General features: G+C 72.9%; 55 protein-coding genes (1 of these 55 only partly in view). 42 read left to right on the forward strand and 13 right to left on the reverse strand.

Annotation, left to right across the window (positions count from 1 at the left end):
- From PUR71_RS21150 to PUR71_RS21160, 3 genes are all read left to right on the forward strand, one after another.
- On the forward strand, positions 1-1,074 hold a 1,074-nt coding region (locus PUR71_RS21150), incomplete at its 5' end, for a vitamin B12 dependent-methionine synthase activation domain-containing protein (protein ID WP_329928635.1).
- Between the two features lie 138 nt (positions 1,075-1,212).
- A complete protein-coding gene (locus PUR71_RS21155; RefSeq protein ID WP_329928636.1) occupies positions 1,213-1,917 on the forward strand; it encodes an HAD family hydrolase in 705 nt (234 codons plus the stop codon).
- 289 nt (positions 1,918-2,206) lie between these two features.
- On the forward strand, positions 2,207-3,814 hold the full coding sequence (locus tag PUR71_RS21160) for an ABC transporter substrate-binding protein (RefSeq protein WP_329928637.1): 1,608 nt from the start codon (positions 2,207-2,209) through the stop codon (positions 3,812-3,814).
- 78 nt (positions 3,815-3,892) lie between these two features.
- Here PUR71_RS21160 and PUR71_RS21165 read toward each other — a convergent pair whose 3' ends face one another.
- Positions 3,893-4,564 (reverse strand): response regulator, encoded by a 672-nt coding sequence (locus PUR71_RS21165; protein ID WP_030299918.1) that lies wholly within the window; start codon positions 4,562-4,564, stop codon positions 3,893-3,895.
- On the reverse strand, positions 4,564-5,469 hold the full coding sequence (locus PUR71_RS21170; RefSeq protein WP_329928638.1) for a RecB family exonuclease: 906 nt from the start codon (positions 5,467-5,469) through the stop codon (positions 4,564-4,566). Before PUR71_RS21170 ends, PUR71_RS21165 begins: the two co-directional genes overlap by 1 nt.
- A 178-nt stretch (positions 5,470-5,647) precedes the next feature.
- Between PUR71_RS21170 and PUR71_RS21175 the strand changes: the two genes are divergently transcribed.
- The 3 genes from PUR71_RS21175 to PUR71_RS21185 all read left to right on the forward strand — a co-directional run bounded on the left by PUR71_RS21175 (position 5,648) and on the right by PUR71_RS21185 (position 8,606).
- On the forward strand, positions 5,648-6,865 hold the full coding sequence (locus PUR71_RS21175) for a site-2 protease family protein (protein WP_329928639.1): 1,218 nt from the start codon (positions 5,648-5,650) through the stop codon (positions 6,863-6,865).
- Positions 6,866-6,911: 46 nt separating this feature from the next.
- Positions 6,912-7,871: a tRNA (adenine-N1)-methyltransferase gene (locus tag PUR71_RS21180; RefSeq protein ID WP_329928640.1), complete on the forward strand. Its 960-nt coding sequence runs from the start codon at positions 6,912-6,914 to the stop codon at positions 7,869-7,871.
- A 129-nt stretch (positions 7,872-8,000) separates the two neighbouring features.
- A complete protein-coding gene (locus tag PUR71_RS21185; protein WP_329928641.1) occupies positions 8,001-8,606 on the forward strand; it encodes a hypothetical protein in 606 nt (201 codons plus the stop codon).
- Positions 8,607-8,611: 5 nt separating this feature from the next.
- Here the strand turns inward: PUR71_RS21185 and PUR71_RS21190 are convergent, their stop codons facing one another.
- A complete protein-coding gene (locus tag PUR71_RS21190) occupies positions 8,612-8,917 on the reverse strand; it encodes a ferredoxin (RefSeq protein WP_329928642.1) in 306 nt (101 codons plus the stop codon).
- A gap of 286 nt (positions 8,918-9,203) precedes the next feature.
- On the opposite strand from PUR71_RS21190, the gene arc reads away from it, so the two are divergent.
- The 25 genes from arc to PUR71_RS21315 all read left to right on the forward strand — a co-directional run bounded on the left by arc (position 9,204) and on the right by PUR71_RS21315 (position 33,473).
- On the forward strand, positions 9,204-10,970 hold the full coding sequence (arc, locus tag PUR71_RS21195; RefSeq protein ID WP_329928643.1) for a proteasome ATPase: 1,767 nt from the start codon (positions 9,204-9,206) through the stop codon (positions 10,968-10,970).
- Between the two features lie 248 nt (positions 10,971-11,218).
- Positions 11,219-12,730 carry a depupylase/deamidase Dop gene (gene dop, locus PUR71_RS21200; RefSeq protein WP_329928644.1) on the forward strand — a complete coding sequence of 504 codons (1,512 nt, stop codon included), beginning with the start codon at positions 11,219-11,221 and terminating at the stop codon, positions 12,728-12,730.
- A 174-nt stretch (positions 12,731-12,904) separates the two neighbouring features.
- Positions 12,905-13,123: a ubiquitin-like protein Pup gene (locus PUR71_RS21205; protein WP_329928645.1), complete on the forward strand. Its 219-nt coding sequence runs from the start codon at positions 12,905-12,907 to the stop codon at positions 13,121-13,123.
- An 83-nt stretch (positions 13,124-13,206) separates the two neighbouring features.
- Positions 13,207-13,719, forward strand: coding sequence for an endonuclease VII domain-containing protein (locus PUR71_RS21210; protein WP_329928735.1), 513 nt, complete (start codon positions 13,207-13,209; stop codon positions 13,717-13,719).
- Positions 13,671-14,513, forward strand: coding sequence for a proteasome subunit beta (gene prcB / locus PUR71_RS21215; RefSeq protein ID WP_329928646.1), 843 nt, complete (start codon positions 13,671-13,673; stop codon positions 14,511-14,513). Before PUR71_RS21210 ends, prcB begins: the two co-directional genes overlap by 49 nt.
- Positions 14,514-14,544: 31 nt before the next feature.
- A complete protein-coding gene (prcA, locus tag PUR71_RS21220) occupies positions 14,545-15,303 on the forward strand; it encodes a proteasome subunit alpha (protein WP_329928647.1) in 759 nt (252 codons plus the stop codon).
- Between the two features lie 115 nt (positions 15,304-15,418).
- A complete protein-coding gene (pafA, locus tag PUR71_RS21225) occupies positions 15,419-16,780 on the forward strand; it encodes a Pup--protein ligase (RefSeq protein ID WP_329928648.1) in 1,362 nt (453 codons plus the stop codon).
- Positions 16,781-16,916: 136 nt separating this feature from the next.
- A complete protein-coding gene (locus PUR71_RS21230; RefSeq protein ID WP_329928649.1) occupies positions 16,917-17,903 on the forward strand; it encodes an FKBP-type peptidyl-prolyl cis-trans isomerase in 987 nt (328 codons plus the stop codon).
- 203 nt (positions 17,904-18,106) lie between these two features.
- Positions 18,107-19,411, forward strand: coding sequence for an FKBP-type peptidyl-prolyl cis-trans isomerase (locus tag PUR71_RS21235; RefSeq protein ID WP_329928650.1), 1,305 nt, complete (start codon positions 18,107-18,109; stop codon positions 19,409-19,411).
- Between the two features lie 161 nt (positions 19,412-19,572).
- A complete protein-coding gene (locus PUR71_RS21240) occupies positions 19,573-19,950 on the forward strand; it encodes an FKBP-type peptidyl-prolyl cis-trans isomerase (protein WP_329928651.1) in 378 nt (125 codons plus the stop codon).
- A 164-nt stretch (positions 19,951-20,114) separates the two neighbouring features.
- Positions 20,115-21,098: a helix-turn-helix transcriptional regulator gene (locus PUR71_RS21245; RefSeq protein ID WP_329928652.1), complete on the forward strand. Its 984-nt coding sequence runs from the start codon at positions 20,115-20,117 to the stop codon at positions 21,096-21,098.
- 82 nt (positions 21,099-21,180) lie between these two features.
- Entirely contained in the window at positions 21,181-22,137 is a 957-nt protein-coding gene (locus PUR71_RS21250) for a helix-turn-helix transcriptional regulator (protein WP_329928653.1), read from the forward strand.
- Between the two features lie 3 nt (positions 22,138-22,140).
- On the forward strand, positions 22,141-22,371 hold the full coding sequence (locus PUR71_RS21255; protein WP_329928654.1) for a hypothetical protein: 231 nt from the start codon (positions 22,141-22,143) through the stop codon (positions 22,369-22,371).
- Positions 22,372-22,392: 21 nt separating this feature from the next.
- Positions 22,393-22,569 (forward strand): hypothetical protein, encoded by a 177-nt coding sequence (locus PUR71_RS21260; RefSeq protein ID WP_329928655.1) that lies wholly within the window; start codon positions 22,393-22,395, stop codon positions 22,567-22,569.
- A 190-nt stretch (positions 22,570-22,759) separates the two neighbouring features.
- The gene (gene tatA / locus PUR71_RS21265) at positions 22,760-23,050 is read left to right on the forward strand and encodes a Sec-independent protein translocase subunit TatA (RefSeq protein WP_329928656.1); all 291 of its coding nucleotides are present in this window, start codon (positions 22,760-22,762) and stop codon (positions 23,048-23,050) included.
- Between the two features lie 127 nt (positions 23,051-23,177).
- Positions 23,178-24,068, forward strand: coding sequence for a twin-arginine translocase subunit TatC (gene tatC, locus PUR71_RS21270; protein ID WP_443077515.1), 891 nt, complete (start codon positions 23,178-23,180; stop codon positions 24,066-24,068).
- Positions 24,069-24,198: 130 nt separating this feature from the next.
- Positions 24,199-25,359 carry an NAD(P)/FAD-dependent oxidoreductase gene (locus tag PUR71_RS21275; protein WP_329928658.1) on the forward strand — a complete coding sequence of 387 codons (1,161 nt, stop codon included), beginning with the start codon at positions 24,199-24,201 and terminating at the stop codon, positions 25,357-25,359.
- A gap of 37 nt (positions 25,360-25,396) precedes the next feature.
- Entirely contained in the window at positions 25,397-25,714 is a 318-nt protein-coding gene (locus tag PUR71_RS21280) for a (2Fe-2S)-binding protein (RefSeq protein ID WP_329928659.1), read from the forward strand.
- Between the two features lie 76 nt (positions 25,715-25,790).
- Complete coding sequence (locus PUR71_RS21285; RefSeq protein ID WP_329928660.1) at positions 25,791-27,146, forward strand: FAD/NAD(P)-dependent oxidoreductase; 1,356 nt, start codon at positions 25,791-25,793, stop codon at positions 27,144-27,146.
- Positions 27,147-27,282: 136 nt separating this feature from the next.
- Complete coding sequence (locus PUR71_RS21290) at positions 27,283-28,146, forward strand: dihydrodipicolinate synthase family protein (protein WP_443077516.1); 864 nt, start codon at positions 27,283-27,285, stop codon at positions 28,144-28,146.
- Between the two features lie 63 nt (positions 28,147-28,209).
- On the forward strand, positions 28,210-29,214 hold the full coding sequence (locus PUR71_RS21295) for a proline racemase family protein (RefSeq protein WP_329928662.1): 1,005 nt from the start codon (positions 28,210-28,212) through the stop codon (positions 29,212-29,214).
- A 40-nt stretch (positions 29,215-29,254) separates the two neighbouring features.
- Entirely contained in the window at positions 29,255-30,628 is a 1,374-nt protein-coding gene (locus PUR71_RS21300; RefSeq protein WP_329928663.1) for an aldehyde dehydrogenase family protein, read from the forward strand.
- Complete coding sequence (locus tag PUR71_RS21305; protein ID WP_329928664.1) at positions 30,628-31,656, forward strand: proline racemase family protein; 1,029 nt, start codon at positions 30,628-30,630, stop codon at positions 31,654-31,656. The genes PUR71_RS21300 and PUR71_RS21305 overlap by 1 nt, the downstream gene beginning before the upstream one ends.
- Entirely contained in the window at positions 31,653-32,600 is a 948-nt protein-coding gene (locus tag PUR71_RS21310; protein WP_329928665.1) for an ornithine cyclodeaminase family protein, read from the forward strand. Before PUR71_RS21305 ends, PUR71_RS21310 begins: the two co-directional genes overlap by 4 nt.
- A 162-nt stretch (positions 32,601-32,762) precedes the next feature.
- Entirely contained in the window at positions 32,763-33,473 is a 711-nt protein-coding gene (locus tag PUR71_RS21315) for a GntR family transcriptional regulator (protein WP_329928666.1), read from the forward strand.
- 34 nt (positions 33,474-33,507) lie between these two features.
- Here the strand turns inward: PUR71_RS21315 and PUR71_RS21320 are convergent, their stop codons facing one another.
- Complete coding sequence (locus PUR71_RS21320) at positions 33,508-34,191, reverse strand: ABC transporter ATP-binding protein (RefSeq protein WP_329928667.1); 684 nt, start codon at positions 34,189-34,191, stop codon at positions 33,508-33,510.
- Positions 34,188-35,264 (reverse strand): ABC transporter permease, encoded by a 1,077-nt coding sequence (locus PUR71_RS21325; RefSeq protein ID WP_329928668.1) that lies wholly within the window; start codon positions 35,262-35,264, stop codon positions 34,188-34,190. The genes PUR71_RS21320 and PUR71_RS21325 overlap by 4 nt, the downstream gene beginning before the upstream one ends.
- A 162-nt stretch (positions 35,265-35,426) precedes the next feature.
- Here PUR71_RS21325 and PUR71_RS21330 point away from each other — a divergent pair, with 162 nt between their 5' ends.
- Genes PUR71_RS21330 through PUR71_RS21340 form a run of 3 tightly spaced genes read left to right on the forward strand, consistent with a single transcriptional unit; the run spans position 35,427 to position 38,336 of the window.
- A complete protein-coding gene (locus PUR71_RS21330) occupies positions 35,427-36,638 on the forward strand; it encodes a sensor histidine kinase (protein ID WP_329928669.1) in 1,212 nt (403 codons plus the stop codon).
- Positions 36,635-37,267, forward strand: coding sequence for a response regulator transcription factor (locus PUR71_RS21335; RefSeq protein ID WP_329928670.1), 633 nt, complete (start codon positions 36,635-36,637; stop codon positions 37,265-37,267). The genes PUR71_RS21330 and PUR71_RS21335 overlap by 4 nt, the downstream gene beginning before the upstream one ends.
- A gap of 43 nt (positions 37,268-37,310) precedes the next feature.
- A complete protein-coding gene (locus PUR71_RS21340) occupies positions 37,311-38,336 on the forward strand; it encodes a nitronate monooxygenase (RefSeq protein WP_329928671.1) in 1,026 nt (341 codons plus the stop codon).
- 4 nt (positions 38,337-38,340) lie between these two features.
- Here PUR71_RS21340 and PUR71_RS21345 read toward each other — a convergent pair whose 3' ends face one another.
- Positions 38,341-39,789, reverse strand: a complete 1,449-nt coding sequence (locus tag PUR71_RS21345) for an aminopeptidase P family protein (RefSeq protein WP_329928672.1) — start codon at positions 39,787-39,789, stop codon at positions 38,341-38,343.
- Positions 39,790-39,941: 152 nt separating this feature from the next.
- Between PUR71_RS21345 and PUR71_RS21350 the strand changes: the two genes are divergently transcribed.
- From PUR71_RS21350 to PUR71_RS21370, 5 genes are read left to right on the forward strand one after another with little or no spacing between them, the layout of a single operon-like run.
- A complete protein-coding gene (locus PUR71_RS21350) occupies positions 39,942-41,693 on the forward strand; it encodes an ABC transporter substrate-binding protein (protein ID WP_329928673.1) in 1,752 nt (583 codons plus the stop codon).
- Between the two features lie 10 nt (positions 41,694-41,703).
- Entirely contained in the window at positions 41,704-42,678 is a 975-nt protein-coding gene (locus PUR71_RS21355; RefSeq protein ID WP_329928674.1) for an ABC transporter permease, read from the forward strand.
- Positions 42,675-43,661, forward strand: a complete 987-nt coding sequence (locus tag PUR71_RS21360) for an ABC transporter permease (RefSeq protein WP_329928675.1) — start codon at positions 42,675-42,677, stop codon at positions 43,659-43,661. The genes PUR71_RS21355 and PUR71_RS21360 overlap by 4 nt, the downstream gene beginning before the upstream one ends.
- A complete protein-coding gene (locus tag PUR71_RS21365; RefSeq protein WP_329928676.1) occupies positions 43,661-44,659 on the forward strand; it encodes an ABC transporter ATP-binding protein in 999 nt (332 codons plus the stop codon). Before PUR71_RS21360 ends, PUR71_RS21365 begins: the two co-directional genes overlap by 1 nt.
- Entirely contained in the window at positions 44,659-45,636 is a 978-nt protein-coding gene (locus PUR71_RS21370; RefSeq protein ID WP_329928677.1) for an ABC transporter ATP-binding protein, read from the forward strand. Before PUR71_RS21365 ends, PUR71_RS21370 begins: the two co-directional genes overlap by 1 nt.
- Positions 45,637-45,860: 224 nt before the next feature.
- Here the strand turns inward: PUR71_RS21370 and PUR71_RS21375 are convergent, their stop codons facing one another.
- Positions 45,861-46,238, reverse strand: a complete 378-nt coding sequence (locus PUR71_RS21375) for a YrdB family protein (protein WP_329928678.1) — start codon at positions 46,236-46,238, stop codon at positions 45,861-45,863.
- 126 nt (positions 46,239-46,364) lie between these two features.
- Entirely contained in the window at positions 46,365-48,479 is a 2,115-nt protein-coding gene (locus tag PUR71_RS21380) for a S9 family peptidase (protein ID WP_329928679.1), read from the reverse strand.
- 85 nt (positions 48,480-48,564) lie between these two features.
- Between PUR71_RS21380 and PUR71_RS21385 the strand changes: the two genes are divergently transcribed.
- Positions 48,565-49,737 carry an aminotransferase class V-fold PLP-dependent enzyme gene (locus tag PUR71_RS21385; RefSeq protein WP_329928680.1) on the forward strand — a complete coding sequence of 391 codons (1,173 nt, stop codon included), beginning with the start codon at positions 48,565-48,567 and terminating at the stop codon, positions 49,735-49,737.
- 58 nt (positions 49,738-49,795) lie between these two features.
- Here the strand turns inward: PUR71_RS21385 and PUR71_RS21390 are convergent, their stop codons facing one another.
- Positions 49,796-50,128 (reverse strand): ArsR/SmtB family transcription factor, encoded by a 333-nt coding sequence (locus PUR71_RS21390; protein WP_329928681.1) that lies wholly within the window; start codon positions 50,126-50,128, stop codon positions 49,796-49,798.
- 30 nt (positions 50,129-50,158) lie between these two features.
- Entirely contained in the window at positions 50,159-50,533 is a 375-nt protein-coding gene (locus tag PUR71_RS21395) for a hypothetical protein (protein ID WP_329928682.1), read from the reverse strand.
- Between the two features lie 299 nt (positions 50,534-50,832).
- Between PUR71_RS21395 and PUR71_RS21400 the strand changes: the two genes are divergently transcribed.
- Complete coding sequence (locus PUR71_RS21400) at positions 50,833-53,688, forward strand: DEAD/DEAH box helicase (protein ID WP_329928736.1); 2,856 nt, start codon at positions 50,833-50,835, stop codon at positions 53,686-53,688.
- Positions 53,689-53,765: 77 nt separating this feature from the next.
- Here PUR71_RS21400 and PUR71_RS21405 read toward each other — a convergent pair whose 3' ends face one another.
- The 3 genes from PUR71_RS21405 to PUR71_RS21415 form a co-directional block, all read right to left on the reverse strand.
- Entirely contained in the window at positions 53,766-54,668 is a 903-nt protein-coding gene (locus tag PUR71_RS21405; RefSeq protein ID WP_329928737.1) for a 5'-3' exonuclease, read from the reverse strand.
- Between the two features lie 76 nt (positions 54,669-54,744).
- Entirely contained in the window at positions 54,745-55,794 is a 1,050-nt protein-coding gene (locus tag PUR71_RS21410; RefSeq protein ID WP_329928683.1) for a cation diffusion facilitator family transporter, read from the reverse strand.
- Between the two features lie 307 nt (positions 55,795-56,101).
- Positions 56,102-56,830: a gamma-glutamyl-gamma-aminobutyrate hydrolase family protein gene (locus PUR71_RS21415; protein WP_329928684.1), complete on the reverse strand. Its 729-nt coding sequence runs from the start codon at positions 56,828-56,830 to the stop codon at positions 56,102-56,104.
- A gap of 158 nt (positions 56,831-56,988) precedes the next feature.
- Between PUR71_RS21415 and PUR71_RS21420 the strand changes: the two genes are divergently transcribed.
- A protein-coding gene (locus tag PUR71_RS21420) for a glutamine synthetase family protein (RefSeq protein WP_329928685.1) crosses the window boundary here: on the forward strand, positions 56,989-57,465 show its 5' portion. Its footprint extends 909 nt past the window's final position; the window shows 477 of its 1,386 coding nt (coding positions 1-477); it begins with the start codon at positions 56,989-56,991; its stop codon lies off the right edge, out of view.

Raw genomic sequence — 57,465 nt, forward strand, 5'->3', positions numbered from 1 at the left:
CTGGCGGCCGACTACCCGGTGATCCTCGGCGGCGCCGCCCTCACCCGGGCCTACGTCGAGCAGGACCTCCACGAGATCTACGAGGGCGAAGTCCGCTACGCCCGCGACGCGTTCGAGGGCCTGCGGCTGATGGACGCGCTGATCGCGGTCAAGCGCGGCGTGCCCGGCGCGGTGCTGCCCGAGCTCAAGCAGCGCCGGCACGCGCGGGTCGAGGTGGAGGAGCCGGAGCCCGAGGTCAACCTCGGCCAGATCCGCTCGGACGTCGCCGTCGACAACACCGTCCCCACCCCGCCGTTCTGGGGCGATCGCATCGTCAAGGGCATCCCGTTCGCCGACTACGCGTCCTGGCTGGACGAGGACGCGCTGTTCAAGGGCCAGTGGGGCCTGAAGGCGGCGCGCAGCGGCGAGGGGCCGTCGTACGAGGAGCTGGTGGAGACCGAGGGCCGCCCGCGCCTGCGCGCCTGGCTGGACCGGCTCCAGACCGAGGGCTGGCTGGAGGCGGCCGTGGTCTACGGCTACTACCCGGCCAACTCCAAGGGCGACGACCTGATCGTCTTCCACGAGGACGGCACCGAGCGCACCCGCTTCACCTTCCCCCGCCAGCGGCGCGGGCGCCGACTGTGCCTGGCCGACTTCTTCCGCCCGGAGGAGTCCGGCGTGCGCGACGTCGTGGGCCTGCAGGTGGTCACCATGGGCAACCGGATCTCGGAGGCGGCCAACGAGCTGTTCGCCGGGAACTCCTACCGCGACTACCTGGAGCTGCACGGCCTCTCGGTGCAGCTGGCCGAGGCGCTGGCCGAGTTCTGGCACGCCCGGGTCCGCTACGAGCTCGGCTTCTCCGGCGAGGACCCGCAGGACGTCAAGGACATGTTCGCGCTCAAGTACCGCGGCGCCCGCTTCTCGCTCGGCTACGGCGCCTGCCCGGAGCTGGAGGACCGCGCCAAGATCGCCGAGCTGCTGAAGCCCGAGCGGATCGGCGTCGTGCTCTCCGAGGAGTTCCAGCTCCACCCCGAGCAGTCCACGGACGCGATCGTGATCCACCACCCCGAGGCGAAGTACTTCAACGCCCGGTAACCCCCACGCCGCTCTCCGTTCGCTCTTTTCCGGCGAACCGGGCGTATCCTTGATGATCCTGAACGGGCCGGTCCGCTCACCAGCGGGTCGGCCCGTGCCATCCCCGGAGCACGCGCGGGGCACCTCGGAAGGATCGCCATGACCAGCATCTCCACCGCCGTCGCGGCGCTCGACCACGGGAACGACCGCGGCCTGCAGGCGGTGCTGCTGGACATGGACGGGACGCTCGTCGACACCGAGGACTTCTGGTGGCAGGCCGAGGCCTCGCTCTTCGCCGAGCTCGGCTACGCGCTCGACGAGGCCGACCGCGCCCAGGTGGTCGGCGGCCCGATGACCCGGGTGATCGACTACCTGCTCGAAAGGACCGGCGTCGACCTCTCCGCGGCCGACCTGACCGTGCTCATCAACCAGCGCTTCGTCGACCTGCTGGGCGGCGGCGTGCCGCTCATGCCGGGCGCCGAGCGCCTCCTCAACACCCTTGCCGCGCACGGGATCCCGGCCGCCCTGGTGTCGGCCTCGCACCGGCACATCATCGACATCGTGCTGCGCTCGCTGGGCGCCGAGCACTTCGCCTTCACCGTCGCCGGGGACGAGGTGCCGCGCACCAAGCCGCACCCGGACCCGTACCTGGAGGCGGCCCGCCGACTGGGCGCCGACCCGGCCCGCTGCGTGGTGGTCGAGGACGCGCCGACCGGGGTGAAGGCGGCCGAGGCGGCCGGCTGCCCGGTGATCGCGGTGCCCTCGGTCGCGCGGATCGAGCCCGCCCCCGGGCGGCTGGTGCTGTCCTCGCTGGAGCAGGTCGACCTCGAACTGCTCCGCTCACTGGTCGCCTCGCGCGTGTGATTGTGGTCTCATTGCCCCGGCGGCCTACCGACCGGTAAGGGGCCCCGGGCGGCCCGATCCGATGGTCACCGGGGGAGAAAACGGGCATTGCCTGACAACTCGTCGGTGGGGCCGGGCTGCCCAGGAATACTGTGTCCCAAACGTCATCCGCGCGGGTATCGGTCGTGCGTGTTCGATATGGCACGCTACTCCAGTTCGTTCCCGCCCTCGCAGCCCTGCCACCGCCGCCGACGGGTACCCCCGGTCCCGGCGCCGGTCGCACGACGCGCACCCCAGAAGGACGCGCCCCGTGAAGACTTCCGCTGAACGCCTGGCAGTACTCGGCTGCGCCGGCCTGGTCGCCGTGACGGTGGCCGGCTGCGGATCCGTCACCGACGCGGTCAAGGGGGACGGCGGCAGCAAGTCGGTCACCATGGGCACCGCCCAGCTCACCAGCGTGCTCGACCCGGCCGGGGCCTACGACTCCGGCTCCTGGCTGATCCTGCGCAACGCCTTCCAGTCGCTGCTGGTCTTCCCCGCCGCCTCCAGCTCGCCCGTCCCGGACGCCGCGCAGTCCTGCGAGTTCACCGGCGGAGACTCCACCCAGTACCACTGCACGCTGCGCCCCGGCCTCAAGTTCTCCAACGGCCACCCGCTGACCGCCGCCGACGTCGTCTTCTCGATCGAGCGCACCAAGAAGATCAACGACAAGAACGGCCCCTCCGGGCTGCTGTCCTCGATCAAGTCGGTCGAGGCCAAGGGCGACAACGAGGTGGTCTTCCAGCTCACCGCGCCCGACGCGACCCTCCCGGCCAAGCTGGCCAGCCCGGTCGGCGCGATCGTCGACCACCAGGTGTACCCGGCCGACGCGCTGCTGCCCAACGGCAAGCTGATCGGCTCCGGCCCGTACAAGGTCGACTCGGTCGAGGCCCTGGGTGGCGGCGGCAAGAGCATCGGCAAGGTCGCGCTGTCGGCCAACGACAAGTACAGCGGCGACGTCAAGCTGCGGAACGACAAGTTCACCGTCCGCTACTACGACCAGGCCGCCGACCTGAAGACCGCGCTCGACAAGGGCGACGTCGACCTCACCGACGACAGCCTGGACCCGAACGCCGCCGCCCAGATCCGCTCCGACCAGCAGGGCGGCAAGACCGACCTCCAGGTCGTCGAGGGCGAGAGCAACAACACCCGCTCGCTGGTCTTCAACACCAAGGACGCGGTCGTCGGCAACGTCGCCGTCCGCCAGGCCGCCGCCACGCTGCTCGACCGCAAGGCGCTCGCCCGCGACGTCTTCGCCCGCACCGTCCAGCCGCTGTACTCGATGGTCCCGGCCGGCGTCACCGGCCACAACACCGTCTTCTTCGACAAGTACGGCGACCAGGACGTCAGCAAGGCCAAGAAGCTCCTCACCGACGCCAAGGTCCAGCTGCCCGTCAAGATCACCCTCACCTGGTCCCGCTCGCGGGCCGGCGCGGCCGAGGCCGACACGGTGAAGAAGCAGCTGGAGACCGGCGGCCTGTTCCAGGTGACGGTCCAGCAGGAGAGCGACTGGGACAAGTACAAGGCCGGCTTCGCCGACGGCAAGTACCAGGCCTACATCCTCGGCTGGTTCGCCGACTACCCGGACGCCGACAACTACATCAGCCCGCTGGTCGTCGACGGCGGCGTCTACCACGACGGCTGGGACGACCCGAGGATCAGCCAGAAGCTGGTGCCGGACGGCCTCAAGATGACCGACCGCGGCGCGGCGGCCGGCAACTACAACCAGATCCAGTCGATCGTCGCCGACAACGCGCCGCTCGTCCCGCTGTTCCAGGACAAGGCCTTCTACGCGGCCCGCTCCTACATCACCGGAGTCGAGTCCACCGTCGACACCACCGGCGTCTTCCGCTTCGGGGAGATCGGCCGCAGCAGGTAGCGCCGGACGGACGACGGCCCGTCCGCCTCCCGCACAGGGGAAGGCGGGCGGGCCGTCGTCGTCGGCGCGACGAACGCCCTACAGCGCGCCCGGACGCACCAGACCGCTCTCGTACGCGTACACCGCCGCCTGCACGCGGTCCCGCAGCTGGAGCTTCGTCAGGACGTGCCCCACGTGCGTCTTCACCGTCGTCTCGCTGACGAACAGCTCGGCCGCGATCTCCGCGTTCGACAGCCCGCGCGCCACCAGCTTGAGCACCTCCAGCTCCCGCTCGGTGAGCGCGTTCAGCGCCTGCGGCGGCGCCTCCTCGCCCGAGGGCAGCTTGGTGGCGTACATGTCCAGCAGCCGCCGGGTGATGCTCGGCGCCAGCATCGCCGCGCCGTCCGCGACCACCCGGATCGCCTGCACCAGCTCCTCGGCCGGCACGTCCTTCAGCAGGAAGCCACTGGCGCCCGCACGCAGCGCCTCCACCACGTACTCGTCCAGGTCGAACGTGGTCAGCACCAACACCTTGGCCGGGCCGTCCCGCCCAGGGCCGGCGATCCTGCGGGTCGCCTCGACGCCGTCCATCCTGGGCATCCGGATGTCCATCAGCACCACGTCGGGCTGCAGCGCCCGGACCTGGTCCAGCGCCTGCTGACCGTCGCCGGCCTCACCGACCACCACCAGGTCGGACTCGGCCTCCAGGATCATCCGGAAACCGGTGCGCAGCAGCGGCTGGTCGTCGACCAGCAGCACTCGGATCGTCACTAGGACTCCTTGCTCATCGGATCCCCCGTGGGATCGTCTTCCGATGTACGGGCCAACGGCAGCGGGTACGGCGGGGGCGTGCCGCCGAACTCCGGGCAGCTGGCCTGGTGGTCGCACCAGTCGCAGAGCCGGTTGCGGGTGGCCGGGAAGTCCCCGGTGGCGACCGCGTGGGTGATCCGCTCCCAGAGCGCACGCAGCTTGCGCTCCACGGCGAGCAGGTCCGCCTCGTCCGGGTCGTAGGAGACGACGTCCCCGCCCCCGCCGAGGTACACCAGCTGGAGCCGCTTGGGGATCACGCCCTTCCAGCGCCACACCACCAGCGCGTAGAACTTCATCTGGAACATCGCCTTGCCCTCGAAGTCCCGCGAGGGCGCCCGCCCGGTCTTGTAGTCCACGAGGCGCACCTCGCCGGTCGGGGCGACGTCGACCCGGTCGATGTAGCCGCGCAGCAGCAGACCCGACTCCAGGGCCGTCTCCACGTACAGCTCGCGCTCCACCGGGTGCAGCCGGGTCGGGTCCTCCAGCCGGAACCACTGGCCGACCAGCTTCTCGGCGTCCGCCAGCCAGCGGGTGAGCGCCGCGCCGTCCGGGTCGTCCGGGAACAGCCCGCCCAGCTCCGGACGCTCGCCGAGCAGCCGCTCCCACTGCGGACGCAGCAGGCCGAGCGCCCGCTCCGGCGTCCGCTCCACGGCAGGGCTGTCGAACAGCCGCTCCAGCACCGCGTGCACCAGCGTGCCCCGGGTCGCCGCCGCGCTCGGCGGCTCCGGCAGCCGGTCGATCACCCGCAGCCGGTACAGCAACGGGCAGGTGAGGAAGTCACCCGCGCGGGACGGGGACAGGCCGGTCGGGGGCGCCGCCGGGCGCGCCGGGGACCCGGCGGCACTGGTGGTGTCGGTCTGCTGCATGCACCCGACCCTATTGCCCTTCGCTGTCATCCCGCTGCCACCGTGCTGCCACGGCCCTGAACGGGGACCGCCGCAGTGGGTATGCAGTGAGACAGAGGGGCGCACGGCGCCGCGCCGCCGAGATCACGTAGCGTGGGCACACCGGCGCAACTCGGGGGAGTCGACCGAAGGGATCACGGTGAGCGACAGCAGGGGGCAGCAGACCTCCGACCAGCCGCCGCACGGCGGTGATCGCCCGCCCGCCCGGCCGCCGGAGCCACGGGAGCGGGGCGGCGGCATCCTCATGGGCCGCCCGTTCGGGGTGCCCGTCTACGTCACCCCCTCCTGGTTCGTCATCGCGGCCCTGATCACCTGGGTCTTCGGGGGCCAGCTGAACGACGTCCTGCCCGACCTCGGCGGCTCGCGCTACCTCGTCGCCTTCTCCTTCGCCGTCGCCTTCTACGCCTCCGTCCTGGTGCACGAGCTCGCCCACACGCTGGTCGCGCTGCGCTACCGCCTCGGCGTGCGCCGCATCCAGCTCCAGTTCTTCGGCGGCGTCTCCGAGATCGAGAACGACGCCCAGACGCCCTGGCGCGAGTTCTGGCTGGCCTTCGTCGGCCCGCTGCTGTCCCTCGCCCTCGGCGGGATCTTCTACCTCGCCATGCAAGCCGTCGAGCTCTCCACGGTGCCCGGAGTGCTGCTCACCGGCCTGATGGTCTCCAACCTCGTCGTCGCCGCCTTCAACCTGCTGCCCGGACTGCCGCTGGACGGCGGCCGGATGCTGCGCGCGGTCGTCTGGGCCCTCACCGGCAAGCCGATGACCGGCACCGTCGCCGCCGCCTGGGTCGGACGGGCACTGGCCGTCGCCGTCCTCATCGTGCTGCCCCTGGTCAGCGCCTCCCGCGGGGTCCAGCGGACCGCCACCGACACCCTCGTCGACGCCGTCATCGCCGCCGTCCTGGCCGCGATCATCTGGAACGGCGCCGGCGCCAGCCTGCGCAACGCCCGGCTCAAGGAGGCCCTGCCCGGCCTGCGGCTGCGCGACCTCGCCCGCCGCACCGTCGACGTCACCGCCGACACCCCGCTCGGCGAGGCCATGCGGCGCGCCCGCGAGGCACAGGCCGGAGCCGTCGTCGTGGTGGACGGCCGGGGCGAGCCGATCGCGATCGTCCGCGAATCCGCCGTGCGCGCCGTACCCGAACACCGCCGCCCCTGGGTCGCCGTCGGCCCCCTCGCCCGCGACCTCGAACCCGGCCTGCGGCTCAGCGCCGACCTCACCGGCGAGGACCTCCTGAACGCGGTCCGCGCCACCCCGGCCGGCGAGTACCTGGTCGTCGAGCCCGACGGCCGGGTCTACGGCGTCGTCGCACTCACCGACATCGAACAGCGCCTCACCGCCGCCGTCGCCGGCCGCTAGGGGGGCCCGGCGGGCGGGAGGGCACACTTCCCTTAGGATTGGCCGCATGTCCGAACCGACCGGTGCCGCCCGCCGACGCGGGCCCTTCCAGGTCGGGGACCAGGTCCAGCTGACCGACCCCAAGGGTCGCCACTACACGTTCACGCTCCAGGCCGGGAACCAGTTCCACACCCACAAGGGTGCGTTCCCCCACGACGAGCTGATCGGCGCCCCCGAGGGCACGGTCGTGCGCACCACGGGGAACGTCCCGTACCTCGCGCTGCGTCCCCTGCTCCCCGACTACGTCCTGTCCATGCCGCGCGGCGCCGCCGTGATCTACCCCAAGGACGCGGGTCAGATCCTCGCGATGGCCGACATCTTCGCGGGCGCCCGCGTGGTGGAGGCCGGCGTGGGATCCGGCGCGCTCAGCACCTACCTGCTCCGCGCCGTCGGCGAGCAGGGCATGCTGGCCTCCTACGAGCGTCGGCAGGACTTCGCCGACATCGCCAAGGGCAACGTCGAGCGCTACTTCGGCGGCTCCCACCCGGCGTGGAAGCTCACCGTCGGCGACCTCCAGGACAACCTGGTCGAGACCGACGTCGACCGCATCATCCTCGACATGCTCGCCCCCTGGGAATGCCTGGACGTCGCCTCCAAGGCGCTCGTCCCCGGCGGACTCATCTGCTGCTACGTGGCCACCACCACGCAGATGTCCAAGACCGTCGAGGCACTGCGCGACCACGGCACCTTCACCGAGCCGCAGGCCTGGGAGACCATGGTCCGCACCTGGCACCTGGAGGGCCTCGCGGTCCGCCCCGATCACCGGATGATCGGCCACACCGGCTTCCTGCTCACCGCCCGCCGCCTCGCCGACGGCGTCGAGCCGCCGCTGCGCCGCCGCCGCCCGGCCAAGGGCGCGTACGGCGAGGACTACGACAACGGCTCGCCCGAGCCGACCCTGGAGGAGCGCGCGGCGGCCCGGGCCGCCGCCCGCGCCGCCGCGGCCGAGGAGACCGACCTCGGCTGACGCACGACCGTCCGCAGGGGTGGCACGGCCCGGCCGTGCCACCCCTGCGGCGTTCCCGCCCCGGTCACCGCACCGCCGTCGTGATGTGGGACGATGCCACCTCACACAGACCACTGGAGGGGACGCCTGGTGGAGATCGCGGTCGGGACGACGGCTGGACAGCAGACCCCGGCGGGCCGCACCCGGCCCGGCCACGTTCGAACCGCCCCGTGGCACTGGGCCCTCGCCCTCGCGGGCTGCGGAGCGGTCGTCGCGAGCGCCCTCGCCGCCTCGCCCGCCACCGGTACCCCGGTGCCCCGCCACGGCAGCGGCCCCAAGGCCGCCCCGAGCGCCCTCGCCCCCGACCCGGCCAAGGCCCAACTCCCCCTCGACTGCGGTCCCTTCCCGGTCAAGCCGACCGTCAGCATGGCCGCCGACCTCGGCGACGGCCGGCCCAGCACCGTCGTCGCCGCGCACTGCGCCGCCGAGACCGGCACCCCGCCGGACGCCGTCTACCTCCTCGGCGGCACCGCCGAACGGCCCGTCGTCCTCGCCACCCTCGTCTCCGAACGCGAGAACCTCACCGTCACCAGGCTCGCCCTGCGCTCCGACGGCACCATCACCGGCCACGCACAGGGGTATTCGAGCGACGACGTCCCGCGCTTCGACCCCGACGTCTCACTCGACCTCACCTGGACGCACAGGGGCGGCGGCTGGGTGCGCACCCAGACCGCCGCCCCGAACACCCGGACCTGAACCGCCTATTCCTCGGCGTCCGGCCCGTACACCTCCACCCGGTCGGCGACCCGGCGCACGTGGATGCAGTCGCCGGGGCACTCCTTCGCCGAGTCCACCACGTCCTGAAGCAGCGTCAGCGGCACCGGGGCCGTCTCCCCGGGCTGCTGGCGCAGTTCGTCGTCCGGCCCCTTCACGTACGCGAGGCCGTCGATGTCGAGCTCGAACACCTCGGGCGCGTACTGCGCGCAGATGCCGTCGCCGGTGCACAGGTCCTGGTCGATCCACACCTCCAGGGCCTCGTCCGCCGCCGTCCGTCCGGTCACCGACATCGCTGTTCTCCGCCGTTTCTGTCCCGGGTCGCCCCCTTCCGGGGGCAATCCCGCCATTCGTACAACGATCGGACCGAGGCTCCCGGTCGCGATCGGATATCGACTCGCTCGACGATACATCTGGTCGGCTTTGGGCGGTGCGCGGTGGGTATCCCCTTAGCAGAGGGGAAGCACGCAGGGCGAAGATCGGACACGCCCGTTCCATCTTTCTTGATCTAGGGGTTTACGGACCCCTGGTCCCAGGTAGGGTCTGGAAGCGTCCAGCTCCCCGGAGGAGGTGAGGACCGTGGCAGCCCACGATGACGACTACAACCGCAGCACCGGCAGGCCCGCTCGTGGTTCCGACGAGGCCGCTCAGGTCTCGTACCTTGAGCAGGAAATCGCCGTGCTGCGCCGCAAGCTCGCCGACTCGCCGCGCAATTCGAGAATCCTCGAAGAGCGGATCGTCGAGCTCCAGACCAACCTGGCCGGCGTGACCGCCCAGAACGAACGACTCGCCTCCACGCTGCGCGAGGCCCGCGACCAGATCGTGGCCCTCAAGGAAGAGGTGGACCGGCTGGCCCAGCCGCCCGCCGGCTTCGGCACCTTCCTGCAGGCGAACGAGGACGGCACCGCCGACATCTTCACCGGCGGTCGCAAGCTCCGCGTCAACGTCAGCCCCAACGTCGAACTCGACGTGCTGCGGCGCGGCCAGGAAGTGATGCTCAACGAGGCCCTCAACATCGTGGACGCGATGGCCTTCGAGCGCATCGGCGAGATCGTCACCCTCAAGGAGATCCTCGAGGACGGCGAACGCGCCCTGGTCATCGGCCACACCGACGAGGAACGCGTGGTGCGCCTCGCCGAACCGCTGCGCGAGGTCACCATCAGGGCCGGGGACGCACTGCTGCTGGAGCCCCGCTCCGGCTACGTGTACGAGGTCGTGCCGAAGTCCGAGGTCGAGGAGCTCGTCCTCGAAGAGGTCCCGGACATCGACTACCGCCAGATCGGCGGCCTGAGCAACCAGATCGAGCAGATCCGCGACGCGGTCGAGCTGCCGTACCTGCACGCCGACCTCTTCAAGGAGTACGAGCTGCGCCCGCCCAAGGGCGTCCTGCTCTACGGCCCGCCCGGCTGCGGCAAGACGCTGATCGCCAAGGCGGTCGCCAACTCGCTGGCCAAGAAGGTCGCCGAGGTCACCGGCCGCCCCCAGGGCAAGAGCTACTTCCTCAACATCAAGGGCCCCGAGCTGCTCAACAAGTACGTGGGCGAGACCGAGCGGCAGATCCGCCTGGTCTTCCAGCGGGCCCGGGAGAAGGCGAGCGAGGGCACGCCCGTCATCGTCTTCTTCGACGAGATGGAGTCGCTGTTCCGCACCCGCGGCTCGGGTGTCAGCTCGGACGTGGAGAACACCATCGTCCCGCAGCTGCTGGCCGAGATCGACGGCGTGGAGGGTCTGGAGAACGTCATCGTCATCGGCGCCTCCAACCGCGAGGACATGATCGACCCGGCGATCCTGCGGCCCGGCCGCCTGGACGTCAAGATCAAGATCGAGCGCCCGGACGCCGAGGCCGCGAAGGACATCTTCTCCAAGTACCTGAAGGGCTCGCTGCCCTTCCACCCCGACGACCTCAAGGAGCACGACGGCTCGATCGAGGCCACCGTGGCCGCCATGATCCAGTCGGTCGTGGAGCGGATGTACTCGGAGACCGAGGACAACCGCTTCCTGGAGGTCACCTACGCCAACGGGGACAAGGAGGTCCTGTACTTCAAGGACTTCAACTCCGGCGCGATGATCCAGAACATCGTCGACCGCGCGAAGAAGATGGCCATCAAGGACTTCCTCGACCACGGCCAGCGCGGCCTGCGCGTCTCCCACCTGCTCGCCGCCTGCGTGGACGAGTTCAAGGAGAACGAGGACCTCCCCAACACCACCAACCCGGACGACTGGGCCCGCATCTCCGGCAAGAAGGGCGAGCGGATCGTCTTCATCCGCACGCTGGTCACCGGCAAGCAGGGCGCCGAGTCCGGCCGCTCCATCGACACCGTCGCCAACACGGGGCAGTACCTGTAACCGCACCACTCTTCTCTTCCGATCCGCAGGACGAGGCCGGCGCCTGGTCCCCGGAACAGCACGCACCCCGTCCGGCTGTGGCGCCTCGCGGCCCCGCAGCCGGACGGCGCGTCTCGGGGCCCGGCCGTCGGCCCCGCGTTCTAGGCTCGACGCACCGTTCGCGGGCAGACCGCCGGCACCGGTGTTGTTCAGCGGTACGTCAGCGTGTTCCGCCCAGGGAGGCGGCACACCGGGGCAAGGAGGGCCGCATGACCGTACGGCGCGTGATGGGCATCGAGACCGAGTACGGGATCTCCGTGCCCGGCCACCCCAACGCCAACGCCATGCTCACCTCGTCCCAGATCGTCAACGCGTACGCGGCGGCGATGCACCGGGCCAGGCGGGCCCGCTGGGACTTCGAGGAGGAGAACCCGCTGCGCGACGCACGGGGCTTCGACCTCGCGCGCGAGGTGGCGGACGCCAGCCAGCTGACCGACGAGGACATCGGCCTCGCCAACGTCATCCTCACCAACGGGGCCCGGTTCTACGTGGACCACGCGCACCCCGAGTACAGCTCGCCCGAGGTCACCAACCCGCGCGACGCCGTGCTGTGGGACAAGGCCGGCGAACGGATCATGGCGGCCGCGGCCCAGCGCGCGCTGGAACTGCCCAACGGGCAGACCATCCACCTGTACAAGAACAACACCGACAACAAGGGCGCCTCCTACGGCACCCACGAGAACTACCTGATGAAGCGGGCGACGCCCTTCGCCGACATCGTCCGCCACCTCACCCCGTTCTTCGTCTCCCGCCAGGTGGTCACCGGCGCCGGCCGGGTCGGCATCGGCCAGGACGGCTCCGCCCACGGCTTCCAGATCAGCCAGCGGGCCGACTACTTCGAGGTCGAGGTCGGCCTGGAGACCACCCTCAAGCGGCCGATCATCAACACCCGCGACGAACCGCACGCCGACGCCGAGAAGTACCGCCGGCTGCACGTGATCATCGGGGACGCCAACCTCTCCGAGATCTCCACCTACCTCAAGCTGGGCACCACCGCGCTGGTCCTGTCGATGATCGAGGACGCCTTCATCGCCTCCGACCTCGCCGTCGACCAACCGGTGCGCACCCTGCACCGGGTCTCCCACGACCCGACGCTCAAGCACCTGATCACCCTGCGCAACGGGCGCAAGCTCACCGCCGTCCAACTGCAGCTGGAGTACTTCGAGCTCGCGCGCAAGTACGTCGAGGACCGCTTCGGCACCGACGCGGACGAGCAGACGGTGGACGTCCTGGCGCGCTGGGAGGACGTCCTCGGCCGGCTGGAGCGCGACCCGATGTCGCTCTCCCGCCAGCTGGACTGGATCGCCAAGCGGGAGATCCTGGAGGGCTACCGCAGCCGCGACGCCCTGGAGTGGGACAACCCGCGGCTGCACCTGGTGGACCTCCAGTACAGCGACGTGCGGGCCGAGAAGGGCCTCTACAACCGCCTGGTGGCCCGCGGCAGGTTCGAGCGGCTGGTCACCGAGGAGGAGGTCGAGCGGGCCGTCTCCGAGCCGCCGGAGGACACCAGGGCGTACTTCCGCGGGCGCTGCCTGGACCAGTACGCGGAGCACGTGGCGGCGGCGTCCTGGGACTCGGTCATCTTCGACCTGCCCGGCCGCGACTCGCTGCAGAGGGTGCCCACCCTGGAGCCCCTGCGCGGCACCCGCAACCACGTCAAGGCACTGCTGGACCGCTGCCGGACGGCCGAGGACCTGCTCCGGGTCCTCTCCGGCGGGTAACTTTTCGATCACCACGGGTGAACGTCCGCCGAATGGGAATCATCCGGGGTGGCAGCGGGTGTTGGACAGGAAGCGCCACCGGCAAACCGGGAGCGGCAGTCGCACCTTGTGTATAGGGTCGGTGCAACGAGCAGTGACCCAACCGTGCCAGACGATTCGAGCGGGGTGAGGGAAATGGCGAGCAAGGACACCGGCGGCGGCCAGCAGCGGGCGAACCGCTCTTCCGAGGAGGTCGAGGAGCAGGTCGCGGAAACCCAGAATTCCGACGACCTCAAGGAGCGCCAGGAAAAGCTCGACGACGACGTCGACGCCGTGCTGGACGAAATCGACGAAGTGCTCGAGTCGAACGCCGAAGATTTCGTGAGGGGATTTGTCCAGAAGGGTGGACAATGACCCGAATGTCCGATTCTGAAAATCGGGCATGGCGCGGGCGTTGCCGACAGTGGCTTTCCGAGGATTTCGCGAGCAATAGGGCGATGCCGAACGGGCTGCAGTTCTATGGCCGGGAATGCTCGGCGGAATACTATCGGCAGCGTCGGCTGGCCAAAGGTAAAGCCGTTCGGCAGCGCGTCGCGGTCCCGGAAGGGCGCAAGCGCTGTCCGCAGGGTGGGGAAGTCCGCCCCCACTCCGAGTGGGGGCGGAATCGCACCTCGCCAGATGGTTACGCGGCGCCTTGCAAGGCGTGCCGAAAGGTCGATGGCCGGCGGCAGTATTTCAAAGGGACGCACGGACTGACCGGGGCCGGGCCGGCGGGGTTGTTCGCCGAGCAGCACGGGATCTGCGCTATCCGCCTCGAGCGGCGGGCGGAGCACGTGGATCACGACCATGAAACGGGTAGGGTCCGTGGTGTCCTCTGTTTCGCCTGTAACGCCGCTCTGGGGCAGCTGAGGGACCGGCCCGACGTGCTTCGGAGGGCTGCCGACTACCTGGAAGGAATCGTGTGGAAGCCAACACTCGTGGCACCGGGCGTCTACCGGCTGCCTTCCTGACCCCGGGGTCCTCCTCGTTCCTCGACTTCCTCGCCGAGCACAAGCCGGAGTTGATCCCCGGCCGGCGCGGACTGCCCGAGGGCACGGTGGTCGAGGCCCCGCACGGGACCACGATCGTCGCCGCGGTGTTCGACGGCGGTGTGGTGATCGCCGGTGACCGCCGGGCCACCATGGGCAACGTGATCGCCCAGCGGGACATCGAGAAGGTGTTCCCGGCCGACGAGTACAGCGCGGTCGGCATCGCCGGCACCGCCGGCCTCGCGGTCGAGATGGTCCGGCTGTTCCAGCTGGAGCTGGAGCACTACGAGAAGATCGAGGGCGCCACGCTCTCGCTGGAGGGCAAGGCCAACCGGCTCACCAGCATGATCCGCGGCAACCTCGGCATGGCGATGCAGGGCCTCGCGGTGGTGCCGATGTTCGCCGGCTACGACCTCGAGCTCGGACGCGGCCGGATCTTCGGCTACGACGTCACCGGCGGGCGCTCCGAGGAGCGCGGCTTCGCGGCCGTCGGTTCCGGCTCGGTGTTCGCCCGCGGCTCGATGAAGAAGCTCTACCGGGAGGACCTGACGGCCGACCAGGCCGCCACCCTGGTCGTCCAGGCGCTCTACGACGCGGCCGACGACGACTCCGCCACCGGCGGTCCCGACATGGCCCGCAAGATCTACCCGATCGTCTCGCTGATCACCGCGGACGGCTTCCGCCGGCTCACCGAGCCGGAGGTCGCGCAGATCGCCGTCTCCATCACCGACCAGCGCCTCGCCCACCCCAACGGCCCGCAGGCCCCGCTGCTCTAGCCGCTACCTCACAGGAAAGGGACGACCGCCGGTGTCGACACCGTTCTACGTCTCGCCCCAGCAGGCCATGGCGGACCGCGCGGAGTACGCCCGCAAGGGCATCGCGCGCGGTCGCAGCGTGGTCGTGCTCACCTACGCCGACGGCATCGTCTTCGTCGCGGAGAACACCTCGCGGGCGCTGCACAAGGTCTCCGAGATCTACGACAAGATCGCCTTCGCGGCGGTCGGTCGCTACAACGAGTTCGAGAACCTGCGCATCGGCGGCGTGCGCTACGCCGACCTGCGCGGCTACTCCTACGACCGGGCCGACGTCACGGCCCGGGGCCTCGCCAACGTCTACGCCCAGACGCTCGGCACGATCTTCTCCTCGGTCGGCGAGAAGCCGTACGAGGTCGAGCTGATCGTGGCCGAGGTCGGCCGGACGACGGAGGAGGACCAGATCTACCGCCTCACCCCGGACGGCTCGATCGTCGACGAGAAGAACTACGTGGTGGTCGGCGGCAGCGCCGACTCCATCGGCAACTACCTGGGCCAGCGCCACCGCGCCGGCATGGCGCTGGGCGAGGCGGTGCGGATCGCCGTCGACTCCCTGGCCCGGGACCCCAACGGCGGCAGCGCCCGCACCCTGACGCCGGAACAGCTGGAGGTGGCCGTCCTCGACCGCCAGCGGTTCCAGCAGCGGAAGTTCAAGCGGATCCTGGGCGGCCAGCTCGGCCGGCTGCTCGACGGGGAGCAGTCCGCGGCGGACGACGAGGAAGGTCCGGCGGCCACCCCGCCGTCGGACGAGTAGTGCCTTCGGAGTCCCGTGCGGCGAGCGATCGTCGCACGGGACTCCGGTGCCCCTGCGGCGGTTCGCCCGTCGTGGAGGCGGTTTCGGACAGCTCCGACAGGAAGAAGGAGTGCTCATGGACCGCCGGATCTTCGGGCTGGAGAACGAGTACGGGGTCACCTGCACGTTCCGCGGGCAGCGGCGGCTGTCGCCGGACGAGGTGGCGCGGTACCTCTTCCGCCGCGTCGTCTCCTGGGGCCGCAGCAGCAACGTGTTCCTGCGCAACGGCGCCCGGCTGTACCTCGACGTCGGCTCCCACCCCGAGTACGCCACCCCCGAATGCGACGACGTGGTCGAGCTGGTGACGCACGACAAGGCGGGCGAGCGCATCCTCGAAGGGCTCCTGGTGGACGCCGAGCGGCGGCTGCACGAGGAGGGCATCGCGGGGGACGTCTACCTCTTCAAGAACAACACCGACTCGGCCGGCAACTCCTACGGCTGCCACGAGAACTACCTGGTGGCCCGGCACGGCGAGTTCTCACGGCTGGCCGACGTGCTCATCCCGTTCCTCGTCACCCGCCAACTGATCTGCGGTGCGGGCAAGGTGCTGCAGACGCCGCGCGGCGCGGTGTACTGCGTGAGCCAGCGGGCCGAGCACATCTGGGAGGGCGTCAGCTCCGCCACCACCCGCTCCCGTCCGATCATCAACACCCGCGACGAACCGCACGCGGACGCCGAGCGCTACCGCCGGCTGCACGTGATCGTGGGCGACTCCAACATGTCGGAGACCACGATGCTGCTCAAGGTCGGTGCCACCGACCTGGTGCTCCGGCTGATCGAGGCCGGCGTGGTGATGCGCGACCTCACCCTGGAGAACCCGATCCGGGCGATCCGCGAGGTCAGCCACGACCTCACCGGCACCCACCAGGTGCGGCTCGCCAACGGCCGGGAGGCCAGCGCGCTGGACATCCAGGAGGAGTACTACACCAAGGCGCTGGAGTTCGCGGACCGCAAGGGCATCAACACCGGCACCATCGCCCGGGTCCTCGACCTGTGGGGCCGCACCCTGGAGGCGGTGCGGAGCGAGCGGCTGGACGGGGTGGCCACCGAGATCGACTGGATCATGAAGTACAAGCTCATCGAGCGCTACCGCGAGAAGCACCAGATGAGCATGTCGAACCCGCGGGTGGCGCAGATCGACCTCGCCTACCACGACATCCACCGTCGCCGCGGACTGTTCTACCTGCTGCAAGGCAAGGGGCAGGCGCAGCGGGTGACGACGGACCTGAAGACCTTCGAGGCGAAGTCGATCCCGCCGCAGACGACCCGGGCCCGGCTGCGCGGGGACTTCATCCGCCGGGCGCAGGAGCAGCGCCGGGACTTCACGGTGGACTGGGTGCACCTGAAGCTGAACGACCAGGCGCAGCGCACGGTGCTGTGCAAAGACCCGTTCCGTTCGGTGGACGAGCGGGTGGAGAAGCTGATCGCGGGGATGTGATCGAAGGGTCGTGGCCGGGCGCCATGATCGAGTCCGTGGAGCCGGCCCCGGTGGTGTCTACCGGGGCCGGACCCGTGCGGGGCTTACGCTGTCCGTCGAGTCCGGAGACCGACTTCGAACGACAGTGAGGACCACCGTGCGCCGCACCGCCGGGTTGCTGATCACTCTTCCGCTGCTGCTGGCGGTCGCCTGCAGCAGCTCGACCAAGGCGGCCGGCCCGGCGACGCCGACGACGGCGAGTGCGGCTCCGACCGTTCCGACTCCGGTCAACGAGGCTTCGCCGATGCCCACCCTTTCGGGGGGCGGTTACGGCAGCAAGGCGACGATCACCCTGCCCGAGGGGCAGCCGAGCGGCCAGTTCGTGGTGAACACGGTCAGTGAGGGTGACCGGGCGGCGGTGAACAAGGGTGACTGGGTGACGGTCAACTACACGGCGAAGGACTGGACGACCGGCAAGGATCTGCCGAGTTCGTACGACGCGGGCGGCAAGCCGCAGTTGTACCAGGCGGGGAGCGGTCAGCTGGTGCCGGCCTTCGACCAGAGCGTGATCGGGAAGAAGGTGGGCAGTCGGCTGCTGGTGGTGGCCCCGCCGGCGGCGGCGTTCGGTGACCAGGGCAGCAGCCAGCTCGGCGTCGCCAAGGGCGACACGGTGGTGTTCGTGCTGGACATCATGGAGAGCCTGCCGCAGGACTCGACGCTGAGCGGTGCGATGACCCAGGCGCCGGCGAACCTGCCGCAGGTCAAGGACAACGGCAAGGCCGCGGTGACGATCACCGTGCCGGCCGGGCAGGCCGCGCCGACCGATCTCCAGCAGGCGGTGCTGATCAAGGGTGAGGGCAAGCAGGTCAAGAGCGGGCAGACGCTGGTGGTGCAGTACACCGGGGTGCTGTGGAGCAATGGCCAGCAGTTCGACTCGTCCTGGACGCACGGCGGCGCGCAGGCGGTGCAGATCGGCACCGGGAGTGTGATCGAGGGCTGGGACAAGGGCCTGGTGGGCCAGAACGTCGGCAGCCGGGTGCTGCTGGTGGTGCCGCCCGCACTGGGGTACAAGGACCAGGCGCAGGGTTCGGTGCCGGCGAACTCCACGCTGGTGTTCGTGATCGACATTCTCGAAGCGGTCTAGGAAGACTCCCGCCGGATTCCGTACGCTTGGGCGGGCGCTCGCACACGGAAGCGCCCGCCCTCATCCTGAACTGTCATACTGCCCTCGCACTGTGGCAGGCGCTGCCGGCGCCCGGGTGCCGGGCGGACGGTGCGACGGCAAACCGGCGCTCCGCGTGCCGGTGGCAGAGCTCGAATGACCTGTGGCGAGATGGATGGGGAGTCATGACTGAGAATGCGCCGAACCCCGGCGGGTCGGGTACCGCGGCGAACGACGGATCCTCGGGTGACCCGGCGGCGTCGCGTCCCGGCGGCCCGATGCCGGGCGACGGTGAGTCGATCGTCGTGCCGCCGTCGATCCTGAAGCAGCAGGCCGGCTGGGCGAACCCGGAGGACCGGCCGCGGCCGATCGGTGGGACGAAGACCGCGGAACCGCAGATCTTCGCCTCCAACGTGCGCAAGGTCGACACCTCGGAGGCGGGGTACGACGAGAACCCGCCGTCGGTGGGGCGTCTCGGCGTGATCCTGGGCACGGTGCTGGCGGTGCTGCTGGTCGGCAGCGGCGTGACGCTCTACATGGTCAACAAGGACAACGGCTCGTCGGACGCCAAGCCGGAGGCCGCCAAGAGCGCGCCGGCCACGCCGACCGCCGATCCGGTGCCGCCGGTCAAGGACGATGCGAAGGTCCTGCCGACGATCACCGGTGACTTCGGCAAGAAGGCCGACATCCAGGTGCCGTCGGACCAGCCCGACGGCTCGTTCGTGGTGAAGGTGCTGTCCGAGGGCACCGGTCCGAAGGTGGACAAGAACTCCTGGACCACCGTGGACTACACGGCGAAGAACTGGAACACCGGCAAGGACATCCCGAGCTCCTTCGACCAGGGTCAGAAGCAGCAGATCTTCCAGGCCGGCACGGACGCGCTGATCCCGGCGCTGGACCAGGCGGTGCTCGGCAAGAAGGCCGGCAGCCGGGTCCTCGTGGTGGCGCCGCCGGCCGCGGCGTTCGGTTCGCAGGGCAAGCCGGACATGTCGATCGGGGCCAAGGACAACCTGATCTTCGTGATCGACATCCGCAACACCAACGCGCCCGACGCGACGGTCAGCGGCACGGTCACGCCGCCGCCGGCGGGTTTCCCGCAGGTCAAGGACAACGGCAAGAAGCCGGCCGAGATCACCCCGGTGGCCGGCGCGGCCGACCCGACCGAGCTGAAGACGCACGTGCTGATCAAGGGCACCGGTCCGGTGGTGGAGAAGGGCGAGAAGGTCGTCGTCCAGTACACCGGCGCGCTGTTCAAGGACGGCAAGGTCTTCGACTCCTCGCTCGGCAAGGGCCAGGCGTTCAGCTTCGCCGTCGGCGGTGGCCAGGTCATCCAGGGCTGGGACCAGGGTCTGGCGGGCCAGACCGTCGGCAGCCGGGTCGAGCTGGTGATCCCGGCGGCGCTGGCCTACGGCGACAAGGGCCAGGGCGAGATCCCGGCCAACGCGCCGCTGGTGTTCGTGGTCGACATCCTGGACGCGGGTCAGGGCTGATCCACTTTCGGGTGACAATGGTGTGCGTGTGACCTTCGGGGCCGGCCGCGTGGCCGATCCCGTACGGGCGGCGGGCGCCCGTACCGTGGTCCGGACGGACCGGGGTGCGGGCGCCCGCCGCTTGGTCATGGACGCAGAGAAGAACCGTGAGAAGAGGGACTGTGAGCCTCAACGAGAAGCCTGAGATCGATTTCCCGGGCGGCGACGCTCCGGCCGACCTGGTGATCCGCGACATCGTCGTCGGTGACGGCGCGGAGGCCAAGCCGGGTGCGAACGTCCGCGTCCGCTACGTCGGCGTGACCTTCGAGACCGGTGAGGAGTTCGACGCGAGCTGGAACCGTAGCCCCAACGAGTTCCGCTTCAAGCTCGGTGGCGGCCAGGTCATCAAGGGCTGGGACGAGGGTGTCGTCGGCATGAAGGTCGGCGGTCGGCGCGAGCTGATCATCCCGGCGCACAAGGCGTACGGCGACCGCTCGCCGCACCCGGCCATCCCGGCCGGCTCGACCCTGATCTTCGTGGTCGACCTGCTGGGCGTCTGAGCCCCTCGCGGCCGTGGGCCGGACCCCTGCGGGGGCCCGGCTCACGGGCGTTTCGGGAGGCCGCTTTTGCGGTGCGTACCGCTACCGGTACGGTCGGTCCCGCCGGGTGACGATCGTCCGGCGGCGCACCCCGCGCACGGCGCGGCACACCGGAAGGGTCAGCGATGGCGATCGCCAAGGCAGAGCGGCTGATGAATCTCGCCCTGTGCCTGATGAACACCAGACGTCCGCTCTCCAAGAAGGAGCTGCGGGAATCCATCGAGGCGTACCGCGAGGCCTGGCAGAACAGCAGTGAGGACGCCTTCAACCGGATGTTCGAGCGGGACAAGGACGACCTGCGCGAGCTCGGCCTGGTGATCGACGTCGACGAGAACGCCCTGGACGGCGAGCTCGGCTACCTCGCCCGCGCCGACCGCAACCGGCTGCCCGAGATCGCGCTGGACGCCGAGGAGGCGGCCGCCCTCACGCTGGCCGCGCGGGTCTGGCAGCAGGCCAAGATGTCGGGTGCCGCCAGCGGCGCGCTGCAGAAGCTGCGGGCCGCAGGGGTGCCGTTCGCCGAGGCCGAGGCGCGCTCCGCGCTGGAGCCGCGCATCCCCGCCCGGGAGGCCGCGTTCGAGCCGCTGCTCACCGCCGCCCGGGACCGTCGTCCGGTCACTTTCGACTACCGCAAGGCCGGCGCCGCCGCCGTCGAGCAGCGCAGCGTCGAGCCGTGGGCGCTGGAGTGCTGGCGCGGGCACTGGTACCTGGCCGGCTGGGACCGGGACCGCGGCGACGCCCGGGTGTTCCGGCTCAGCCGGATCACCGGCAAGGTGCGGGCGAAGACCGGCGCGTTCCTCGGCACCGTGCCGGAGCACGTGGACGTGCGGGCGACCGTCGCCAAGTTCGCCGGCGAGGGGGCCACGGCCACCGCGACCGTGCGGGTGCGCCGGGGCGCGGGCTTCCCGCTGCGCACCAAGGCGCTGAGCACGGCGCGGGTCGACGAGATCTGGGACGAGCTGGAGATCCCGTACGGCAACGGGCTGGGGGCCGACCTGGCCGAGTTCGGGCCGGACGTCGTGGTGCTCGGGCCGGAGGAGCTGCGGGCCGACGTGATCGAGCGGCTGCGGGCGGTCGCCGGGCCGGACGTGGTGGAGGGTGTGCGGGCGTGAACGAGCGAAGCGAGCGAACCATGGACAGGCGCGCATCGTGCGAAGCGCCCGCCGAGCGTAACGACCGTAGCGAGGTGGACGCATGAGCAACGCGATCGACCAGACCAGGCGGATGCTGTCGCTGGTCACCTATCTGCGGGAGCGGCCCGGCGCCGAGGTCGCCGAGGTGGCCCGCGCGTTCGGGATCACCGAGCGCGAGCTGATCGGGGACCTCAACGTGCTGCCGATGTGCGGCACCAGCTTCCGCGGCGGCGACCTGCTCGACATCGACACCGACGGCGAGCGGATCTGGTGGCACAACGTCGACGACGTGGCACAGCCGCTGCGGCTGGCCGCTGACGAGGCGACCGCGCTGCTGGTCGCCGCCCGCGCGGTGGCCGGGCTGCCCGGTCTGCGGGCCGGGGACCGGGAGGCGCTGACCCGGGCCGTCGCCAAGATCGAGAACGCGGCGGGGGAGAGCGCCGAGGGCAGTGCCCGGGTCGGCGTGACCTTCGAGGCCGAGAGCCACGTCTTCGCCGACATCGACCGCGCGCTGAGCGAGGGCCGCCGGCTGTGGCTGCGCTACTACTCGCACGGGCGCGGTGGGATGACCGAGCGCGAGGTCGACCCGATCCGCCTGCTCACCGAGGGCCACACCTACCTGGAGGCCTGGTGCCGCACCTCGGAGGACCACCGGATGTTCCGGCTGGACCGGGTGGCCGAGATCCGGGTGCTGGACGTGCCGGCCGACCCGCCGCGGCGTGAGCCGCGGGACCTGTCGGGCGGGCTGGTGAACCCGGCGGCGGACGATCCCGAGGTGGTCGTGGAGGTGTCCTCCGGCGGGCGCTGGGTGGCCGAGTACTACACCCACGACCGGGCCGAGGAACTGCCGGACGGCGGCCTGCGGATCACCCTGCGCAGCGCCGATCCCTCGCAGCTGCGCCCGCTGGCGCTGCGGCTGGGCCGGGACGGGCGGATCGTGGCGCCGCCGCAGCTCGCCGAGCAGGCGCGCGCGGCGGCCCGGGAGGCGCTGGCCGCCTACGGGGAGGGGCGGGACTGAGCCGTGGAGCCCGGTACCAGGTTCAAGGTCTACTGCTCGCAGTGCCGGGAGAAGGTGGAGCTGCCGGCCGAGGAGTTCCGCCTGACCCTCGGCCGTACGCCGGAGCAGGCGCACTACAGCTTCGGCTGCCCGCTGTGCGGGGCGGCGGTGCGCAAGGCGGCGGGCGAGAAGATCGTGGCGGCGCTCACCGGGGCCGGGGTGCGCACCATGCGGCTCGTCCGGGCGGAGGGGTGACGCCCGTATAGGGTGGGCGGCATGTCCTGGATGCTCGTCGCCGCCGTCCTGCTCGCCACCGCGGGCCTGCTGGTCCTCGGGGTCCTCGGGATCCGGCTGTGGGCGGACGTCCGGGCGCTGGCCAGGGGCGTGGACGCGGCCTCGCGGGCGCTGGCCGACGCCGCCGAGGAACTGGCGGCGGCGGTGCCCTCGCGCTGAGGAGTCCGTCACCAGGCCGTACGGGGACTGCAGTCCCGCCGTGGGGGCGGGTTACGCTCTCAGGTGGCTCCTGAACTGCGAACCGGGGCCGCTGTCCTGTTCGAGCGGACGTCGTCGGGGCGTCATCCGCAGCGGTTACCATCCGCCGCGGGCGGTCCGCCGGTGCCGCGTTGACTGAAGGTGGTCGAGCATGCGCATCTCGATGACCGCGATCGTGGTGGTCGTGGTAATCGCCATCGTGCTTTTCGGTGCCAAGCGGCTGCCCGATCTGGCGCGCTCCCTCGGCCAGTCGATGCGGATCCTCAAGAGCGAGGCCAAGGCGATGCGTTCGGACGGCGAGGCGGAGCAGCCCGCGCCGGCGCCGTCGGTGGACGGCGGTGCGGCCAAGACCATCCAGACCGCGCCCGGCGCCACCGGCACGGCCCGGCCGGTGGCCGAGCCCGCCGAGCGGCCCGCCGCGGACGGCGAGCGACCGCACTGAGCGCGGTGCACGTGACGCACGCGACCACGGAGGCCCGTCGACCGGCGGGCCTCGACGCACGAGTTGAGGACCGGGGTTGAGCAAGCTCTCCAAGGCGCCGAAGGCGTCCAAGGATCCTGAGGGGCGGATGGCCCTCGCCGATCACCTGCGGGAACTGCGCAATCGCGTGGTCAAGTCGGTCCTGGCGATCGTGCTGATCACCATCGTGGCGGCGTTCTACCACAAGCAGATCGAGACCTTCCTGCTGAAGCCGCTGCCGCAGTGCACGCCCGCGACGTCCGGGCAGTTCGGCGGCAAGTGCGCGCAGGTCTCGACGATCGGTCTGACCTCCGGTTTCACCTGGATGCTCCAGGTCGCGCTGACCGTCGGTGTGGTGGGTGCCGTGCCGGTGTGGCTGTGGCAGGTGTGGGCGTTCGTGGCGCCCGGCCTGCACCGGCACGAGAAGAAGTACACGGTCATCTTCATGCTGTGCGGCGCCCCGCTGTTCCTGGCGGGCGTGGGCTGCGCGATCCTGACCCTGCCGACGACGATCCACGTGCTGATCTCGTTCACGCCGAACGGCACCACGCCGATCCTGCCGCCCAACGACTACTTCGACATCGCGACCCGGATGGTGCTGGTCTTCGGCCTGGCCTTCGAGTTCCCGCTGCTGCTCGTGATGATGAACATGGTCGGCATGGTCACCGGCAAGCGGCTGCTCGGCTGGTGGCGCGGGATGGTCATGGGCATCACGGTGTTCGCGGCCTTCGCGCAGCCGAGCGCCGACCCGCTGAGCATGATCGCGCTGGCCGCGCCGATCTGGGGGCTGTACTTCCTCGCGGTGGGCATCGCGCTGCTCAACGACCGGCGCAGGCGCCGCAACAACCCGGACGCCGGCCTGGACGACGAGGAGGCCTCGCACGTGGACCTCTCGGTCGAGGCGGTCGCCGGGGCGGAGGCCATCGAGGCCTCGGCGACGCCGGCGGCGAGCGCTCCGGTGCCGGCCGCGCGCCGGGAGCAGATGGACGACATCACCTGATCCGCTGATCGCCGGCCCCGGCCGTCGCACCCCGTGTGCGGCGGGCCGGGGCTTTTGCGTCGCTTGGGTCCGGTTCGGGTTTCGCCGCGGCACTCTTGGCAGGCTGGATGGCATGTGACATATTACTGACGTGCCCAAGACCTGGAGACCTCCCCTGGACGTCGTCGTGGTCGGCGCCGGAGTCGTCGGCGCCGCCTGCGCCTACTACGCGGCCCGCGCAGGGCTCGCCGTCGCCGTCGTCGACCGCGGGCCGGTGGCCGGCGGCACCACCGGCGCCGGCGAGGGCAACCTGCTGGTCTCCGACAAGGAGCCCGGGCCCGAGCTCGACCTCGCGCTGCTCAGCACCCGGCTGTGGCGCGAGCTCGCCGAGGAACTCGGCGCCGCCGTGGAGTACGAGGCCAAGGGCGGCCTGGTCGTCGCCCGGACCCTGGCCGGGCAGGACGCCCTGCGCGCCTTCGCCGAGCGGCAGGCCGCCGCCGGCGTCCTCGCCGAGGAGGTGCCCGCCGAGCGGCTGCGGGAGCTGGAGCCGCACCTCTCGCCGCGCATGGCCGGCGGCTTCCACTACCCGCAGGACGCCCAGGTGCAGCCCGCCCTCGCCGCCGCCCACCTGCTGCGCGCGGCCCGCCGGCTGGGCGCGGAGCTGATCACCGGCGAGAGCGTCCGGAGCGTCCGCCGGGGGGCGGACGGTGCCGTCCTCGGCGTCGGGACCGACCGGCGGCGGCTCGACGCACCCGCCGTCGTCAACGCCGCGGGGACGTGGGGCGGGGAGATCGCCGCGCTGGCCGGAGTGCACCTGCCGGTCCTGCCCCGGCGCGGGTTCGTCCTCGTCACCGAGCCACTGCCGCGGATCGTGCGGCACAAGGTCTACGCCGCCGACTACGTCGCCAACGTGGCCAGCGGCTCGGCCGGCCTGGAGACCTCGGCCGTGGTCGAGGGCACGCCCGGCGGGCCGGTGCTGATCGGCGCCAGCCGGGAGCGGGTCGGCTTCGACCGGACGCTCTCCCGGGAGGTGCTGCGGCGGCTCGCCGCGCAGGCCGCCGAGCTGTTCCCGGTGCTCGCGGACGTCGCCGTGATGCGCGCCTACCGGGGCTTTCGCCCGTACCTGCCGGACCACCTGCCGGCCGTCGGCGCGGACCCGCGCGTGCCCGGGCTCTACCACGCGTGCGGGCACGAGGGCGCCGGGATCGGCCTCGCGCCCGCCACCGGGCTGCTGATCGCCGAGCAACTGACCGGCAAACAGCCGGAGGCGGACCTCGCGCCGTTCCGGGCCGACCGCTTCCCCGCCGCCTGACCCCATGCCTTCCCCGACCGGATCGGAGAGACCCTCGATGCGCCGCCGCACACCCGCCGAGCTGGTCGGGGCCGAGCCCGGGCCCGCCCACCACATCGACTTCGACGGGCGGCCCGTGCCCGCGCTGCCCGGGCAGTCGATCGCCGCCGCGCTCTGGGCCGACGGCGTGCTCGCCTGGCGCACCACCCGGACCGGAGGGCGGCCGCGCGGCGCGTTCTGCGGCATCGGCGCCTGCTTCGACTGCCTCGCCACCGTCGACGGCCGCCCCAATCAGCGCACCTGCCTGCTCCCCGCCGACCCCGGCACCACCGTCACCACCCAGGAGGGCCACGGCCGTGCCGACCTCGCCGTCTGAACCGTCTGAACCGTCTGAACCGTCCGAACCGTCCGAGCCACGGGTAGGCGCGGAGGCCTTCCCGTACGACCTCGCGGTGATCGGGGCCGGCCCGGCCGGGCTCGCCGCCGCCGTCACCGCCGCAGACCTCGGGCTGCGCTGCGCGCTGCTCGACGGGAGCCGGCAGACCGGCGGCCAGTACTACCGCCACCCGGCGCCCGGTCTCGGGGCCGCCCGGCCCGAGCGGCTGCACCACGGCTGGTCCGTCTACGCCGGCCTGTCCGGCCGGCTCGCCGCGCACGAGCGGACCGGGCAGGCGAGCTTCCTCGGCGGCCACCAGGTGTGGGCGCTGGAGCGCACCGGCGACGGCTTCGCCGTGCACGTCACGCTCGGGCCGGAGAGCGGCGACCGGACCACCGTGCGGGCCGCCGCCGTGCTGCTCGCCACCGGCGCGTACGAGCGGCAGCTGCCGTTCCCGGGCTGGACGCTGCCCGGGGTCGTCACCGCGGGCGGCGCGCAGGCCATGCTCAAGGCCGGGCTGGTGCTGCCCGGACGGCGGATCGTCGTGGCCGGCAGCGGGCCGTTGCTGCTCGCGGCGGCGTCCTCGCTGGTCACCGCCGGGGCCGAGGTGCCCGCGGTCGTCGAGGCCGGCGACTACCTCGGCTACGCGCGGCGCCCCGGCGTGCTGGCGGCCGTCCCCGCCAAGCTCGTCGAGGGCGCCGGGCACGGCGGCGCGCTGCTGCGCCACCGGGTGCGGCTGCGCCCGCGCAGCGCCGTCGTCGAGGCGCACGGCACCGACCGGGTCACCGCCGTCACGGTGGCGCGGCTGGACGCCGACTGGCGGCCGGTGCCCGGCACCGACCGCCGGATCGCCTGCGACGCGCTCGCCGTCGGCCACGGCCTGCTGCCGCAGATCGAGCTCGCCACCGAACTCGGCGCGGACACCGTGACCGGCCCGGACGGCGCCGTCGCCCTGCGCGTGGACGCCCGGCTGCGCACCAGCGTCCCCGGCCTGTGGTCGGCGGGGGAGACCAACGGCGTGGGCGGCGCGGACCTCGCGATCGCGGAGGGCGCGCTGGCCGCGCACGCGGTCGCCGGCCGCACCCCGGAGCCGGCGCTGCTGCGCCGCCGGGCCCGGCGGCGCGCCTTCGCCGCCCTGATGGCCGCCGCCCACCGGCCCGGCCCCGGCTGGACGCACTGGCTGCGCCCGGACACCGACGTGTGCCGGTGCGAGGAGGTGCCGGTGTCGGCGGTCCGGGAGGCGGTGGACGAGCTGGGCGCGGGGGACCCGCGGACCGTCAAACTGCTGACCCGCGCGGGGATGGGCTGGTGCCAGGGCCGGATGTGCGGTCCGGCGGTGGCCTGCCTGTCCGGGGCCGCCCGCGGGGCCGGAGCGGATCGGCGGCCGTTCGCCTGCCCGGTGCCGCTCTCGCAGCTGGCGGCCGACGACTGAGCCCGGCCCGAGCGAACACGGGGGCCGGGGACTCTTGTCTCCGGCCCGTCCCCACTAATAAAATGTCACACCTCACCAAGGAGTCATCATCGTGTCCCACACCCCGCACGACACCTCCCGGCCCTGGCGCGGCATCATGGTCGCCACCGCGATCCCGCTGCGCCCGGACCTCTCCGTCGACTACGACGCCTACGCCGAGCACGTCCGCTGGCTGATCGACAACGGCTGCGACGGCGTCGTCCCCAACGGCTCGCTCGGCGAGTACCAGACGCTCACCGACGACGAGCGCGCCCGCATCGTCCGGGTGGCCGTCGAGGCGGCCGGCGACGGCGCCCGCGTCATGCCCGGCGTCGCCGCGTACGGGAGCGCCGAGTCCCGCCGCTGGGCCGAGCAGGCCGCGGAGGCGGGCGCCGGCTCCGTCCTGCTGCTGCCGCCGAACGCGTACCGGGCCGACCACGCCGCCGTCCGCGCGCACTACGCCGAGGTGGCCCGCGCGGGCGTGCCGGTCGTCGCGTACAACAACCCGATCGACACCAAGGTCGACCTCGTCCCCGCGCTGCTCGCCGACCTGCACGCCGAGGGCTCGATCGTCGCGGTCAAGGAGTTCAGCGGCGACGTCCGCCGGGCCTACGAGATCGCCGAACTCGCGCCCGGGCTCGACCTGCTGATCGGCGCGGACGACGTCCTGCTGGAGCTCGCACTGGCCGGCGCGGTCGGCTGGATCGCCGGCTACCCCAACGCGCTGCCGGAGGCCTCGGCGGCGCTCTACAAGGCCGCCGTCGCGCACGACCTGGAGACCGCGCTGCCGCTCTACCGGGCGCTGCACCCGCTGCTGCGCTGGGACTCCAAGACCGAGTTCGTCCAGGCCATCAAGCTGTCGATGGACATCGCCGGGCGCCCCGGCGGGCCCGTCCGGCCGCCGCGCCGGCCGCTGGGGGCGGAGGCCGGCGCCGCCGTCCGCGCGGCCACCGAGAAGGCGCTGGCCGAGGGCCTGTCCTGAATCCGTAGCCCGACGAGCCGGCTGACGGGGCAGCCGGCCCATCCTCCGAGGGAGTACCGACACATGCGCAGCCGTCACGTGTTCCACGCCGTCGACTCGCACACCGAGGGCATGCCGACCCGGGTCGTCACCGGCGGGTTCGGCGTCATCCCGGGCGCCACCATGGCCGAGCGCCGGGTGCACTTCCAGCAGCACCTGGACCACTTCCGCACCCTGCTGATGTACGAGCCGCGCGGGCACGCCGCGATGAGCGGCGCGATCCTGCAGCCGCCGACCCGGCCGGACGCGGACTACGGGGTGCTGTTCATCGAGGTCTCCGGGCTGCTGCCGATGTGCGGGCACGGCACGATCGGCGTCGCCACCGTGCTGGTGGAGACCGGGATGGTGCCGGTCGTCGAGCCGGTGACGACCGTGCGGCTGGACACGCCGGCCGGGCTCGTGGTCGCCGAGGTGCGGGTGGAGGACGGCGCGGCCAAGGCCGTGACGATCCGCAACGTGGCCTCGTACTCCGTCGCGCTCGACCGCAAGATCGACGTGCCCGGGTACGGGACGGTGAGCTACGACCTCGCCTACGGCGGCAACTTCTACGCGATCCTGCCGCTCGCCGAGTTCGGGCTGCCGTTCGAGCGCGAGCGCAAGCAGGACATCCTCGACGCCGGGCTGGCCCTGATGGGCGCCATCAACGCCGGCCCCGATCGGCCGGTGCACCCGGAGGACCCGTCCATCCACAGCTGCCACCACGTGCAGCTCCTGGCCCCCGGCTCGACCGCCGAGCACTCGCGGCACGCCATGGCCATCCACCCCGGCTGGTTCGACCGCTCGCCGTGCGGCACCGGCACCTCGGCGCGGATGGCGCAGCTGCACGCGCGCGGCGAACTGCCGCTCGGGCGGGACCTGCGCAACGACTCCTTCATCGGGACGACGTTCGTCGGGCGCCTGGTCGGGGAGACCGAGGTGGCCGGGCGGCCCGCGGTGGTGCCGACCGTCACCGGGCGGGCCTGGGTGACCGGGACCGCCCAGTACTTCCTCGACCCCACCGACCCGTTCCCCGCGGGCTTCCTGCTGTGACGGAGCCCGCTCTGACGTCTCGCTCGAAGGGCCTCTGGCTGTGACCATCACGTCGTACAACCCCGCCGACCCCGCGGACCTCGTCGTCGCCGTCGAGGAGCCCGGCGCCGACGCCGTCCGGGCCGCCGTCGCGCGGGCCCGCGATGCCCAGGCGCGGTGGCTCGCCGCGGGCGCCGGCACCCGGTCGGCGGCGCTCGGCCGGATCGCCGACGCCGTCGACGCGCACGCCGAGGAGCTGGCCGCGCTGATCGTGCGCGAGGTCGGCAAGCCGCTCGCCGAGGCGCGCGGCGAGGTCGCCAGGACGGCGGCGATCTGGCGGTACTACGCGCAGGCGCCGTACGCGCCCTCCGGGGCCGTGCACGAGACCGCCGGCGGCCCCGGACTGCTGCTCACCCGGCGGCGGCCGTACGGCGTCGCCGGGCTGATCGCGCCGTGGAACTTCCCGCTGGCGATCCCGAGCTGGAAGGCCGCGCCGGCGCTGGCGGTCGGCAACGCCGCCGTGCTGAAGCCGGCCCCGGAGGCGACCGCGTGCGCGCTGCGGCTGGCCGAGCTGGTGGCGCTCGCCGGGCTGGCGGAGGACGTGTTCACGGTGCTGCCGGGCGGCGCGGAGGAGGGCGCGGCGCTGGTCGACGCGGCGGACGTGGTGTCGTTCACCGGCTCCACCGGGGTCGGCCGGGCCGTGGTCCGGGCGGCCACCGAGCGCGGCGTGCCGGTGCAGGCCGAACTCGGCGGGCTGAACGCCGCGCTGGTGCTGCCGGACGCCGACATCGCGCAGGCCGCCGGGCACATCGCCGCCGCCGTCGCCGGGTACGCGGGGCAGAAGTGCACCGCCACCAGCCGGGTGATCGCGGTCGGCGGGGCGTACGAGCCGCTGCGGGACGCGCTGGTCAAGGCGCTGGAGGCGGCGGACGACGCGGTCTGCGGGCCCGTCATCAACGCCGCCGCCCGGGACCGGCTGACCGGGGCCGTCGACTCGGCCGTCGCCGCCGGGGCCGAACTGCTCACCGGCGGGCGGGTGCCCGCGCGGGCCGGGTGGTACGTCGAGCCGACGCTGCTCAGCGGGGTGCCGGCCGAACACCCGCTGGCGCGCGAGGAGTTCTTCGGCCCGGTCGCCGTGCTGCACGCCGCGCCCGACCTCGACGCGGCGATCGCGCTCGCCAACGACACCCCGCACAGCCTCGCCACCTCGGTGCACAGCCGCGGTCTGGACGTCGCCCTGGCGGCCGCCGACCGGCTGGACGCGGGCATGATCCGGATCAACGCGCCCTCCAGCGGCGTCGACTTCCACCTGCCGTTCGGCGGCGCCAAGGGCGCGAGCCACGGGGAGCGCGAGCAGGGGCAGGCGGCGCTCGACTTCTACACCGTCGGGCGGACGGTCAGCGTGCTGCCGGCCGGGCCGGGCGGGGGCGCGTGATGTACGTCCGCACCGTCGACTACCACACGGCCGGTGAGCCGTTCCGGATCGTGCTGGACGGCACCCCGGTGATCCCCGGGGACAGCGTCGCCGAACGCCGGGCCATCGCGATCGGCGCGGGCGGCAGCGCCACCGCGCCCCGGCCGAGCGCACTGGACGACGTCCGCCGCCTGCTCAGCCGTGAACCGCGCGGGCACGCCGGGATGTACGGCGGGTTCCTGGTGCCCCCGGACGACGACGAGGCGCACCTGGGCGTCCTGTTCTGGCACAAGGACGGCTATTCGACGGCCTGCGGGCACGGCACCATCGCGCTCGCCGCGTGGGCGGTCGACTCCGGACTGGTCGCGGCCCCCGCCGACGGCGTGGCGCGGGTGCGGATCGACGTGCCGTCGGGGCGCGTCACGGCGCTCGTCCACCGGTCCGGCGGGCGCACCACCGGGGTGACCTTCCGCAACGTGCCGTCGCGGGTGAGCGAGCTGAAGCTGCCGGTGACGACCTCGCGCGGCACGGTGGAGGTCGCGGTGGCGCACTCCGGCGCCTGCTACGCCTCCGTGCCGGCGGCGGCGCTGGGACTGGCCGTCGAGACCGTCCGGCTGCCGGAACTCACCGCTGCGGGGCGGGAGATCAGGCGGGCGCTGGAGGGCTCGGAGGCGGTGGCGCATCCCTTTGACCCGCGGCTGTCGGGCGTCTACGGGGTCGTCCTGTACGACGAACTCCCTTGGGAAGGGGACGGGTTGAGCCAGCGGAACGTCACCGTCTTCGCGGACGGGCAGATCGACCGCTCGCCCTGCGGTTCCGGCACCTCCGCCCGGCTCGCGGTGCTCGCGGCGCAGGGGCGGCTCGCGCCCGGCGAGGAACTGCGGCACGAGTCGGTCGTCGGGACGGTGTTCCACGGGCGGGTACTGCCGGGCGGGGACCCGTTGGGCTCCGGCGTCGTCACGGAGGTGACGGGGACGGCGCACCGCACCGGGGAACACGGATTCGTGCTGGAGGAAGGGGACGGGCTCGGGGCAGGATTCCTGCTGTGACTTCTTCTGACACGAGTTCCTTCGGACCGCCCGGTACGGCGGCTGAGCCGCTCCAGTACGTCGTGCCGGGCACCGGGTCCGTCACCCCCGCCCGGGCCGCCGACGCGATCGAGCGGACGCTGCTCGGCGGGTTCGACCCCGAGGCGGAGCCCGTGCGCACCGCGGTGCCCGTACCGGCCGGCGAACTGCTGATGATGCCCGCCGCCGCCGGACGGTACGCGGGCGTCAAGATCGCCGGCGTCGCGCCCGCCAATCCCGGGCGCGGCCTGCCCCGGATCACCGGCAGCTACCTCCTGCTCGACGGGCCCACCCTCCAGCCCGTCGCGCTGCTCGACGGCGCCGCGCTCACCGCCCTGCGCACGCCCGCCGTCACCGCCGTCGCCCTGCGCCGGCTCGCGCCGCCGCAGGCCGCGCACCTCGTGCTGTTCGGCGCCGGACCGCAGGCGTACGGGCACCTCGACGCGCTGCTCGCGATCCGGCCGCTGACCCGGCTCACCGTGGTCGCGCGCAGCGCCGGGCCCGCGCAGGCGCTGGCCGCGTACGGGCGCGGGCTCGGCCTGGCGGCCACGGTGGGCGGGCCGGAGGCCGTCGCGTCGGCGGACGTGGTGGTGTGCTGCACCACCGCGCGCACGCCGCTGTTCGACGGCGCCCTGGTGCCCGCGCACGCCGCCGTCGCGGCGGTCGGTTCGCACGAGCCGGACGCGCGGGAGGTGGACGCCGAGCTGGTCGGGCGGGCCGAACTCTACGTCGAGGCGCGGGCGGTGGCGGCCCGCGAGGCCGGGGACCTGATCCTCGCCGGGGTCGGCGGGCGTCAGGTGTGGAACCTGGCCGAGCTGGTGCGTGGCGACGTGCACGTGCCGGCGGACCGGCCGCGGTTCTTCAAGAGCGTCGGCATGGCCTGGGAGGACCTGGCCGTGGCGGCCGAGGTGCACGAGAGTGGGTGAGGCGGGGCGGAGATCGTGTGCCGTCGGCCGTTGTCACGGCCGACGGCCGCTGCCACGATGTGGGCCTGGACGGCGCCACTCCGGTCTGGATCGCGGACGCTTGCGCACGCACCGTAACGTGACATTGTACGCTGGTGTTCTGCACCTACCCGGAGGAACACCATGGCCGACCTCAAACCCCGCACCCTGATCTCCGTGCAGGAGCGGCTCCGCGACCAGGTCGCCCACGCGCTCCGCGCCGCCCTGATCTCCGGCGAGCTGCGCCCCGGCGTCGTCTACTCCGCGCCCGCCCTCGCCGCCGACTTCGGCGTCTCGGCCACCCCCGTCCGCGAGGCCATGCTCGACCTCGCCCGCGAGGGCCTGGTGGAGGCCGTGCGCAACAAGGGCTTCCGGGTCACCGAGCTGACCGAGCGGGACCTCGACGACTACACCGAGATCCGCGCCCTCATCGAGGTGCCCACCGTCGGCCGGGTCACCCGCACGGCCACCGCCGAGCAACTGGAGCGGCTGCGCCCGCAGGCGGAGGCGATCGTCGCCGCCGCGCGCAAGCACGACCTCATCGGCTACCTGGAGGCGGACCGGCAGTTCCACCTCGACCTGCTGGGCCTCGCCGGCAACGCCCGGCTCGTCGACGTGGTGGGGGACCTGCGGAAGCGGTCCCGGCTGTACGGGCTGAACCGGCTGGACGAGCGTGGCGAACTGGTCTCGTCGGCCGAGGAGCACCTGGAGCTGCTGGACCTGATGCTGTCGGGCGACGCCGAGGCGGCGGAGGCCTGCATGACGCGGCACCTGAGCCACGTCCGCTCCCTGTGGGCCAATGGCCAGGAAGCACAGGAGGAGACGCGGACGGCGCTGCGGTTGCGGGCTCGGTAGGGCCAAACCGACGTGCTCGCGGCCGAGAAGTAGCTCAGACCGCCGTCGCCGGCGACGTCAGCCGGCCGTCGTGGACCTCGGTGACGGCGTCCACGGCGGTCAGGTGGGTGCGGTCGTGGGTGACCAGGACCGTGGCCGTCGCCCGTTCGTGGGTCAGGGTCGTGATCAGGTCGAGGACGGCCGCCCCCCGCTCGTGGTCGAGCGCGCTGGTGGGTTCGTCGATCAGGAGGACCTTCGGGTCGTTCATCAACGCCCTCGCGATGTTGACGCGTTGGCGCTGGCCGCCGGAGAGCTGGTGGGGGCGGCGGGCGGCCTGGTCGCGGAGGCCGACGGCGTCGAGGAGCTCGAGAGCGCGGGGGAGGGCGGCGCGCGGGGAGCGGCCGTCGAGGTGGGCCATCACCTGGAGCTGTTCGGCGGCGGTGAGCGAGGGCAGCAGGTTCGCCTGCTGGAAGACGATGCCGATGCGGGTGCGGCGCAGCGCGGTGAGGTCGGCGCGGGTGAGGTCGCCGGTGTCGGTGCCGTCCACGACGACCCGGCCGGAGTCGGGGGCGATGAGGGTCGCGGCGACGGCGAGCAGGCTGGACTTGCCGGAGCCGGAGGGACCGACCACGGCGGTGATGGTGCCTGCGGGGACGGTCAGGCAGACGTCGTCGAGGGCGGTGAGGCGGCCGTCGCCGTCCGGGTAGGTCAGGGTGACGCGGTCGAGGTGGAGGGTCATCGGGCGCTCCCGAGGGCGGTCAGCGGGTCGACGGAGGTGATCCGGCGGATGGACAGGGCCGCGCCGACGGCGCCGAGGGCGATCATCACGGCGGCGGGCAGCAGCAGGGTCGGGGCGTCCAGGACGAACGGGACGGCGGAGCCGATCAGCGAGCCCGCTGCCAGGGCGACCGCGGTGCCCGCCGCGGTGCCGAGCACCAGCAGCAGGACGGCCTGGCCGAGCGCGTCGCGCAGCAGGTAGCGGGTGGAGGCGCCGAGGGCCTTGAGGACGGCGATGTCGCCGCTGCGCTGGATCGTCCACACGGTGAAGAACGCGCCGATGACGAGGGCGGAGATGGCGAACAGGAAGCCGCGCATCAGCTGGAGCGAGCCGTTCTCGGAGGTGTAGGAGCCGATCGCGGCGAGCGCGTCGTCGCGGGTGCGGGTCTCGGTGCCGAGGCGGGTGTCGGCCGCGCCGAGGTCGGCGCCCTTCGTGGTGGTGAGCGCGATGACCGTCGCGTGGCCGGCGCCGCCGGGCGCGAAGGCCTGCCAGTCGGTGAGGCTGGTCCAGATCACGGGGGTGTGGCTGTAGGCGGCGTCGCCGTCGACGGCGACCACGGTGAGGGGGTGGCCGGCCATCGTGAACGCGGAGCCCGGAGCGAGGCCGCCGAGGTTCTCGGCGGCGCTCTTCGACAGCACGGCCCGGCCGGCGGCGATGCGGGCGCCCTGCGGGGCCAGCCCGGAGCCGTCCGGGACGCCGAACGCGGAGAGGGCGGCGGTGCGCTGTCCGGCGGCGGCCTTGGTGGTGGTGATGCCGAGCGGCTGGGCGGAGGTGACGCCCGGCTCCCGCGACCAGGCCCCCCACTGGTCGGGGGTGACCTGGGAATCGGTGAAGGACAGCTGCTGCCCGTCGGCGGGCCGGCCGAACACCAGGTGGTCGGCGGGCAGGCCGGTGATCGCCGAGACGTTCTGCCGGCCGAGTCCGGCGGTCAGCCCGGACAGCAGGCCGACCAGTACGGTGATCAGCACGATGACGGTTCCCATCAGGGCGAACCGCCCCTTGGCGAACCCCAGGTCCCTCCAGGCGACGAACACGACGGGCCTCTCTGCACGAAACGACTGTGTGCTCACACCGTCGCCGGACAGGGGGCCCGCGGGCATCGCACCGGGGATTGCATCCTCGGCATCGAAGGGCAGAAGCGGAGTTCAACCTTTTGATTGATGCCGAGCGCCGGGCGCGGAACTTAGGCTGGACGGATGGCGACCGAACGTTCCCGCACCACCCCCGTCGCCCGCGTCCTCCAGGTCTGCCTGCACCTGCTCGTGGCGGGCCTGCTCGTCCTCGCCGTCGCCCGCGCCTTCGTCGGCCGCGACGGCGACCCGGCGTCCGTGACCGCCGCAGCCACCGCGATGGGCGCCGCCTACGCGGCCGGGCCCCGGCTCGCCGCCGTCCGCCGCTCGCGCCGGGCGGCCGCGCTGTGGCTCGCGCTGCTCGGCGTCACCTGGGCGGGCGTGCTCGTGGCCACGCAGGACGGGGTGTGGCTGGCGTTCCCGCTGTACTTCCTCGAACTGCACCTGCTCGGGCGCCGCGGCGGCGTGGCCGCCGTCGGGCTGACGGCGGCCACGGCGATCGCCGCGTGGTCCTGGCACCAGCACACCTTCAGCCTGGCCGCGTCCATCGGTCCCGCCCTCGGCGCCGCCGTCGCCACCGCGACCGTCCTCGGCTACCAGGCGCTGTACCGCGAGAGCGAGGAGCGCCGCCGCCTGATCGACGAGCTCACCGCCGCCCGCGCCGACCTCGCCGCCGCGCACCACACCGCCGGGGTGCTCGCCGAGCGCGAGCGCCTCGCCCGGGAGATCCACGACACGCTCGCGCAGAGCCTCAGCAGCATCCAACTGCTCCTGCGGGCCGCTCAGCGGGCGCTGCCGGAGCGCACGGACGCCGCGGCCGGCTACGTGGAGCAGGCCCGGCAGGCCGCCCAGGACAACCTCGACGAGGCCCGGCGCTTCGTCCGCGCGCTCACTCCGCCCGCGCTCGACGGCGACCCGCTGCCCGTCGCGCTGGAGCGGCTGTGCGCCACCACGACGGCGCACAGCGGGCTGCCCGTCCACCTGCACGTCTCCGGGGCGCCGGTGCGGCTGCCGGTGCCGCAGGAGGTCGCGCTGCTGCGGATCGCGCAGTCGGCGCTCGGCAACACCGTCCGGCACGCGCGGGCCTCGCGCGCCGAGGTGACGCTCAGCTACATGGAGGGCGAGGTGGCACTCGACGTGTTCGACGACGGGGCCGGGTTCGATCCGGCGGCGCTCCCGGGGCGGCCGGCGCGCGACGACGGGGGCTTCGGGCTGCCGTCGATGCGGGCCCGGGCGCGGGCGCTCGGCGGGACGTTCACCGTGGAGTCGGCGCCGGGGGAGGGCACGGCGCTCGCCGTGCTGCTGCCGGCGGTCCCCGAGCGGGAGGTGGGGGCGTGATCAGGCTGCTGCTGGCGGACGACCACCCGGTGGTCCGGGCCGGGCTGCGCGCCGTCCTGGAGGGCGAACCGGACTTCGTGATCGTCGCGGAGGCGGCGACCGCCGAACGGGCCGTCGAGCTGGCCGCCGGGGGCGGCGTCGACGTCGTGCTCATGGACCTCCAGTTCGGGCCCGGCTCGGCGATGAACGGCGCCCAGGCGACGGCCGAGATCACCGCCCGTGCGGGCGCGCCGCGGGTGCTCGTCGTGACCACGTACGACACGGACGCGGACACGCTGCCCGCCCTCGAAGCCGGCGCCACCGGGTACCTGCTGAAGGACGCCCCGCCGGAGGAGCTCGCCCAGGCGGTGCGGGCCGCGGCGGCCGGCCGGACGGCGCTCGCGCCGACCGTCGCGGACCGGCTGCTGGAGCGGATGCGGACGCCCGCGGCGTCGCTCAGCAACCGGGAGATCGAGGTGCTCGGGCTGGTCGCGGACGGGCTGACCAACCAGCAGGTGAGCCAGCGGCTGCACCTGAGCCAGGCCACGGTGAAGTCGCACCTGGTGCACATCTACACGAAGTTGGGGGTCGACTCGCGCACGGCGGCGGTGCGGGAGGCACGCGGGAAGGGGCTGATCCGGCGGGCGTAGGGTGGGGTCGTTCCGTACCCGCAGCAGTGTGAGGAGCACCCCGGTGGCCGTCCGCCTCGACGAACTCGCCGTGCCCGTGATCGCCGCGCCGATGGCGGGCGGGGCGTCCACGCCGGAGCTGGTGGCGGCGGTGAACCGGGCCGGCGGACTGGGGTTCCTGGCCGCGGGCTACCGGACGGCCGCCGGGACGGCCGAACAGATCGCCGCCGTGCGGAAGGCGACCGACCGGGCCTTCGGCGTGAACCTCTTCGTCCCGTCCGCGCCCGGCGATCCGACGGCGGTCGCGGCCTACCGGGAGCGGCTGCGGCCGGAGGCCGGGCGGTGGGGCGTCCGGCTGCCCGAGGAGATCGGGCCGGACCGGGACGGCTGGGAGGCCAAGCTCGACGTGCTGCTGGCCGATCCGGTCGACGTCGTCTCGTACACCTTCGGGCTGCCCACGGTGGCGGAAGCCGCGGCCGTCCGCGCGGCGGGGTCCTTCCAGGTGGGCACCGTCACCACGCCGGAGGAGGCGCGGGCGGCGGAGACGGCCGGGATGGACGCGCTGTGCGTGCAGGGTCCGGAGGCGGGCGGCCACCGGGGCACCCACCGGGTCGGGGACGAGCCGGGCGAGGCGCCGCTGCTCGAACTCCTGGGCGCCGTAAGGGCGGTGACCTCTCTGCCGCTGATCGCCGCCGGGGGAATCGGCGACGGCCCGTCCATCGCGGCGGCGCTGCGGGCGGGGGCGGTGGCGGTGCAGCTGGGCACGGCGCTGCTGCGCGCGGACGAGTCCGGCGCGTCGCAGGCTCACCGGGCGGCGCTCACCGAGCTGTCGGAGACCGTCGTCACCCGCGCCTTCACCGGCCGCCCGGCCCGCGGCCTGCGCAACGCCTTCATCGACACCTACGGCCCCTACGCACCGCCCGCCTACCCCGAGGTCCACCACCTCACGGCCCCCCTGCGCACTGCCGCCACCCGCCGCGCCGACCCCCAGGCCATGCATCTCTGGGCAGGCACGGCCCACCGCCTCGCCCGCTCGGGCCCGGCGGAGCAACTCGTCACGGACTTGTGGCGCTCCGCGCGGGGGGCGTAGGACTCTAGCCCAGCAGGTCGGCCATCCAGGACTCGATGGCGGCGGGTGTCCGGGGGAGTGCGGTGGACATCAGGCGGGCGCCGTCTTCGGTGATCACGAGGTCGTCCTCGACGCGGATGCCCAGGCCGCGGAGTTCCAGGGGGAGGGTCTCGTCGTCGGGTTGGAGGTAGAGGCCGGGTTCGACGGTGAGAACCATGCCCTCCTCCAGGGTGCCGTCGAGGTAGCGGTCGGCGCGGGCCTGGGCGCAGTCGTGGTAGTCGAGGCCGAGCATGTGGCCGCTGCCGCAGAGGGTGTAGCGGCGGTAGAGGCCGTTGTCCTCGGCGAGGGCCTGTTCGGCGGAGATGCGCAGGACGCCCCAGTCGGCGAGGCCTTCGGCGATGACGCGCATGGCGGCGCGGTGGAAGTCGCGGAAGCGGGCGCCGGGGCGCAGGGCGGCGATGCCGGCGCTCTGGGCGGCGAGGACGAGGTCGTAGGCCTGGCGCTGGACGGGGGTGAAGGTGCCGCTCAGGGGCAGGGTGCGGGTGATGTCGGCGGAGTAGAGGGTGTCGGTCTCGACGCCGGCGTCGAGCAGGAGCAGGGCGTTCGGGTCGAGGGCGCCGTCGTTGCGGATCCAGTGCAGGACGCAGGCGTGGGCGCCGGACGCGGCGATGGTGGTGTAGCCGGTGCCGTTGCCCTCGGCGCGGGCGCGGAGGTCGAAGACGCCCTCGATCCAGCGTTCGCCGCGGGGGTGGCGCAGGGCGGCGGGCAGGGCGCGGACGACGTCCTCGAAGCCCAGGACGGTGTGGTCGACGGCGAGTTGGAGCTGGTCGACCTCCCAGCTGTCCTTGACCAGGCGCAGCTCCGAGAGGACGGCGGCCAGTTCGCGGTCGCGGAGGGAGTCGGCGCCGGTTCGCAGGGAGTCGACGAAGGGGTCGGTGCCGGCCAGGACGCGGGTCGGCGGCTGCGGTCCGGTGAACAGCTTGGCGAGGTCGTCGAGGTGTTCGGTGCGCAGGCCGGTGAGCGCGGCGGCCTCGGCGAGGTCGGGGCGGCGGCCGACCCAGAACTCGCCGTAGCGGCGGTCGCGGTAGAACTCGGCGCCGTCGCGCGGGGAGCGGGGCCGCAGGTGGAGCACCGGTTCGTGACCGGTGGGGCCGGCCGGTTCGAGGACGAGGACGTGGTCGGCCTGGTCCTCGCCGGTGAGGCCGGTGAGCCAGGCGTAGGCGCTGTGCGGGCGGAAGCGGTGGTCGAGGTCGTTGCAGCGGACCTTGAGCCGGCCGGCGGGGACGATCAGCCGCTCGCCGGGGAACGCGGCCGAGAGCCGGGCGTGCCGTCCGGGGAGGCGGTCGTGGCCGGGTGCGCGGCGGTCGGCGGGCAGTGGGCTGGGGGCCCACCGCGTGGCCATGAAGGCGTCGAGCGCGGGGGAGACGGGAAGGTCGTGGCTCCCCGTGTTGAGGTCGGCTTGACGGAGGGTCACCGGTGAACTCCTCGACGTGGCAGGGGCGGTAGGGCGCCGGACACAGCTCGGTAACGGGCTGCACAGCCTCTTGTGCAGTGCAATTTCACATTACTATGTTACGGGTCACACAGCGGAGCGGCCAGACCCGGCCCCCACAGCGGAGTTGCAACATGACCAGGCGCACCCACGCCGCGCTCGCGGCAGCCCTCGCGGCGACCCTCACCCTCGGCCTCGGGGCCTGCACGAACGACAAGAGCGACAGCGGCGGTGACAGCCGGGCCGCGAGCACCAAGGCCCCCGGCGCCGCCTCCGGCTCGATCGTCGGCGGCACCCCGGTCAAGGGCGGCACCCTGACCGTCCTCTCGAACCAGGACTTCGCCCACCTCGACCCGGCCCGCAACTGGACCATGCCGAACATGGACTTCGGCATCCGGCTGCTCTACCGCACCCTGGTCACCTTCAAGGCGGAGCCGGGCGCCGCCGGCAGCGAGATCGTCCCCGACCTCGCCACCGACCTCGGCCGCTCCTCGGACGGCGGGAAGACCTGGAGCTTCACGCTCAAGGAGGGCGTCAAGTACGAGGACGGCACGCCGATCAAGTCCGCCGACATCAAGTACAACGTCGAGCGCTCCTTCGCCCCCGACCTCACCGGCGGCCCCGACTACGCGGAGCAGTACCTGGCCGGCGGCGAGAACTACAAGGGCCCGCTGAACGGCGAGCACCTGGCGAGCATCGAGACCCCGGACGACAGGACCGTCGTCTTCCACCTCAAGCGCCCGGTGGCCGAGTTCTCCTACACCGCGACCCTGCCGACCTTCGCGCCCGTGCCCCAGACCCAGGACAAGGGCACGCAGTACGACCTGCGCCCGTTCTCCTCCGGCCCGTACAAGATCGAGACCTACGACCGCGGCAAGCAGCTGACGCTCGTGCGCAACACCAACTGGGACCCGGCCACCGACCCGGTCCGCAAGGCCTACCCGGACAAGATCGTGGTGGTCCAGGGCCTCAAGGGCGGACAGGTCGACGACCGGATCATCGCGAGCGAGGGCGCCGACGCCTCGGCGGTCGAGTGGATGAACCTGCGCCCGGAGTCGGTCGCCAAGGTGCTGCCCAAGCCGGACGTGAAGTCCCGGCTGATCGCCGAGCAGCAGGGCTGCACCGACATGCTCTACCCCAACACCTCCAAGGCGCCGTTCGACGACCCGAAGGTGCGCGAGGCGCTGATGTACGCGGTGGACCGGGACGCCCAGGTCACCGCGAACGGCGGCCCGGCGATGGGCGACGTGGCCACCTCCTACCTGCCGCCCGCGATGACCGGCGGCACCGAGGTGGACACGCTGAAGATCGCCCCGACCGGCGACCCCGAGAAGGCCAAGCAACTGCTCAAGGACGCGGGCAAGACCGACCTCAAGGTCTCGCTGACCGTCTCCTCCGGCGACAAGACCCGGGCCGAGGCGCTCCAGCAGTCGCTGGCCAAGGCCGGGATCCAGGTCACCATCACCACCGCCGACCCGTCCGTCTACTACGACACCATCGGCGACACCAAGAACGCACCCGACCTCGCCATCCTCGGCTGGTGTCCGGACTACCCCTCCGGCGCGACCTTCCTGCCGATGGTCTTCGACGGCCGCACCATCAAGGAGAAGGGCAACCAGGGCAACGTCGAGCAGTTCCGCGACCAGGCCACCTCGGACCGGATCGACCAGATCAACGCGATGACCGACGTCGCCGAGGCCAACAAGGCCTGGCTCCAGCTCAACGACGACCTGATGAAGAAGGCGCCGACCGTCCCGATGCTCTGGCAGCGCCGCCCGCTGCTGGCCGGGACGAACGTGGCCGGCGCCTTCGGGCACCCGGTGTGGACCGGTCAGTGGGACTTCGCCACGATCGGCCTCAAGGACCCCTCCAAGAGCCAGGGCTGAGGGAGCGTCCATGCCTGCCACTATTGAGCCCGGCACCACTGAGCCCGTCGCCGCGCAGGCCGCGCCGGCGGGCCCCGCGGAGGCCACCGGGCGCGGGCCCTGGCGGCTGGTCTGGGACCGGCTGTGGGCCCGCGGCTCGGCCCGCTTCGGCCTGGTCGCGGTCGCCCTCCTGGTCCTGCTCGCGGCGCTGGCCGGCCCGCTGAGCGCGCTCGGCGGCTGGTCCCCCGACGAGTTCGACAAGCGCGCGATCGACCCCTACCTCGGCGGCCAGCCGATCGGGGACTTCGGCGGCATCGGCACCCGGCACTGGCTGGGCGTCGAACCGTCGACCGGGCGCGACCTGTTCGCCCGGGTCCTGCACGGCGGCCAGGTGTCGCTGCTGATCGCCTTCACCGCCACCGCCGTGGTCGTGGCCGCCGGCACCCTGGCCGGGATCGCCGCCGGCTACTTCGGCGGCCGGACCGACTCCGTGCTCTCCCGGCTGATGGACCTCACGATGTCCTTCCCGTCCCTGATCTTCATGATCGCGATGATGTCGGTGGCCAGGGACGTCAACCGGATCCTGCTGATCACCCTGGTCATCGGCCTGTTCACCTGGCCCGGCATCGCCCGGGTGGTCCGCGGCCAGACCCTCTCGCTCAAGCACCGCGAGTACGTCGAGGCCGCCAAGGTCGGCGGCGCCCGGCCGTGGCGGATCCTCACCCGCGAGATCCTGCCGAACGTCTCCGGCCCGGTCATCGCCTACACGACGCTGCTCGTCCCCGGCATGATCGCGACCGAGGCCGCGCTCAGCTACCTCGGCGTCGGTGTCCGCCCGCCGACCCCCTCCTGGGGCCAGATGATCGCCGAGAGCATCAACTTCTACGAGACCGACCCGACGTACTTCCTGATCCCGACGGCCTTCCTCTTCCTCGCCGTGCTCGCCTTCACCCTGCTCGGCGACGCGCTGCGCGACATCCTCGACCCCCGGGCGGGCCGGTCGTGATCCTCTACCTCGGCCGCCGGCTGCTCGGCGTGGCCGGCATCCTGCTCGCCATCTGCGCCATCACCTTCACCATCTTCTACCTGCTGCCCAGCGATCCGGCCGCGGCGGCCTGCGGCAAGACGTGCAGTCCGGAGCGGCTCGCCGACGTCAAGGCCGCGATGGGCCTGGACCGGCCGGTCTGGGAGCAGTTCACCGGCTACCTGACCGGCATCTTCGCCGGCCGCGACTACGGCAGCGGCGCCAGCGCCGTGCACTGCGGCTTCCCGTGCCTCGGCTACTCCTACGAGTACTCGCTGCCGGTCTGGGAGCTGCTCACCGACCGGCTGCCGGTCTCCGTCTCGCTGGCGCTCGGCGCGGCCGTGCTCTGGCTGGTCCTCGGCCTCGGCGCGGGCGTCACCTCGGCGCTGCACAAGGACACGGTCCTCGACCGCACGCTGATGGTGTTCTCGGTCGGCACCGCGTCGCTGCCGGTCTACTTCACCTCGATCATGCTGATCTGGGGCGTCGTCAGGACGGCCGGACTGCTGCCCTACCCGGCGTACCACGCGTTCGGCGACGGTCCGGTGCGGTGGGCCTCGAACCTGCTCCTGCCGTGGATCGCGCTCGCCCTGCTGTACGCGGCCATGTACGCCCGGCAGAGCCGCAACTCGATGATCGAGGCGATGGCCGAGCCGTACATCCGCACGGCCCGCGCCAAGGGGCTGCCGGGCCGGACCGTCACCGTCAAGCACGGGCTGCGCTCCGGGATGACGCCGATCCTCACCATCTTCGGCATGGACCTCGGAGGGCTGCTGGCCGGCGCGGTCATCACCGAGTCCATCTTCGGACTGCCCGGCGTCGGACGGCTCTTCTACGACGCGCTGGTCCGCTCCGACCAGCCGGTCATCCTCGGCGTCACCCTGCTCGCGGCCTCCTTCATCGTCGCGGCGAACCTGCTGGTCGACCTGCTCTACGCGTTCGTCGACCCGAGAGTGAGGTACTGATGGCCGCCTTGTTGGAAGTCGAGGACCTCAGGGTCTCCTTCGACACCCCGCGCGGCACCGTCCGGGCCGTCGACGGCATCTCCTTCACCGTCGAGGCCGGGCGCACCCTCGGCCTGGTCGGCGAGTCCGGCAGCGGCAAGTCCGTCACCTCGCTCGCCGTCATGGGCCTGCACCGCGGCGCCGCCGTCACCGGCTCGATCCGGCTGGACGGACGGGAGCTGAACGGGATCGGCGAACGGGAGCTGGGCGCCGTCCGGGGCCGGCGGATCGCGATGATCTTCCAGGACCCGCTGTCCAGCCTGCACCCCTTCTACACCGTCGGCGAGCAGATCGCCGAGCACTACCGGGTGCACTTCCGGGCGGGCCGCCGGGCCGGCCGGGAACGCGCCGTCGAGATGCTCGCCGAGGTCGGCATCCCCGAACCGGCCCGCCGCGTCGACGAGTACCCGCACCAGTTCTCCGGCGGCATGCGCCAGCGCGTCATGATCGCCATGGCCCTCGCCTGCGAACCCGACCTGCTGATCGCCGACGAGCCCACCACCGCCCTGGACGTCACCGTGCAGGCGCAGATCCTCGACCTGATCGCCCGCATCCAGCAGGAGCGCGGCCTCGGCGTCGTGATGATCACCCACGACCTCGGCGTCGTCGCCCGGGTCGCCCACGAGGTGCTCGTCATGTACGGCGGACGGGCCGCCGAACAGGCCCCGGTGGAACGGCTGTTCGGCGTCCCCGCGCACCCGTACACCCGGGGTCTGCTCGACTCGCTGCCCCGCCTCGACGACACCGACGACGCCCCGCTGCGCGCCATCCCCGGCAGCCCGCCGTCGCTGATCACCCCCGCCCCCGGCTGCTCCTTCGCGCCGCGCTGCGCCCGCACCACCGCCGCGACCGCCGAGGAGCACGCCCGCTGCCTGGCCGAGCGCCCCGAACTCGGCCCGCTCGGCCCCGGCCACCAGGCCGCCTGCCACCTGCCGCTGGTGCCGGAAGGGGTCGTGTGATGGGTGAAACCCTGCTTTCCGTACGGGACTTGGTGAAGACGTTCCCGGGGCGCCGCAGTCGCGCCGGCCGCGCGGGGGCGCCGATCCGGGCCGTCGACGGGGTGTCCTTCGACGTCGGCCGGGGCGAGACCCTGGGCCTGGTCGGCGAGTCCGGCTGCGGCAAGTCCACCACCGGCCGGATGATCGTCCGGCTGCTCGACCCGACCGCCGGCAGCGTCACCTTCGACGGCACCGAGATCGGCGGCCTGTCGCAGTCCCGACTGCGGCCGCACCGGCGGCACTTGCAGATGGTCTTCCAGGACCCGTACTCCTCGCTCAACCCCCGGCAGACGGTCGCCCGGATCATCTCCGAGCCGCTGCTGGTCCAGGGGGCGGGCACGGCCGAGGCGCGGAAGCGGGCCGGCGAGCTGATGGAGCTGGTCGGGCTGATCCCCGAGCACCTCGACCGCTACCCGCACGAGTTCTCCGGCGGCCAGGCGCAGCGCATCGGTATCGCCCGGTCGCTGGCCACCTCGCCGAAGCTGGTGATCGCCGACGAGCCGGTGTCCGCGCTCGACGTGTCGATCCAGGCGCAAGTCGTCAACCTGATGGAGGAGTTGCAGCGCGAACTGGGCCTCGCCTACGTGTTCATCGCGCACGACCTCTCGGTGGTCAAGCGGGTCTGCGACCGCGTCGCGGTGATGTACCTGGGCCGGATCGTCGAGATCGGCGACAAGGCCGAGGTGTACGGCAACCCGGCGCACCCGTACACGAAGGCGCTGCTGTCGGCCGTGCCGCTGCCCGACCCGGCGGCGGAGCGGACGCGTGAGCGGATCGTGCTGGCGGGGGACCCGCCGAGCCCCGCGAACCCGCCGTCCGGCTGTACGTTCCACCCGCGCTGCCCGAAGGCGCAGGAGGTGTGCCGGTCGGAGCGGCCGCTGCTGAAGCTCGCCGGTCCGGGTGGCCGGCAGGCGGCCTGCCACTTCCCGGAGGCCTGACCCGGGCGGCACGTCCCAGACCCCCGGTCGGGCGCGGTGGGGAATCTCACGAGGACCGCGCCCGACCGGGTTCCAGCCGTTCGTTCACGCGCCCATCCGCTCATCCGTTCATCCGTTCTTTCGGCGAGGGCGGCAGCCGGCGCGGGCCGAGCCCCTCGGCCGCGGTGGCCCGACGCGTAAGCCCCGGGCCCCCTTCGTCGGGGGCCCGGGGCTTGCGCGTACCGCTACGCGGTGGTGTACTCCACGGCCGTGGTGACCACTGCGAGCACGCCGTACACCGTCGCGAGCGTGGTCCGGCCGGTGGCGTACAGGGCCAGCGCGCCGGTGCCGAGGACCACCAGCTTGAGGACGATCTCGGCGGCGAGCGGCAGCCGGTACTTCGGCCCGCCCGCGGCCAGGAACAGCCCCCAGACGGTCGCTGCCAGGGCGGGTGCGCCGAGCCCGAGGAGCAGCCTGGTGCCCGGGTTGGTGCCGGTCCTGAACCCCCAGTAGCAGAGGGCCGCGAGCAGCCCCAGCTCCAGTCCGAAGGCGACTGCGCCGTTGGCCGCGGTCAGCGGCGTCCACTGGCGCTGCTTGATGGGGCCAGGTCTCTGGATCTTCATCTCGTCCGCTCTCCCCGTTTCGCCGGCCGGTCGTCCGGCCGTTCAGCCCGGCACCCGGGTCGAGTGCCGGTCATGGCGGAGTGTGGCAGTCCGGCCGGGCCAACTCAATGGATCACGCTCAACCGATCACTCCAAGGTCTCCCGGAAGAAGGCGAGTTCGGCCTGGGCGACCTGCTCGCCCACCCCGCCGGGCGTCATGTGCGTGACGCCGGGCAGCGGCAGCACGCGGTGCGGGCGGCCGGCCCGGGTCAGCGCGCGGGACAGCTGCAGGGTGTGCGAGGGGTGGACGTTGTCGTCGGCCAGCCCGTGGACGAGCAGCAGCGGGCGGGTCAGCGCGGGGGCGTCGGCGATCAGGCAGTCGTCGGCGTAGCCCTCCGGGTTGTCCTGCGGAAGGCCGAGGTAGCGCTCGGTGTACGCGGTGTCGTACTGCCGGAAGTCGGTGGGCGGGGCGCCCGCGCTCGCGGCGCGGAACACGTCGGGGCGGCGCAGGACGGCGAGGGCGGCGACGTAGCCGCCGTAGGACCAGCCGCGCACGCCGACCCGGCCGAGGTCGAGGTCGGGGTGGCGCTCGGCGAGGGCGTGCAGCGCTGCCACCTGGTCGTCGAGCGCCACCTGGGAGAAACGGCGGAAGATCGCCCGGGTGAAGGCGGGGGAGACGAACGGGGTGCCCCGGTTGTCGGTGGTGACGACGGCGAAGCCCTGGTCGGCCCACCACTGGCGGAGCTGCCAGCGGCGCGGCTCGCTCGCGACGGCCTGGAAGCCGGGGCCGCCGTAGACGTCGAGGAGGACGGGCAGCCGGCGGCCGTGGACGTGGTCGCGCGGGTACACCACGGCGGTGGGCAGGGCGAGTTCGGTGACGCGCGCGAGGTGCGGGCGGACGCGGAACGGGAGGGCGGCGCTCTGGTCGGTGAGCGGGAGCTCGCGGCCGTCGGGCAGGCGCAGCGTGCGGCGGACGCCATCGGGGGTGGCACAGGTGAGCAGCAGGGTGCCGGCGGCGGCGAGGGCGGAATGGATGCCGGGGCCGTCGCTGAGCCGCTCGGGCGGGCCGCCGTCCGGGTCGACGAGGTGGACGTGCTGGTCGGCCGGGTCGCCGTCGGTGCTCTCGCACAGCAGTCGGCCGCGCAGGGTGCCGGTCACCCGGCGGATCTGGAGGCCGGTGGTGTCGAGCGGCTTGCCGTCGAGGGCGAGGCCGCGGGCGTCCGGGGTGTCGTGGGCGGTGAGGAGGCGGCCGTCGGGGAGCCGGGCCGGGGTGCCGGGCAGGTCGTCGACCCAGAACTCGTCGGTGGTGCGCGAGAGTTCGCGGGTCTCGCCGGTGGCCGGTTCGGCGGTGAGCAACAGGACGTTCTGCTGGAGCCGGTCGGCGACGGTCAGCAGGATCTCGTCGTCCGAGGCCCAGTGCGCATCGCAGACGTACGGGAACGCGGTCGCGTCCCAACGGAGTCGGACGCGGCTGTGGTCGAGGCCCAGGATCCACAGCTGGACGTCGGCGTTCGGGCCGCCCGCCTGCGGGTAGGCGAAGTCCTCGGCGGGCAGGCCGGGTCGGGCGGGGTCGGCGAAGTACCGCCGGGGCAGGGCGGATTCGTCCACCCGGGCGGCGAGCAGCGCGCCGCCGTCCGGGCGCCACCAGTGGCCGCGGTGGCGGCCGAGCTCCTCGGCGGCGGCGAACTCGGCGACGCCCCAGCGGGCGCCGTCGGCGGGGGAGAGGGGTGCGGGGTCCGGGTGGACGTACAGCGCGTCGTCGGCGACGTACGCGACGCGCTCGCCGGTGGCGTCCGGGCGGGGGTCGAACGCGGGCCCCGAGGTGGGGAGTTCGGTGGCGGTGCCGGTGGCGGTGCCGGTGGCGGTGTCGACGCGGAAGAGCCGGCCGTCGAGGGCGAACACGGCGACGGCGAGGTCGGCGGTGGCCGCGTACGTGCCGATGCCGGGGGCGGCCAGCCGGGTCCGTTCGCGCAGGCGGCGCTCGACGGCGGGCAGGTCGTCGCGGTGGCCGGTGCGGCCGGGGGCGAGCGCGGCGGGGTCGGCCACCAGGCGCTCGGTGCCGCTCGCGGTGCCGCTCGCGGTGCCCGTCGCGGTGCCCGCGGTGTCGAGCAGGTACAGGCGCTCGACCGGGTCCTCCGGACCGGCCGAGCGGAGCAGCAGCAGCCGGGTACCGTCCTCGCTGAGCGTGGTCGCACGCGGGGCACCGAAGGTGAACCGGCCGGTTCGGGCGCTGAGGGTGAGGAAGGGGTCCGTGATGGTCATCGCCCGATGGTGGCCGGACGGCGCCTTGCCGGACCAGGGGTACGTCATGTGAAATGTCACACAACACCAGCAGGAGGAGAGTGCAGTGACCGAGGACCTGCCGACCGCCGAGCCCCCCGAGCCCCTGGCCGGGACCGACGGGCTGTTCGGCCTCTCGACGGACGCCGCGCACCTGAACCACGGCTCGTACGGCGCGGTTCCCCTGCGCGTCCGGCGGGTGCAGGAGCGGCTGCGCGCCGAGCACGAGCTCGACCCGGACGACTTCTTCGCCGACCTGCCCGCCCGGATCGGCGCCGCCCGCCGCCGGATCGCCGCCGAGCTGGGCACCGACCCCGACCGCCTCGCGCTGGTCACCAACGTCACCGAGGCGGTCGCGGTCGCGCTGGACACCGTCCCGCTCGCGCCCGGCGACCGCGTCCTCGTCACCGACCACGGCTACGGCGCCGTCACCCGGGCCGCCGCCCGGCGGGCCGCAGAGGTCGGCGCCGAGCTCGTCACCGCCGAACTGCCCCTCGACGCCCCGGACGAGCACGCCGTCCGGGAGGCGGTGCTGGCGGCCGTGGACGGGCGCACCCGCCTCGCCGTCCTCGACCAGGTCACCTCGCCCACCGCCCGCGTCGTGGCCGGCCCGGCGCTGCTCGCCGAGCTGCGCCGGCGCGGCGTGACCACCGTCGTGGACGGCGCCCACGCGCCCGGCATGCTGCCCGCGCCGGTCGAGGACGAGGCCGACTTCTGGTGCGGCAACCTGCACAAGTGGGCCTTCGCCCCGCGCGCCACCGCCGTCCTGTCCGTCCGCCCGGAGTGGACGGACCGGGTGCGCCCGCTCGCCCTCTCCTGGGAGCACGACCGGGGCTTCCCGGCCAACGTCGAATGGCGCGGCACCTGCGACTACACGCCCTGGCTGGCCGCCCCCGCCGGATTCGACCTCCTGCGGGAACTCGGCACCGGCCGCGTCGCCTCGCACAACGCCCGGCTCGCCGCGTACGGCCAGCGGGCGCTCGCCGAGCGGGCCGGGCTGACGCCGCTGCCGGCGCCGTCCTGGGCGTGGATGCGCACGGTCCGGCTGCCCGCAGGGTGGGCCGAGACCGAGCCCGACGCGCGGGCGGTGATGGCGGCGGTGCGGGAGCGCCTCGCGACCCGGGTCGCCGTTCGCCCGTGGGAGGGCGGCGGGGTGCTGCGGGTGTGCGCGCAGGTGTACAACCGGCCGGGCGAGTACGAGCGGCTGGCGGACGGGCTGGCCGAGCTGCTGAAGGGCTGAGCCGCTGATGCGCTGAGCCGCTGATGGGCTGAGCCGCCGCTTTGGGCTGCGCGGTCCGTCAGTCGGCGGAGGCGCGCAGTTCGGCGAGGAGCCGGTTCTGGTCGGCGAGCAGCCCGGTGAGTATCCGCCGGGCGGAGCGCAGCAGGTCGGCGACGTCGCCCCCGGCGAGCGCGTACACCACCGTGCTGCCCTCCCGGGTGGCGGTCACGATGCCGGACCGGCGCAGCACGGCGAGCTGCTGCGACAGGCTGGAGGGTTCGACCTCCAGCTCCGCGAGCAGGTCGCGCACGGGCGTCGGTCCGGCCTGGAGGAGTTCGAGGACCCGGATCCGCACGGGGTGGCCGAGCATCCGGAAGAACTCGGCCTTGGCCTGGTAGAGGGCTACCGGCACGAGATCCCCCCTTCCCTGGTGTCGGTGCGCTCAGATCTCCAGGGCGAGTTCGATCCGCTTGAGCTGGTGGCGGGCCATCGCGAGGTTGGAGCGGTTGCGGTTGAGCGCGAGGAAGAGGAACAGGCCGCGGCCGGAGGGCGTCGTGATCGGCCGGACCATGTGGTACTGGTTCGTGAGGCTGATCAGGATGTCCTCGATCTCGTTGTCGTGCAGGTTGAGCATCTCCATCGCCCGCATCTTGGCGCGGACGACGTCGGTGTTCCCGGCGGCGGCGACGTTGAGGTCCAGCTCGCCGCCGTCGCCGAGGCTGCCGAGCGCCATGCCGCTGCCGTAGTCGACGAGGGCCACGCCGATCGCGCCGTCGATCGACATCGCGTCCTTGAGGGACGTCTCCAGGTTCGCCATCTCGCTGTCCTCCCGTGTATCCGGTCCGGTGCGTGTGCCCGGCGCCGGTGCGTGTCTCCGCTGTGTGTCTCCGGTGCGTGTCCCCGGTGCGGTCGAAGGTAGGGAGGACGGGCCGCTCTCCACCGGGATTGACCGGAGTCGTCCGAAGCTGGCCCGGATCCGATCACTTGAAGACATTTGCAACTATGGATCTGAGGGAGAACTGATCCGGTCCCGGAAAAAACGGTGCTATCGATGTCAGTCCACCCGGGTAACCTCTCGCTGAGATGCGAGATCACACCAACCCCACCCGGACGGCGATGAACACCCCCGAGCCCGAGCCCCACGACGACCGGGAGCTCAGCCCCGCCGAGGCGTACGCGGCCAGTCGCCGCCGGGCCGCGGAGCAGGCGACGGCCCTCCACGGCTTCCAGCAGCTGTACGACTTCCCGCTGGACGACTTCCAGGTCGAGGCCTGCCGGGCCCTGGAAGCGGGCGAGGGCGTCCTCGTCGCCGCCCCCACCGGCTCCGGGAAGACGATCGTCGGCGAGTTCGCCGTGCACCTGGCCCTGGCCGCCGGCCGCAAGTGCTTCTACACGACGCCGATCAAGGCGCTGTCCAACCAGAAGTACGGCGACCTGGTCAAGCGCTACGGCGCCGCCAAGGTCGGCCTGCTCACCGGCGACAACACCGTCAACGGCGACGCGCCCGTGGTGGTCATGACCACCGAGGTGCTGCGCAACATGCTCTACGCGGGCTCCAGCACCCTCGACGGCCTCGGCTACGTCGTCATGGACGAGGTCCACTACCTCGCCGACCGCTTCCGCGGTGCCGTCTGGGAGGAGGTCATCATCCACCTCCCCGAGTCGGTCACCCTCGTCTCGCTCTCCGCGACCGTCTCCAACGCCGAGGAGTTCGGCGACTGGCTGGACACCGTCCGCGGCGGCACCAGGGTGATCGTCTCCGAGCACCGGCCCGTCCCGCTGTGGCAGCACGTCATGGCCGGCAACCGGATGTACGACCTGTTCGCCAGCCCGGACCGCGACGGCCGCCCCAAGCACAGCCTCAAGAACCCCGGCAAGGCGGTCAACCCCGAGCTCGTCCGGCTCGCCCGCGCCGAGCTCGACCGCAACCCGCGCGACCGCTTCGGCCGCGGCCGGGGCCGCTCCATGCCCAACGGCCGCCCCGGCCGGGTCTGGACGCCGGGCCGCGTCGACGTCATCGACCGGCTCGACGCCGAGGGCCTGCTGCCCGCGATCACCTTCATCTTCAGCCGGGCCGGCTGCGAGGCCGCCGTCCAGCAGTGCCTCAGCTCCGGGCTGCGGCTCAACAAGGACTCCGACCGCGCCCAGGTCCGCGCCATCGTCGAGGAGCGCTGCGCCGACATCCCCGACGAGGACCTGCACGTCCTCGGCTACTTCGAGTGGCTGGACGGGCTGGAGCGCGGCATCGCCGCCCACCACGCCGGGATGCTGCCCCGGTTCAAGGAGGTCGTCGAGGAGCTGTTCGTGAAGGGCCTCGTCAAGGCCGTCTTCGCGACCGAGACCCTCGCCCTCGGCATCAACATGCCCGCCCGCTCGGTGGTCATGGAGAAGCTCGTCAAGTGGAACGGCGAGACCCACGCCGACATCACCCCCGGCGAGTACACCCAGCTCACCGGCCGCGCCGGGCGCCGCGGCATCGACGTCGAGGGCCACGCCGTCGTGCTCTGGCAGCGCGGCCTCGACCCGGAGGCGCTGGCCGGCCTGGCCGGCACCCGCACCTATCCGCTCAAGTCCTCGTTCCGGCCGTCCTACAACATGGCCGTCAACCTGGTCTCCCAGTTCGGCCGGCACCGCTCGCGCGAGCTGCTGGAGACGTCCTTCGCGCAGTTCCAGGCGGACCGCTCGGTCGTCGGCATCGCCCGCCAGGTGCAGCGCAACGAGGAGGGCCTGGACGGCTACCGCGCGTCGATGACCTGCCACCTCGGCGACTTCGACGAGTACATGGAGCTGCGCCGAAAGCTCAAGGACCGCGAGAACGAGCTCGCCCGCGAGGGCACCAGCCAACGCCGCGCCGCCGCCGTCGAGTCGATCGAGCAGCTCAAGCCGGGCGACGTCATCCACGTGCCCACCGGCAAGTTCGCCGGCCTCGCCCTGGTCCTCGACCCGGGCCTGCCGCCGGTCGACCGCTCCGGCCGCGGCGCGCCGCGCCACCCGGACTTCCAGGACGGGCCGCGCCCGGTCGTGCTGACCGCCGAGCGGCAGGTCAAGCGGCTCGCCATGATCGACTTCCCGTACCCGGTGGTCGCGATCGAGCGGGTGCGCATTCCGAAGTCCTTCAACCCGCGCAGCCCGCAGTCCCGCCGCGACCTCGCCTCCGCGCTGCGCACCAAGGCCGGCCACCTCGAGCCCGAGCGCTTCCGGCGCGGGCGCGCCGCCGCCGCGGACGACCCCGAGATCACCCGGCTGCGCGCCGTCCTGCGCCAGCACCCCTGCCACGGCTGCGACGAGCGCGAGGACCACGCCCGCTGGGCCGAGCGCTACCACCGGCTGCACCGCGACACCGAGCTGCTGGAACGCAAGATGCGCTCCCGCACGCACACCATCGCCCGCACCTTCGACCGCGTCTGCGCACTGCTCACCGACCTCGGCTACCTGAGCGGCGACACCGTCACCGACGACGGCAAGCGACTGGGCCGGCTCTACGGCGAGCTCGACCTGCTCGCCTCCGAGTGCATCCGCGAGGGCGTGTGGAGCGGCCTGGCCGCCGCCGAACTCGCCGCCTGCGCCTCGGCGCTGGTCTACGAGTCCCGCCAGGCCGACGACGCCGGCGCCCCCCGGGTGCCGGAGGGCGCGGCCAAGGAGGCGCTCGGCAAGATGGTCCGCATCTGGGGCCACCTGGACGCCCTGGAGGAGCAGCACCGGATCAACACCGCCGAGGGCGTCGGCCAGCGCGAACCCGACCTGGGCTTCGCCTGGGTCGCCTACCGCTGGGCGCTCGGCCACAGCCTCGACCAGGTCCTGCGCGACGCCGAGATGCCGGCCGGCGACTTCGTCCGCTGGACCAAGCAGCTGATCGACGTCCTCGGCCAGATCCAGGACGCCGCCGGCGAAGACGCCGACCTGCGCAAGACCGCCCGCAAGGCCGTCGACGGCCTCCGCCGCGGCATCATCGCCTACTCCTCGGTGGGCTGAGGGCGCCGCCGGGCGTCAACGCGAAAGCCGCACGGGCTCCGGCCCGTGCGGCTTTCGCGTGTCCGGGGCCTTTCGGCTCAGCGCGTGGCGAGGGCTTCCAGGACGCGGTCCAGGGAGGTGCCGAGGCCCCAGCGGGTGGAGAGTTCTTCGAGGGTCATGGGGTCGAGGGGCTCGTGGGGGAGGACCGGGTCGAAGAGGGGGAGGGGGGCGTCGTCGGCGACTCGGACGACTTTGGGGGCGACGTCGAGGTAGGCGGCACTCTCGACGATGTTGCGGCGGCGGGCGGGGGTGAGCCTCGAGGCGACGTCCAGGGCGGCGGCGCGGATGGCGGGGAGGTCGCCGTACTCGTTGATGAGCTGGGCGGCGGTCTTCTCGCCGATGCCCTTGACGCCCGGCAGGCCGTCGGAGGGGTCGCCGCGCAGGGCGGCCATGTCGGCGTACTGGGCGCCGCGCACGCCGTACTTCTCCAGGAGCAGCGCGTCGTCCGTCACCTGCAGGTTGCCCATGCCCTTGACGGGGTAGAGGACGGTGATCGCGCGGGCGTCGTCGACGAGCTGGAACAGGTCCCGGTCGCCGGTGACGATCTGCACCGGGCCGGTGGCCTTGGCGGTGAGGGTGCCGATGACGTCGTCCGCCTCGTAACCGGGGGAGCCGACGCGGGCGATGCCGAGCGCGTCCAGCACCTGCTCGATCACCGGGACCTGCGGGGCGAGGGTGTCGGGCACCTCCTCCTCGCCGTCCTCGGCGGCCTCGGCGACGCGGTGGGTCTTGTACGAGGGCACGAGGTCCACCCGCCACTGCGGGCGCCAGTCGGCGTCCATGCAGGCGACCAAATGGTCGGGCCGGTGGTCGTTGACCAGCCGGGCGATGAAGTCCAGCAGGCCGCGGACGGCGTTGACCGGCTCGCCCTGCGGCGAGCGCAGGGTGTCCGGTACGCCGAAGTACGCCCGGAAGTACAGGCTGGCGGAGTCGAGCAGCATCAGTCGCGGTGCGGTCACGCCTCAGATCATGCCGCACGGGGCCGACGGACCGCTGGTTTCCGCGGAGCGCCGGTCGTCAGTGCTCGTGCGGTCCGGCGCGGTGCACCGGGCCGTGCGCGTCGGCGCAGTGCTCGGCCGACAGGTCCCCCGGGGCGGCGATCTGCAGCAGCGCGCCCGCCTCGTCCTCGCCGACGTGGTCGACCTGGAGCGTGCTGTGGGTGATCCCGTACTCGGTGGCGAGCCGGCGCTGGAGCTCGCGCCGCACGGCGTGGCAGTCCCCGCCGGGGGTGACCAGGATGTGCGCGGACAGCGCGGGCTGGCCGGAGGTGATCTCCCAGATGTGCAGGTCGTGGATCTCCTCGACCAGCGGTTCGGTGACCATCCGGTCGGCGACGGCATCCGGATCGATGCCGGCCGGGGCGGCCTCCAGGAAGATCCGTCCGGAGTCCCGGACCAGGCCGATGCCCGCCTTGAGCATCAGGGCGACGACGATCAGCGAGGCGATCGCGTCGGCCCGGGCGAAGCCGGTGGTCAGGATGACGAGGCCGGCGACGGCGGTGGCGATGAACGCGTACAGGTCGGTGAGGACGTGCTGGAAGGCGCCCTCGACGTTGAGCGAGCTGCGGTTGGCCTTCGACATGCACCAGGTGGCCGCGAGGTTGACGACGATGCCGATCAGCGCGGTGACCAGCACCAGCGAGCCGGTGACGGCCGGCGGTTCGATCAGCCGGGTGACGGCCTCGTAGCCCAGCCACGCGGACAGGACCAGCAGGGTGACGCCGTTGGCCTGGGCGGAGAGGATCTCGGCGCGCTTGAGGCCGTAGGTGTAGCCGCCGCGGGCCGGGCGGGCGGCGAGCCGCATCGCGACCAGCGCGAGGACGATCGACGCGGCGTCGGTGAGCATGTGCGCGGCGTCGGAGATCAGGGCCAGCGACTGCGCCGCGAAGCCGACCACGACCTCGCCGGCCATGAAGACGACGATCAGGGCGAGGGCGCTGACCAACCAGCGGCGGTCGGCGTCGGCGGAGACGCCGTGCGAGTGGCCGCTGTGACCTCCGTGACCGTGGCCGTGCTGGTGGCTGTGGTCATGCGCATGCTCATCGTGGGAATGCTCGTGCCCGGCCATCGAAGTCCTCTCTGGACGCACGGGTGGGAAGGGGCGCGGCGCGATCGCCCCGCACCGGAAGTGAACCGCAGAATCGACAAAGATCCAAAGGTTGTACTGGTGACCGTTGTCGTTCCCGCCGGCGCACCCCTCGATCGGTCCTCCGCGTTGCCCTCGGCGTGGGCCCTGCTCACTCCTTCGGGCCTCGACGGCGTCCACCCGTCCCCGGCGCCCGACCGACCGACGCGTCCCCGTGCCCGGGATCCCGGGCGCGGGGACGCGGGCGCGGGGACGCGGCCAAAGCGGCGGCACGGCAGGCGGGTTGCCGCTACGCGAGGACGACGGCGTCCAACTGCGCGGCGGTCGCCGCCCGGACGAGCGCCCGCATCACCCGCAGGTCGTCCCCCTGCTCCGGGTGCCACTGCACCCCCAGCGTGAACCCCGGCCCCTCCACCGCCTCCACCGTCCCGTCCGGTGCGTGCGCCGAGACCCGCAGGCCGGACCCGACCCGGTCCACCGCCTGGTGGTGGAAGGTCGGCACCTCCAGCTCGCTCTCCGGCAGCAGCCCGCCCAGCAGCGTCCCCGGCACCGGCCGCACCAGGTGCGTCCCGTACGTGCCGGGCGAGCCGTTGTGCACGTCCACGTCGACGACGTCCGGCAGGTGCTGGATCAGCGTCCCCCCGCACACGACGTTGAGCACCTGCATGCCGCGGCAGATCCCCAGCAGCGGCATGCCCGCCGCGAGCGCGCCGCGCAGCAGGGCGACCTCCCACGCGTCCCGCTCCGGCGAGTCGACCTCGGTAAGGGGGTGCGCCATCGCGCCGTAGTACGCCGGGTCGATGTCCGGCCCGCCGGCGATGACGAGGGCGTCCAGCCGCGCGAGGACGTCGGGCGCGCGTTCCGGGGCGTCCGGCGGGAGGAGCACGGCGATGCCGCCGGAGTCCTGGACGTAGGCGGTGTACCGCTCGGGCACGAGTGCCACCCGACGGCCCCGCCAGTCGCTCCAACTCGCGTCCGCCACGTAGGTGCTGACGCCGATGAAAGGCCTGCGATCCATGGCGCGCATTCTGCACCCGTCACGTCCTTTCCCACGTCAACCACGGATCCCGGCGCGCCACACCCACCCGCCCTCTTCCGCCCCGCGAGCCCCAGGCCGTACGGTTCGCTGTGACCGCCTGATCTCGAAGAGTGACCGAGGAGAAGGGTTCCGTCGCCATGTCCGAGAACGCCGCCGCAGGCGGGCCGCCGCGGGCCCCGCTCACGCTGGACGAACTGCGCACCCTGGTGGACGCCGGCCAGGTGCACACCGTCGCCCTCGCCTTCACCGACATGCAGGGGCGCCTGCAGGGCAAGCGGTTCGCCGCCCGGTTCTTCCTCGACGAGGTCGTCGAGAACGGCGCCGAGGCCTGCGACTACCTGCTGGCCGTCGACGTCGACCTCAACACCGTCGACGGCTACGCCTTCTCCTCCTGGGCGACCGGCTACGGCGACTTCGCGATGCGCCCCGACCTCGCCACGCTGCGCCTGACGCCGTGGCAGCCCGGCACCGCCCAGGTCACCGCCGACCTGGCCCGGCACGGCGGCCATCCGGTGGACGCGGCGCCCCGCCAACTGCTGCGCCGCCAGATCGCGCGCCTGGCCGAGCACGGGCTGGCCGCCGACATCGGCACGGAGCTGGAGTTCCTGGTCTTC

Origin of the sequence: Streptomyces sp. SP17BM10, assembly GCF_036322405.1 — a bacterium.
In the GTDB taxonomy this organism is placed as follows: domain Bacteria; phylum Actinomycetota; class Actinomycetes; order Streptomycetales; family Streptomycetaceae; genus Kitasatospora.

Excerpts from the sequence above, each read along its gene's own strand:
- PUR71_RS21250 (WP_329928653.1), top strand. The coding sequence starts at position 21,181 with ATGAGCAACGCGATCGACCAGACCAGGCGGATGCTGTCGCTGGTCACC.
- PUR71_RS21190 (WP_329928642.1), bottom strand. The coding sequence starts at position 8,917 with ATGTCGGTGACCGGACGGACGGCGGCGGACGAGGCCCTGGAGGTGTGG.
- PUR71_RS21365 (WP_329928676.1), top strand. The coding sequence starts at position 43,661 with ATGGCCGCCTTGTTGGAAGTCGAGGACCTCAGGGTCTCCTTCGACACC.
- PUR71_RS21395 (WP_329928682.1), bottom strand. The coding sequence starts at position 50,533 with ATGGCGAACCTGGAGACGTCCCTCAAGGACGCGATGTCGATCGACGGC.
- pafA (WP_329928648.1), top strand. The coding sequence starts at position 15,419 with ATGGACCGCCGGATCTTCGGGCTGGAGAACGAGTACGGGGTCACCTGC.
- PUR71_RS21350 (WP_329928673.1), top strand. The coding sequence starts at position 39,942 with ATGACCAGGCGCACCCACGCCGCGCTCGCGGCAGCCCTCGCGGCGACC.
- PUR71_RS21415 (WP_329928684.1), bottom strand. The coding sequence starts at position 56,830 with ATGGATCGCAGGCCTTTCATCGGCGTCAGCACCTACGTGGCGGACGCG.
- PUR71_RS21280 (WP_329928659.1), top strand. The coding sequence starts at position 25,397 with ATGCGCCGCCGCACACCCGCCGAGCTGGTCGGGGCCGAGCCCGGGCCC.
- PUR71_RS21380 (WP_329928679.1), bottom strand. The coding sequence starts at position 48,479 with ATGACCATCACGGACCCCTTCCTCACCCTCAGCGCCCGAACCGGCCGG.
- PUR71_RS21370 (WP_329928677.1), top strand. The coding sequence starts at position 44,659 with ATGGGTGAAACCCTGCTTTCCGTACGGGACTTGGTGAAGACGTTCCCG.
- PUR71_RS21180 (WP_329928640.1), top strand. The coding sequence starts at position 6,912 with ATGTCCGAACCGACCGGTGCCGCCCGCCGACGCGGGCCCTTCCAGGTC.
- tatC (WP_443077515.1), top strand. The coding sequence starts at position 23,178 with ATGGCCCTCGCCGATCACCTGCGGGAACTGCGCAATCGCGTGGTCAAG.
- PUR71_RS21295 (WP_329928662.1), top strand. The coding sequence starts at position 28,210 with ATGCGCAGCCGTCACGTGTTCCACGCCGTCGACTCGCACACCGAGGGC.
- PUR71_RS21355 (WP_329928674.1), top strand. The coding sequence starts at position 41,704 with ATGCCTGCCACTATTGAGCCCGGCACCACTGAGCCCGTCGCCGCGCAG.
- dop (WP_329928644.1), top strand. The coding sequence starts at position 11,219 with ATGACCGTACGGCGCGTGATGGGCATCGAGACCGAGTACGGGATCTCC.
- PUR71_RS21205 (WP_329928645.1), top strand. The coding sequence starts at position 12,905 with ATGGCGAGCAAGGACACCGGCGGCGGCCAGCAGCGGGCGAACCGCTCT.
- PUR71_RS21375 (WP_329928678.1), bottom strand. The coding sequence starts at position 46,238 with ATGAAGATCCAGAGACCTGGCCCCATCAAGCAGCGCCAGTGGACGCCG.
- PUR71_RS21330 (WP_329928669.1), top strand. The coding sequence starts at position 35,427 with ATGGCGACCGAACGTTCCCGCACCACCCCCGTCGCCCGCGTCCTCCAG.
- PUR71_RS21305 (WP_329928664.1), top strand. The coding sequence starts at position 30,628 with ATGTACGTCCGCACCGTCGACTACCACACGGCCGGTGAGCCGTTCCGG.
- PUR71_RS21210 (WP_329928735.1), top strand. The coding sequence starts at position 13,207 with ATGCCGAACGGGCTGCAGTTCTATGGCCGGGAATGCTCGGCGGAATAC.
- PUR71_RS21320 (WP_329928667.1), bottom strand. The coding sequence starts at position 34,191 with ATGACCCTCCACCTCGACCGCGTCACCCTGACCTACCCGGACGGCGAC.
- PUR71_RS21290 (WP_443077516.1), top strand. The coding sequence starts at position 27,283 with ATGGTCGCCACCGCGATCCCGCTGCGCCCGGACCTCTCCGTCGACTAC.
- PUR71_RS21315 (WP_329928666.1), top strand. The coding sequence starts at position 32,763 with ATGGCCGACCTCAAACCCCGCACCCTGATCTCCGTGCAGGAGCGGCTC.
- PUR71_RS21405 (WP_329928737.1), bottom strand. The coding sequence starts at position 54,668 with ATGCTGCTCGACTCCGCCAGCCTGTACTTCCGGGCGTACTTCGGCGTA.
- PUR71_RS21410 (WP_329928683.1), bottom strand. The coding sequence starts at position 55,794 with ATGGCCGGGCACGAGCATTCCCACGATGAGCATGCGCATGACCACAGC.
- PUR71_RS21235 (WP_329928650.1), top strand. The coding sequence starts at position 18,107 with ATGACTGAGAATGCGCCGAACCCCGGCGGGTCGGGTACCGCGGCGAAC.
- PUR71_RS21245 (WP_329928652.1), top strand. The coding sequence starts at position 20,115 with ATGGCGATCGCCAAGGCAGAGCGGCTGATGAATCTCGCCCTGTGCCTG.
- tatA (WP_329928656.1), top strand. The coding sequence starts at position 22,760 with ATGCGCATCTCGATGACCGCGATCGTGGTGGTCGTGGTAATCGCCATC.
- PUR71_RS21400 (WP_329928736.1), top strand. The coding sequence starts at position 50,833 with ATGAACACCCCCGAGCCCGAGCCCCACGACGACCGGGAGCTCAGCCCC.
- PUR71_RS21155 (WP_329928636.1), top strand. The coding sequence starts at position 1,213 with ATGACCAGCATCTCCACCGCCGTCGCGGCGCTCGACCACGGGAACGAC.
- PUR71_RS21170 (WP_329928638.1), bottom strand. The coding sequence starts at position 5,469 with ATGCAGCAGACCGACACCACCAGTGCCGCCGGGTCCCCGGCGCGCCCG.
- PUR71_RS21260 (WP_329928655.1), top strand. The coding sequence starts at position 22,393 with ATGTCCTGGATGCTCGTCGCCGCCGTCCTGCTCGCCACCGCGGGCCTG.